59 protein-coding genes and 1 riboswitch (2 of these 60 running past the window's edge) are annotated in these 54,842 nt (G+C 66.0%); of the genes, 27 read left to right on the plus strand and 32 right to left on the minus strand.

Features of this window, described 5'->3' with window-relative positions; genetic code table 11:
- Positions 1–1,125, minus strand: the 5' portion of a protein-coding gene (locus CSC67_RS10115; RefSeq protein ID WP_118994414.1) for a TonB-dependent receptor. The gene continues 1,116 nt to the left of window position 1, outside the view; only the first 1,125 of its 2,241 coding nucleotides appear in the window; its start codon is at positions 1,123–1,125; its stop codon lies beyond the left edge, outside the window.
- Positions 1,126–1,426: 301 nt separating this feature from the next.
- Between CSC67_RS10115 and CSC67_RS10120 the strand changes: the two genes are divergently transcribed.
- Positions 1,427–1,996 (plus strand): hypothetical protein, encoded by a 570-nt coding sequence (locus tag CSC67_RS10120; protein WP_118994415.1) that lies wholly within the window; start codon positions 1,427–1,429, stop codon positions 1,994–1,996.
- 54 nt (positions 1,997–2,050) lie between these two features.
- Here the strand turns inward: CSC67_RS10120 and CSC67_RS10125 are convergent, their stop codons facing one another.
- A complete protein-coding gene (locus CSC67_RS10125) occupies positions 2,051–2,599 on the minus strand; it encodes a CinA family protein (protein WP_118994416.1) in 549 nt (182 codons plus the stop codon).
- Complete coding sequence (locus tag CSC67_RS10130) at positions 2,596–3,057, minus strand: hypothetical protein (RefSeq protein ID WP_118994718.1); 462 nt, start codon at positions 3,055–3,057, stop codon at positions 2,596–2,598. Before CSC67_RS10130 ends, CSC67_RS10125 begins: the two co-directional genes overlap by 4 nt.
- Before the next feature lie 103 nt (positions 3,058–3,160).
- Here CSC67_RS10130 and CSC67_RS10135 point away from each other — a divergent pair, with 103 nt between their 5' ends.
- A complete protein-coding gene (locus CSC67_RS10135; RefSeq protein WP_118994417.1) occupies positions 3,161–3,727 on the plus strand; it encodes an NADPH-dependent FMN reductase in 567 nt (188 codons plus the stop codon).
- Between the two features lie 9 nt (positions 3,728–3,736).
- On the opposite strand, the gene CSC67_RS10140 is transcribed toward CSC67_RS10135, so the two are convergent.
- On the minus strand, positions 3,737–4,312 hold the full coding sequence (locus tag CSC67_RS10140; protein WP_118994418.1) for a TMEM165/GDT1 family protein: 576 nt from the start codon (positions 4,310–4,312) through the stop codon (positions 3,737–3,739).
- A 16-nt stretch (positions 4,313–4,328) separates the two neighbouring features.
- Positions 4,329–4,508: riboswitch (yybP-ykoY riboswitch) on the minus strand.
- A gap of 256 nt (positions 4,509–4,764) precedes the next feature.
- Here CSC67_RS10140 and CSC67_RS10145 point away from each other — a divergent pair.
- The 3 genes from CSC67_RS10145 (at position 4,765) to dbpA (ending at position 8,379) form a co-directional block, all read left to right on the plus strand.
- Entirely contained in the window at positions 4,765–5,640 is an 876-nt protein-coding gene (locus tag CSC67_RS10145; RefSeq protein ID WP_118994419.1) for a pirin family protein, read from the plus strand.
- 636 nt (positions 5,641–6,276) lie between these two features.
- Positions 6,277–6,906, plus strand: a complete 630-nt coding sequence (locus tag CSC67_RS10150) for an FMN-dependent NADH-azoreductase (RefSeq protein ID WP_118994420.1) — start codon at positions 6,277–6,279, stop codon at positions 6,904–6,906.
- 90 nt (positions 6,907–6,996) lie between these two features.
- Positions 6,997–8,379, plus strand: a complete 1,383-nt coding sequence (gene dbpA / locus CSC67_RS10155; protein ID WP_118994719.1) for an ATP-dependent RNA helicase DbpA — start codon at positions 6,997–6,999, stop codon at positions 8,377–8,379.
- A 75-nt stretch (positions 8,380–8,454) separates the two neighbouring features.
- Here the strand turns inward: dbpA and CSC67_RS10160 are convergent, their stop codons facing one another.
- The 3 genes from CSC67_RS10160 to CSC67_RS10170 are packed head-to-tail and all read right to left on the minus strand — an operon-like array spanning position 8,455 to position 10,112.
- A complete protein-coding gene (locus CSC67_RS10160) occupies positions 8,455–8,667 on the minus strand; it encodes a hypothetical protein (protein ID WP_118994421.1) in 213 nt (70 codons plus the stop codon).
- Positions 8,664–9,317 carry a GTP cyclohydrolase II gene (gene ribA, locus CSC67_RS10165; RefSeq protein ID WP_118994422.1) on the minus strand — a complete coding sequence of 218 codons (654 nt, stop codon included), beginning with the start codon at positions 9,315–9,317 and terminating at the stop codon, positions 8,664–8,666. Before ribA ends, CSC67_RS10160 begins: the two co-directional genes overlap by 4 nt.
- Positions 9,318–9,353: 36 nt before the next feature.
- Positions 9,354–10,112 (minus strand): RNA polymerase sigma factor FliA, encoded by a 759-nt coding sequence (locus CSC67_RS10170; protein WP_118994423.1) that lies wholly within the window; start codon positions 10,110–10,112, stop codon positions 9,354–9,356.
- Positions 10,113–10,289: 177 nt separating this feature from the next.
- Here CSC67_RS10170 and CSC67_RS10175 point away from each other — a divergent pair, with 177 nt between their 5' ends.
- The 6 genes from CSC67_RS10175 to CSC67_RS10200 all read left to right on the plus strand — a co-directional run bounded on the left by CSC67_RS10175 (position 10,290) and on the right by CSC67_RS10200 (position 14,572).
- Positions 10,290–10,682, plus strand: a complete 393-nt coding sequence (locus tag CSC67_RS10175; protein ID WP_245220194.1) for a flagellar protein FlaG — start codon at positions 10,290–10,292, stop codon at positions 10,680–10,682.
- A 112-nt stretch (positions 10,683–10,794) separates the two neighbouring features.
- Positions 10,795–12,183 (plus strand): flagellar filament capping protein FliD, encoded by a 1,389-nt coding sequence (fliD, locus tag CSC67_RS10180; protein WP_245220195.1) that lies wholly within the window; start codon positions 10,795–10,797, stop codon positions 12,181–12,183.
- Positions 12,184–12,185: 2 nt separating this feature from the next.
- Complete coding sequence (fliS, locus tag CSC67_RS10185) at positions 12,186–12,617, plus strand: flagellar export chaperone FliS (protein WP_118994722.1); 432 nt, start codon at positions 12,186–12,188, stop codon at positions 12,615–12,617.
- A 60-nt stretch (positions 12,618–12,677) separates the two neighbouring features.
- Positions 12,678–13,013 carry a flagellar protein FliT gene (locus CSC67_RS10190; RefSeq protein ID WP_118994424.1) on the plus strand — a complete coding sequence of 112 codons (336 nt, stop codon included), beginning with the start codon at positions 12,678–12,680 and terminating at the stop codon, positions 13,011–13,013.
- A 24-nt stretch (positions 13,014–13,037) separates the two neighbouring features.
- On the plus strand, positions 13,038–14,270 hold the full coding sequence (gene fliK, locus CSC67_RS10195) for a flagellar hook-length control protein FliK (protein ID WP_118994425.1): 1,233 nt from the start codon (positions 13,038–13,040) through the stop codon (positions 14,268–14,270).
- Positions 14,267–14,572 (plus strand): EscU/YscU/HrcU family type III secretion system export apparatus switch protein, encoded by a 306-nt coding sequence (locus tag CSC67_RS10200; RefSeq protein ID WP_118994426.1) that lies wholly within the window; start codon positions 14,267–14,269, stop codon positions 14,570–14,572. Before fliK ends, CSC67_RS10200 begins: the two co-directional genes overlap by 4 nt.
- A 10-nt stretch (positions 14,573–14,582) precedes the next feature.
- Here the strand turns inward: CSC67_RS10200 and fliE are convergent, their stop codons facing one another.
- Positions 14,583–14,915, minus strand: coding sequence for a flagellar hook-basal body complex protein FliE (fliE, locus tag CSC67_RS10205; RefSeq protein ID WP_118994427.1), 333 nt, complete (start codon positions 14,913–14,915; stop codon positions 14,583–14,585).
- 306 nt (positions 14,916–15,221) lie between these two features.
- Between fliE and fliF the strand changes: the two genes are divergently transcribed.
- From fliF to fliR, 13 genes are read left to right on the plus strand one after another with little or no spacing between them, the layout of a single operon-like run.
- Positions 15,222–16,907, plus strand: coding sequence for a flagellar basal-body MS-ring/collar protein FliF (fliF, locus tag CSC67_RS10210; RefSeq protein WP_118994428.1), 1,686 nt, complete (start codon positions 15,222–15,224; stop codon positions 16,905–16,907).
- Positions 16,894–17,901 carry a flagellar motor switch protein FliG gene (gene fliG, locus CSC67_RS10215; protein WP_118994429.1) on the plus strand — a complete coding sequence of 336 codons (1,008 nt, stop codon included), beginning with the start codon at positions 16,894–16,896 and terminating at the stop codon, positions 17,899–17,901. The genes fliF and fliG overlap by 14 nt, the downstream gene beginning before the upstream one ends.
- Positions 17,894–18,649, plus strand: a complete 756-nt coding sequence (gene fliH, locus CSC67_RS10220) for a flagellar assembly protein FliH (RefSeq protein WP_118994430.1) — start codon at positions 17,894–17,896, stop codon at positions 18,647–18,649. The genes fliG and fliH overlap by 8 nt, the downstream gene beginning before the upstream one ends.
- Entirely contained in the window at positions 18,541–20,106 is a 1,566-nt protein-coding gene (gene fliI, locus CSC67_RS10225; protein WP_425337644.1) for a flagellar protein export ATPase FliI, read from the plus strand. The genes fliH and fliI overlap by 109 nt, the downstream gene beginning before the upstream one ends.
- A complete protein-coding gene (fliJ, locus tag CSC67_RS10230; protein ID WP_118994431.1) occupies positions 20,099–20,542 on the plus strand; it encodes a flagellar export protein FliJ in 444 nt (147 codons plus the stop codon). The genes fliI and fliJ overlap by 8 nt, the downstream gene beginning before the upstream one ends.
- A 20-nt stretch (positions 20,543–20,562) precedes the next feature.
- Positions 20,563–21,900 (plus strand): flagellar hook-length control protein FliK, encoded by a 1,338-nt coding sequence (locus tag CSC67_RS10235; RefSeq protein WP_135227457.1) that lies wholly within the window; start codon positions 20,563–20,565, stop codon positions 21,898–21,900.
- Positions 21,901–21,952: 52 nt separating this feature from the next.
- Positions 21,953–22,405, plus strand: coding sequence for a flagellar basal body-associated FliL family protein (locus CSC67_RS10240; RefSeq protein ID WP_118994433.1), 453 nt, complete (start codon positions 21,953–21,955; stop codon positions 22,403–22,405).
- Positions 22,406–23,416: a flagellar motor switch protein FliM gene (gene fliM / locus CSC67_RS10245; RefSeq protein WP_118994434.1), complete on the plus strand. Its 1,011-nt coding sequence runs from the start codon at positions 22,406–22,408 to the stop codon at positions 23,414–23,416.
- Positions 23,409–23,930 (plus strand): flagellar motor switch protein FliN, encoded by a 522-nt coding sequence (gene fliN / locus CSC67_RS10250; RefSeq protein ID WP_118994435.1) that lies wholly within the window; start codon positions 23,409–23,411, stop codon positions 23,928–23,930. Before fliM ends, fliN begins: the two co-directional genes overlap by 8 nt.
- A gap of 3 nt (positions 23,931–23,933) precedes the next feature.
- The gene (gene fliO, locus CSC67_RS10255) at positions 23,934–24,299 is read left to right on the plus strand and encodes a flagellar biosynthetic protein FliO (RefSeq protein WP_118994436.1); all 366 of its coding nucleotides are present in this window, start codon (positions 23,934–23,936) and stop codon (positions 24,297–24,299) included.
- Positions 24,296–25,078 (plus strand): flagellar type III secretion system pore protein FliP, encoded by a 783-nt coding sequence (gene fliP / locus CSC67_RS10260; protein WP_245220196.1) that lies wholly within the window; start codon positions 24,296–24,298, stop codon positions 25,076–25,078. Before fliO ends, fliP begins: the two co-directional genes overlap by 4 nt.
- A gap of 22 nt (positions 25,079–25,100) precedes the next feature.
- Positions 25,101–25,370, plus strand: a complete 270-nt coding sequence (gene fliQ, locus CSC67_RS10265; RefSeq protein ID WP_118994437.1) for a flagellar biosynthesis protein FliQ — start codon at positions 25,101–25,103, stop codon at positions 25,368–25,370.
- Between the two features lie 46 nt (positions 25,371–25,416).
- Positions 25,417–26,205, plus strand: a complete 789-nt coding sequence (gene fliR / locus CSC67_RS10270; protein WP_118994438.1) for a flagellar biosynthetic protein FliR — start codon at positions 25,417–25,419, stop codon at positions 26,203–26,205.
- A 44-nt stretch (positions 26,206–26,249) separates the two neighbouring features.
- Here fliR and CSC67_RS10275 read toward each other — a convergent pair whose 3' ends face one another.
- From CSC67_RS10275 to flgB, 13 genes are all read right to left on the minus strand, one after another.
- Entirely contained in the window at positions 26,250–26,726 is a 477-nt protein-coding gene (locus CSC67_RS10275; RefSeq protein WP_118994439.1) for a hypothetical protein, read from the minus strand.
- Complete coding sequence (locus CSC67_RS10280; protein WP_118994440.1) at positions 26,726–28,120, minus strand: methyl-accepting chemotaxis protein; 1,395 nt, start codon at positions 28,118–28,120, stop codon at positions 26,726–26,728. Before CSC67_RS10280 ends, CSC67_RS10275 begins: the two co-directional genes overlap by 1 nt.
- The gene (flgL, locus tag CSC67_RS10285) at positions 28,120–29,376 is read right to left on the minus strand and encodes a flagellar hook-associated protein FlgL (protein ID WP_118994441.1); all 1,257 of its coding nucleotides are present in this window, start codon (positions 29,374–29,376) and stop codon (positions 28,120–28,122) included. The genes CSC67_RS10280 and flgL overlap by 1 nt, the downstream gene beginning before the upstream one ends.
- Before the next feature lie 51 nt (positions 29,377–29,427).
- Positions 29,428–31,074 carry a flagellar hook-associated protein FlgK gene (flgK, locus tag CSC67_RS10290; RefSeq protein WP_118994442.1) on the minus strand — a complete coding sequence of 549 codons (1,647 nt, stop codon included), beginning with the start codon at positions 31,072–31,074 and terminating at the stop codon, positions 29,428–29,430.
- Between the two features lie 154 nt (positions 31,075–31,228).
- Positions 31,229–32,218: a flagellar assembly peptidoglycan hydrolase FlgJ gene (gene flgJ / locus CSC67_RS10295; RefSeq protein WP_118994443.1), complete on the minus strand. Its 990-nt coding sequence runs from the start codon at positions 32,216–32,218 to the stop codon at positions 31,229–31,231.
- Positions 32,219–32,242: 24 nt separating this feature from the next.
- Complete coding sequence (locus CSC67_RS10300; RefSeq protein ID WP_425337646.1) at positions 32,243–33,370, minus strand: flagellar basal body P-ring protein FlgI; 1,128 nt, start codon at positions 33,368–33,370, stop codon at positions 32,243–32,245.
- Positions 33,371–33,399: 29 nt separating this feature from the next.
- Positions 33,400–34,089 (minus strand): flagellar basal body L-ring protein FlgH, encoded by a 690-nt coding sequence (locus tag CSC67_RS10305; protein ID WP_167752840.1) that lies wholly within the window; start codon positions 34,087–34,089, stop codon positions 33,400–33,402.
- A gap of 13 nt (positions 34,090–34,102) precedes the next feature.
- Positions 34,103–34,888: a flagellar basal-body rod protein FlgG gene (gene flgG, locus CSC67_RS10310; RefSeq protein ID WP_118994445.1), complete on the minus strand. Its 786-nt coding sequence runs from the start codon at positions 34,886–34,888 to the stop codon at positions 34,103–34,105.
- Positions 34,889–34,929: 41 nt separating this feature from the next.
- On the minus strand, positions 34,930–35,685 hold the full coding sequence (locus tag CSC67_RS10315) for a flagellar basal body rod protein FlgF (protein WP_118994446.1): 756 nt from the start codon (positions 35,683–35,685) through the stop codon (positions 34,930–34,932).
- Between the two features lie 8 nt (positions 35,686–35,693).
- On the minus strand, positions 35,694–37,154 hold the full coding sequence (locus CSC67_RS10320) for a flagellar hook-basal body complex protein (RefSeq protein WP_118994447.1): 1,461 nt from the start codon (positions 37,152–37,154) through the stop codon (positions 35,694–35,696).
- Positions 37,155–37,225: 71 nt separating this feature from the next.
- Positions 37,226–37,915 carry a flagellar hook capping FlgD N-terminal domain-containing protein gene (locus tag CSC67_RS10325; protein WP_118994448.1) on the minus strand — a complete coding sequence of 230 codons (690 nt, stop codon included), beginning with the start codon at positions 37,913–37,915 and terminating at the stop codon, positions 37,226–37,228.
- 10 nt (positions 37,916–37,925) lie between these two features.
- Positions 37,926–38,342 carry a flagellar basal body rod protein FlgC gene (gene flgC, locus CSC67_RS10330; RefSeq protein WP_118994449.1) on the minus strand — a complete coding sequence of 139 codons (417 nt, stop codon included), beginning with the start codon at positions 38,340–38,342 and terminating at the stop codon, positions 37,926–37,928.
- 19 nt (positions 38,343–38,361) lie between these two features.
- A complete protein-coding gene (flgB, locus tag CSC67_RS10335; RefSeq protein ID WP_118994450.1) occupies positions 38,362–38,769 on the minus strand; it encodes a flagellar basal body rod protein FlgB in 408 nt (135 codons plus the stop codon).
- A 265-nt stretch (positions 38,770–39,034) separates the two neighbouring features.
- Here flgB and flgA point away from each other — a divergent pair, with 265 nt between their 5' ends.
- The 3 genes from flgA to CSC67_RS10350 all read left to right on the plus strand — a co-directional run bounded on the left by flgA (position 39,035) and on the right by CSC67_RS10350 (position 40,566).
- Complete coding sequence (flgA, locus tag CSC67_RS10340; protein ID WP_245220197.1) at positions 39,035–39,673, plus strand: flagellar basal body P-ring formation chaperone FlgA; 639 nt, start codon at positions 39,035–39,037, stop codon at positions 39,671–39,673.
- Positions 39,674–39,795: 122 nt separating this feature from the next.
- Positions 39,796–40,068, plus strand: coding sequence for a flagellar biosynthesis anti-sigma factor FlgM (flgM, locus tag CSC67_RS10345; RefSeq protein WP_342447674.1), 273 nt, complete (start codon positions 39,796–39,798; stop codon positions 40,066–40,068).
- Between the two features lie 24 nt (positions 40,069–40,092).
- On the plus strand, positions 40,093–40,566 hold the full coding sequence (locus CSC67_RS10350) for a flagella synthesis protein FlgN (protein ID WP_118994453.1): 474 nt from the start codon (positions 40,093–40,095) through the stop codon (positions 40,564–40,566).
- 23 nt (positions 40,567–40,589) lie between these two features.
- Here CSC67_RS10350 and flhF read toward each other — a convergent pair whose 3' ends face one another.
- The 11 genes from flhF to cheA all read right to left on the minus strand — a co-directional run.
- Positions 40,590–42,956, minus strand: coding sequence for a flagellar biosynthesis GTPase FlhF (gene flhF, locus CSC67_RS10355; RefSeq protein ID WP_118994454.1), 2,367 nt, complete (start codon positions 42,954–42,956; stop codon positions 40,590–40,592).
- Positions 42,953–45,067 carry a flagellar biosynthesis protein FlhA gene (gene flhA, locus CSC67_RS10360; protein WP_118994455.1) on the minus strand — a complete coding sequence of 705 codons (2,115 nt, stop codon included), beginning with the start codon at positions 45,065–45,067 and terminating at the stop codon, positions 42,953–42,955. The genes flhF and flhA overlap by 4 nt, the downstream gene beginning before the upstream one ends.
- Positions 45,064–46,224 carry a flagellar biosynthesis protein FlhB gene (gene flhB, locus CSC67_RS10365; protein ID WP_118994456.1) on the minus strand — a complete coding sequence of 387 codons (1,161 nt, stop codon included), beginning with the start codon at positions 46,222–46,224 and terminating at the stop codon, positions 45,064–45,066. The genes flhA and flhB overlap by 4 nt, the downstream gene beginning before the upstream one ends.
- Positions 46,225–46,368: 144 nt before the next feature.
- Positions 46,369–47,892, minus strand: a complete 1,524-nt coding sequence (locus CSC67_RS10370; protein ID WP_118994457.1) for a methyl-accepting chemotaxis protein — start codon at positions 47,890–47,892, stop codon at positions 46,369–46,371.
- An 85-nt stretch (positions 47,893–47,977) separates the two neighbouring features.
- Entirely contained in the window at positions 47,978–48,622 is a 645-nt protein-coding gene (gene cheZ, locus CSC67_RS10375; RefSeq protein WP_118994458.1) for a protein phosphatase CheZ, read from the minus strand.
- 17 nt (positions 48,623–48,639) lie between these two features.
- Positions 48,640–49,029 (minus strand): chemotaxis response regulator CheY, encoded by a 390-nt coding sequence (gene cheY / locus CSC67_RS10380; RefSeq protein WP_118994459.1) that lies wholly within the window; start codon positions 49,027–49,029, stop codon positions 48,640–48,642.
- 72 nt (positions 49,030–49,101) lie between these two features.
- Complete coding sequence (locus CSC67_RS10385) at positions 49,102–50,160, minus strand: protein-glutamate methylesterase/protein-glutamine glutaminase (protein WP_118994460.1); 1,059 nt, start codon at positions 50,158–50,160, stop codon at positions 49,102–49,104.
- A gap of 41 nt (positions 50,161–50,201) precedes the next feature.
- Positions 50,202–51,041, minus strand: coding sequence for a CheR family methyltransferase (locus tag CSC67_RS10390; RefSeq protein WP_118994461.1), 840 nt, complete (start codon positions 51,039–51,041; stop codon positions 50,202–50,204).
- 7 nt (positions 51,042–51,048) lie between these two features.
- Positions 51,049–52,785, minus strand: a complete 1,737-nt coding sequence (locus CSC67_RS10395; RefSeq protein ID WP_118994462.1) for a methyl-accepting chemotaxis protein — start codon at positions 52,783–52,785, stop codon at positions 51,049–51,051.
- 172 nt (positions 52,786–52,957) lie between these two features.
- On the minus strand, positions 52,958–53,461 hold the full coding sequence (locus tag CSC67_RS10400; RefSeq protein ID WP_118994463.1) for a chemotaxis protein CheW: 504 nt from the start codon (positions 53,459–53,461) through the stop codon (positions 52,958–52,960).
- A gap of 31 nt (positions 53,462–53,492) precedes the next feature.
- On the minus strand, positions 53,493–54,842 hold the 3' portion of the coding sequence (cheA, locus tag CSC67_RS10405) for a chemotaxis protein CheA (RefSeq protein WP_118994464.1). It continues 750 nt past the right edge of the window; the window shows 1,350 of its 2,100 coding nt (coding positions 751–2,100); its start codon lies beyond the right edge, outside the window; its stop codon occupies positions 53,493–53,495.

The following is a 54,842-nucleotide window of genomic DNA, read 5'->3' on the forward strand; positions in this document are numbered from 1 at the left end:
GTTCAACTCGGTCACGTTGGTCAGCATGGTGCTCTTCTGCCAGCGCGACTTGGTGCCGCGCTGCAGCCAGTACTGGCCATCGGCCGGGTTCATCAGAACCGTACCGTCGCCGGGATTGGTCACCACATAGTCGTTGACGGTTTCGCCGTAGCGGATGGCATTGCGCAGCGTCAGCCGCTCGCTTAGGTCGTGCTCTATCTCGATGGTGCCGATGTCGGCCCGGGTCTTGCGGAAGTCGCGATCGTACAGCCCGTAGAAGGTGTCGCGGTCGACGTCCAGTATGCCCGTGTCGCCGGCGGACAGCTCCGGCGCCTTGCGGGCCGTCGGCACGCCATAGTCGGGCATGTCGTCGGTGTTCAAGTGATAAAAGCTGAATGTGAGCCGGGTGGGCGTACCCAGGCCCAGCGACAGCGAGGGAGCGATGCCCAGCTTCTCGTAGTCGACCTGGTTGCGGCCGGCCACATTGCCCTTCGCGCCCAGCACGTTCAGGCGAAAGGCCGAGCGGTCGTTGAACTGCCAGTTTCCGTCCATGGTGGCGCGCAGATATCCATCACTGCCGTAGCCGAGCGAACCCTCGGTGAAGCTGCCCAGCCTGGCCCGCTTGCTGACGAGGTTGATGCTGCCGCCGCCAGACCCCCGGCCGCCATAGGCCGAATCGGCGCCGCGCACGACTTCCACCCCTTCCAGATTGAAAATTTCCCGCGTCTGGCCGCCGGGATCGCGTATGCCGTCGACGTAAATACTGCCGCCCGAAGAACTGCCTCGTATGAAGGGCCGGTCGGCCAGGGGCTGTCCGCCCTCGCCCGCGCCAAAAGTGATGCCGGGAGAGTTGCGCAGCACGTCTTCCAGCGAAGTGGCGGCGCTGTCCTGAATGACCGCGCGCGGAATCACCTGTACCGACTTGGGCGTGTCCACCAACGGCGCGGTGAATTTGCTTTGGGACGCCTCGGGCGTCATGTAGGGACGGTCGTCCACGCCCCTGACGGTCACGGGCGACAGCAGGGCCGGCCTTTGCGTGCCGCCGCTGCCCGCGGATGTCTGGGGATTCGCCTGAGCGAACACGAGATGGGGGGTGGCCAGAGCAAGGGCCAGGGAAGACCCAAGCAGGGTCGGGGTGGGGCGCATGGTTGCTTTCTCCTCGCGATTCTTACATTTTCCTGAATGAGATTAATTCTCATTTAGAATATTAACTTGAAATATGTGGAAACGAGGGAACATCCATACGAGCAACAGGGATAAACGCGTTGGAAAAATCGGCGGGATGGCCTTGAAACAAGGGCGCATGGCCCTATACAGCGTAGACGGCGAGCGCGCTCCCCGCCGGTCGACCAGGCATGGCTACGGCATGATTATTGCTGTGTTCCTTGTATGGATGCCGCGCTGGGGGCATCCCCGGCAGCAAATACACGAAGAAGGAGGATGCAGCATGGCACTGATCGTAGCCGCCCGTTTCGATACATTCGAGGATGCCGAAAGAGCCGCCGCCTCGCTCATGAGCGAAGGCGTGACGGGAGATGATTTGCACACCTTCTTCGTCAATCCGGCCGGATGGCACGACCGCTTCCCGTTAGGGGGTGATCGCGCCGCCGACCCCAACTCCAAAGGCGCGCCCGCGACGGCGGTCGCCGGCGCCGCCATCGTGGGTCTCGCCGGCGCGGTATTGGGCGGGGTGATCGGCTGGCTGTTCGCTCATTCCACCCTGCCCGTCGTGGGCGGCGTGGCCGTGGGCGCTTATATCGGCTCGCTGGCCGGCGCCATGTATTCTCTTGGCCGCCCGCGTCGGCGGGGCCGCTTCGAAGCAGCCCGCGCCAAGGCCACTGAAGGACGCCGCGCCGGAGTCTTGCTGGCCGTCCATACCACGCCTGAACACCAGTCCGAAATCGCCGCCCTGCTGCGCAATGCCGGAGGCAAAGAGGTGGAACGCGCCCACGGGCGCTGGAACCAGGGCCGCTGGGAGGATTTCGATCCGCTGCGCAGCCCCCATCCGCAGCAGTGAGCCAGGTTCCTGCCGGCGGCGAACGCCGTCCGGCGGGCTTCGAATCGTTTCGATCTAGGAAAACGAAGCGCCCGTGCGGGCGGCAATCGTTTGTACGGCGCCATCCCGTAACGCACCGGCTTGTTGGAAATACCGCTGTATGCCCTGCAGGGCATACAGCGCGCTGGCCTCGCGGATCTCGCTGCGGTCGCCTGAAAAGCGCCGCGTCTCCGAGTACAGCGTCGGCGCGCCGCCCTTCCCGTCCCGGAACGCCCAGGCGAAGCATTGCGTGCCAGCGGGGATCTCGTCGTCGCTGTCGTCTGCAAGGCCGGTGTTGGCAATGGCGACGTTGGCGCGGCGGCTATTGGCCATGGCGCCACGCGCCATCTCCAAGGCAACCGCCTCGCTGGTCAGATTATGTTCCCGCAGGGTCTGCTCGCTGACTCTCAGGCACTGTTTCTTGGCTTCTGGCGAATACACCACAAAGGCGCAATCCAGCAGCTGCCCAGCTCCCGGAACATCGGCCAGGCGGGCCGCGATGAGTCCCGCCGTGCAGGACTCGGCGGTCACCAGGAGCAGGCCGTGGTCCTGCATGAAGCGCGCCACGGCGCAAAGCTCGTTCATTGGGGATTGGTCGCCGCGTTGTTGGGATGGGTTCTGACGGGGCCCGCCACCATGCAATTGTTGGCGATGATGTTGCTGACCGTGGTCTGCTGCCCATTGACGGTCTGGACGACGTCCTGGGTCAGCATATTGCCGTGGGTCTCGCCGACAGTGTCATAGTTGAACTTGTCGGTCGTCCAGGTGTAGCCGTTGCCGCGGAAAGTATTGCCCACCATGTCGGCGTTGCTGGCCGTGGCGCGCGTCAGGTCCACCGCCTGAGTGTTGTAGATGACCTTGGCGGCCAGCGCCTCGCCTCCCTGGAAAGTGTATTGCACGGTCAAGGGCTGCTGAGCGCCCTGGGGACCGCAGGCGTAATGCACCGTCTTTTGCGAAAGCTGGGTCGCGTCCCTCGGGGTCGTGCAGGCGGCCAGCCCGGCGCATAGAAGAATACCGGTCGTGGCGATGAGCGTTTTATTCATGGCTTTTTCCTCGAAGTTGTCGCATCGCTTTCCCAGCAAGTAGCGCGCCCGGCAGATGTGTAGAATGCGGATTGGGTCACTCAATACACCTGGAGATCGAAATATGTCGCTCAAGCTTCAAGTCATTATCTGCAGCACCCGGCCCGGCCGCGTAGGCCCCTCGGTCGGCACGTGGTTCAAGGATTTCGCCGCCCGGCACGGCAAGTTCGACGCCTCGCTGGTCGACTTGGCCGATTTCAACCTGCCTCTTTACGATGAGGCCAATCATCCGGTGCAGCGCAAATACGAAAAAGAGCACACCAAGGCCTGGAGCGCCAGCGTCTCGCAGGCCGACGCCTATGCCTTCGTGACGCCCGAATACAACTACGGCCCGCCGCCCTCCTTCGTGAACGCCCTGAACTACGTCTATAAAGAGTGGAATTACAAGCCCTGCGGCTTCGTGAGCTACGGCGGCGTCTCGGGCGGCATGCGCGCGGTGCAGCTGGAAAAGCAGCTGGTCACCACGCTGAAGATGATGCCCATGGTCGAAGGCGTGGCCATTCCCATGGTGGCCACGCTGCTGGACGAAAACCGCAAGTTCAAGTCCAACGAGCTCATCGACACGGCCGCGAACACCATGCTGGACGAACTGCATCGCTGGGCCGAGGCGCTCAAGACGCTGCGCGCCTGACCTCTCTCGCTAGAACAGGCCCTGTCCCACCCCGGACAGGGTCAACACGCCCAGCACTGCGAAAATGATCGCGGCCAGGGTATGCACCAGCTTCATCGGCACGCGCTCGACGAACTTCCGGGCGATCAGCACCGCGGGCACGTTGGCGATCAGCATGCCCAGCGTCGTGCCCAGCACCACCGCCGTCACCGACGCATAATTGGCCGCCAGCGCCACCGTCGCCACCTGGGTCTTGTCCCCCATCTCGGCCAGAAAGAAGGCGACCAGAGTGGCGCCGAAAACGCCCATCCTGCCGGCCGACGGCGCAGCGTCGTCGTCCATCTTGTCGGGTATCAACACCCAGGCGGCCATGGCAATGAAGGACAGTCCCAGCAGCCAGCGCAGGGTCGACGGCTCGACCGCCGTCGTGATCCATGCTCCCAGCACGCCGGCCAGGCCATGATTCACCAAGGTGGCACAGACGATGCCCGCGATGATGGGCCACGGACGCCTGAATCGCGCGGCAAGAATGAAAGCCAGCAGTTGCGTCTTGTCGCCGATCTCGGCCAGCGCGACCACACCGGTGGAAACGAGGAAAGCTTGCATTGTGTTGAATATCCATAGCCGGCGTTGCACGATCGACCACCAGGCCCCGGCCGACGGCGGGATCCAGCGGTCAAAAGTCTTGCCAGGCTACTGCGGACGAAAGGCCCGAGCTGTTTGCGCCATGGCCCTGTGCGGCCAAGTATGTTGACGCAGACCGCCCCATTGCGGGACGCGGCTACTCCCTGATGACGGGGCGATTGTACACCATCGTAAAAAACGCGCACCGCCCGGCTTACTTCAACTGCGGGGCGCCTCCGGCCTGTTTCCGGTAGAACGCGCCAGACCCCATCATTCACCCACCGGTGCAACAATGCGTTCCCAAAAGCGCTCTTCTGCGCCGCTCAGGCGGTCCATATAATGAAATCGTGAACGAAACCGTGTCGCCGAGACCGTCAAGGGCCCAGCTTCCAAGCCGCCGCGGTCCCGCCGGCCCCTTCCAGCGAGAAAACACCATGAGCACAGCCACCCTCCAATCCGAACGCGTCGACCACCCGCGCAGCATAGAGCGGCTGGTCGCCGGCATGCCCACCTCCGACGGCGCCGGCGTCAAGCTGACCCGCGTCCTGACCCAGGACCTGCAGCGCAGGCTCGACCCCTTCCTGATGCTCGACGCCTTCGGCAGCGACGAGGCCGACGACTACATCCGCGGCTTCCCCGACCATCCCCACCGGGGCTTCGAGACCGTCACCTACATGATCGCCGGGCGCATGCGCCACCGCGACAGCTACGGCCACGAGGGCCTGCTGCAGAACGGCGGTGTCCAATGGATGACCGCGGGACGCGGCGTCGTCCATTCAGAACTGCCCGAGCAGGAGGCGGGCCGGATGGAAGGCTTCCAGCTCTGGCTGAACCTGCCGTCCCGGGACAAAATGACCCAGCCCTGGTATCGGGACATCCAAAGCGAAGAAATCCCCGAGGCCCGCGTCGGCGACGTCCGCGTCCGTGTCATCGCCGGCTCCACCCACGGGATGGAAGGGGCGATGCAGAGGGCCGTCACGGAGCCCCTTTATCTGGACATCCACTTCGAGGGGCCTGATATCTTCCGCCAGTCGCTGCCCGCGGCGGCCAACGCCTTTGTGTACGTCTACCGGGGCAATGTCCGGGTGGGCGACGAGGCCGTGGGCGAGCAAAGGATGGCGATCCTGCGCAACGATCCCGATTCGGACGGGGTGGTTCTGCAAAGCGACGGCCCGGCGCGGGTCCTGCTGATCGCCGGCATGCCGCTGCGCGAACCGATAGCCCAGCACGGGCCTTTCGTGATGAACACGAGGCAGGAGTTGATCCAGGCGTTCGAGGATTTTCAGGCCGGGATGTTCGGGGCCTCCTAACTTTCAGGGCCTTTTTGGGATCTCTTAATTTTGGGGGTCTCTTAACTTCTAGCCCCGTCCCTGTGCTGCGGGGGGGGGGTGCATTGGAGCAAGGAGACGGCTCGCGTGCGAGGCCACAAAATTCGAAATCTTGAGGCGTGGGGTGGGTTTGTATTTTGGGCGACGTCCGAGCAAGCCGAGTACCCTGTCATTTTCGGGGAGGCAAGCCCGCAACTGTTTGAACGGGCACGCTTGGCGGACCACTGGTCCGCCGCCCGTGAGTTTTGCGGGCGCCCCGAAAATGATAGGGTAGGAGGGAAGCCCGGCAAAGCCGGGCCGCAGCGAGCGGCGCCCAAAATACAAACCCGCCCCGCGCCGGCTTAAGTACTCCAAGCCCCCACGCCCCCACATGCATATCCCCCCGGCGGCAATGAACACAAGACATCCAAATGGGCCATACCCATCCAAAAACACAGCATTAAACCCAAAAATGGAACAACAAGTTCCGAGACGACCGGCTAATCAAGCCAACTCCTATTGGCTACCATTTTCCTTACTAGCTTCAGCCTTTGACAAAAAACCGCCCCTGCAACGGGCCGCCGCCAACGCGGCAAGCGCAAAGACCACGAGCCAAACAAACATACCGGGGAACCATCCATGACAACCAAACTGCTGCACATCGACTCCGCCATCACCGGCGACGCCTCCGTTTCCCGTGAACTGACCCGGCGCATCGTCGACCACTACGTCGACACCCAGGCCGATATCGAAGTCCAGTACCTCGACCTCGCCGCCCAGGCCCCCTCCCATCTTTCCGCCGACTCCCTCGGCTTTCGCCTGCCGCCCGACGCCGCCGAACTGTCCGACATACAGCGCCGCGAGAACCAGCGCTCTGAAGCATTGATCAGCCAGTTCCTCGAAGCCGACGTCGTCGTCGTCGGCGCCCCCATGTACAACTTCACCATACCCAGCCAGCTCAAAGCCTGGATCGACCGGCTCGCCCAAGCCGGGCGCACCTTCAAGTACACCGAGAACGGCTCCGTGGGCCTGGCGGGCGGCAAGCGGGTCATCGTCGCCTCCTCCCGGGGCGGCGCCTATTCATCGTCCGAGCAGGGCCGCGCCCTCGAGCATCAGGAAAGCTACCTCGAGACCATTTTCGGTTTCTTCGGCATCACCGACGTCCAGTTCGTGCGCGCCGAAGGCGTCAACATGGGCGCGGACGCCAAGCAGAACGCCATGAATAAGGCGATCGGTTCCATCACGGAACTGGCCGCCCTGGCCGCCTGAGCATAATGTGGACCGGGCTTGCCTAACTCTAAGCAGCCGGGGCTGGCCCTGCTAAAATCGGCCTTCTTCAGCTATTTGGCAAGCGGCACCGTGAGCACCTCCCTTTCGTTCAGCAGCACGGCGCTCTCGCGCCCCGTGCTCGACAACCTCGACCAGCTCGGCTACGCGCGGATGACCCCCATCCAGGCGCAAAGCCTGCCGGCCATCCTGGAAGGGCGCGACCTGATCGCCCAGGCCATGACAGGCAGCGGCAAGACCGCCGCCTTCGGCCTGGGCATCATGCATACGCTCAAGCCCGCCTGGTTCGGCACCCAGGCGCTGGTGCTTTGCCCCACGCGCGAATTGGCCGCCCAAGTGGCTCAGGAGCTCAGGCGGCTGGCCCGGCATGCCGGCAACATCAAAGTGCTGGTTCTGGCGGGCGGCGCCTCGCTCGAACGCCAGATCGATTCCCTGCGCCATGGCGCCCACATCATCGTCGCCACGCCCGGCCGCTTCCGCGACCATCTGCAGCGCAACACCGTCGACCTGTCCGGCCTGCGCACCCTCGTCCTGGACGAGGCCGATCGCATGCTGGACATGGGATTTCACGACGACATGGTGGACATCGCCGCCGCCTGCCCGCGCAAGCGGCAGACCCTGCTGTTTTCCGCCACCTATCCGGACAACGTGCAAAGAATCGCCGCCCGCTTTCTGCGCGACCCCGTCGAAGTGCGCATCAAGGCCCTGCTGCCCGAAAGCCGGCTCGAAGAACATTTCTACGAAGTCGAGGCCGACCAGCGCCTCGCCGCCGTGGCCCGCCTGCTCACCCACTTCCGCCCCGTCTCCACCCTGGCATTCTGCAATACCAAGGCCGCGGTCCACGAGCTGGCCGAGTTTCTGCAGCAAAGCGGTTTTTCGGTACTGGCCCTGCACGGCGACCTGGAACAGCGCGATCGCGAAGACATACTGGTGCAGTTCGCCAACCAGAGCTGCTCGGTGCTCGTGGCCACCGACGTCGCGGCGCGCGGCCTGGACATACAGTCGGTCGACGCCGTGCTCAACGTCGAACTCGCGGCCCAGCCCCAGGTGCACGTGCATCGCATCGGCCGCACCGGACGCGGCGGCACGAAAGGCCTGGCCCTGAGCCTGGTTTCGCCGCAGGAACGGCATCGGGCCCAACGCATCGAGGAATACCAGGGCAAGCCCCTGCCATGGCGGCGCCTGCATTCCCTGCCCCGCTCGGCCGGCCGGCCGCCGGAGGCGCCCATGATCACCCTGTGCATACAAGGCGGCAAGAAGAACAAGCTGCGGGCCGGCGACCTGGTCGGCGCGCTGACCAAGGACGCCGGGCTGCCCTTCGACAGCCTGGGGAAAATCGACGTGTTCGATTTCGTGACCTTCGTCGCCCTGAAGCGATCCATTGCCGACGAGGCTTACGACAAGCTGGCCAACGGCACCATCAAGGGCCGCCGCTTCAAGATGCGCTTCATGTGAAAAAGCCGGCTGGCCGCCGGCTATTCGAAAACAAACAGATGATGGAAAAACGCCGCGCCTTGCGCCCGGGGCGGATCAGCCCAGGTTTTCCTTCACCCACTCTTCGCACTCGACCGCCAGGCTCATGACCTGCCGGGCGATCTGGGCTTCGGAGCGGCCCGCCGCGCGCTGTTCATCCGCATACGCGAGCAGGCTTGCATCGGTCGGGAACCAGTCGAGCTCGGGCTGTATTTCCAGTCCGTCGACGTGGCGGACATTGCCGTTGGGAAGAATGTACCAGCCGCTCATTGATCGGGCTCGGTCAGGGTGGTTTTGAGCCAATGCCCCAGCTTGGCGGCCTTGGTCTGCAGATATCCCTCGTTGTGCGGATTGCGATTGACCTGCAAGGGAAGGCGTTCGACGACCTCGATGCCGATGGCCCGAAGCTGGTCGACCTTGCGCGGATTGTTGGTCATGAGCCGCAAGCTGGCCACGCCGAAGTGATCGAGCATGGGCTTGCACACGTCGTAGCGGCGCATGTCGGCCGGGAAGCCCAAGTACTCGTTGGCCTCGACGGTGTCGAAGCCCTGGTCCTGCAGGTTGTACGCGCGTATCTTGTTGAGCAGGCCGATGCCCCGCCCCTCCTGGCGCAGATACAGCAGCGCGCCTCGCCCTTCGGCGGCGATGGCCTTCATCGCCGCTTCAAGTTGGGCGCCGCAGTCGCAGCGCTGGCTGAACAGGCCGTCGCCGGTCAGGCATTCGGAGTGGATGCGCGCCAGCACCGGCTGGCCGTCGCCGACGTCTCCCAGGGTAAGGACGACATGCTCCTTGCCCGTGTCGGGCTTGATGAAACCATGTAGCTGAAATACCGCCCAGGGGGTCGGCAGATTGCAAGATGCGACGTAATCCAATTTTTCTTCCGGTGTCTGGCCCCGCGCGGGGAGAGCGGGCCGCGGCATGGCGCCGGCTCTGTGCCCGCAGATAGAAGATTAACACTAGATGAGCTTGCTCTCGGCGTAGCCCTCGCTGGGCTCCACATTCCACGCGTTGGCGGCCAGAAAGGCCCTTATGCGGCTCACCGCCTGCGAGCGAAGCTGGGATACACGGCCTTCGGTCACCCCCATGGCCAGGCTGATCTCCTTCTGGTTGAGATCGTGCTCGAACTGCAGCGACAGCAAGAGCTGCTCGCGCTCGGGCAGCGCCTGAATCGCTTCGACCAGGGCCGAACGCAGCCCCTGGGAAACGAGCCGCTCCAGCGGATTGTCCCAGGCGGACAGCTCCGGATCGGCCGCAGCGTCGGCGCCGTCCCTCGTGTCGCCCGGACTGCGCGCCAGGTCTTCATAATGAATGACCTGGACGCCGCGCGCTTCCTCGAGCATCTCCTGGTATTGCTCCAGAGACATGCCGAGCTCATCGGCCACTTCGGCCTCGGAGGGCGCGCGCAGCAGTCGGTGGTTCAAGTCGTGGATCGCCGCTTCTATCTGCCTGGACTTGCTGCGCACACTGCGCGGCAGCCAGTCCTGACTGCGCAGCTCGTCCAGCATGGCGCCGCGTATGCGGGTGGTCGCATAAGTTTCGAACTGGGCCTCGGCCATTTCGCGATAGCGCCGCGCCGCGTCCAGCAAGCCCATCATGCCCGCCTGCATCAGATCGTCGAGTTCGACATTGGCGGGCAGCCGGGCGACCAGCTGCAAGGCCACTCGACGCACCAATGGGGTGTGCTGCCTGACCAGCAGGTCTTCGGAGTTGAGCATTCGTGGACGAAAAACAGGCAAAGACGACATGCTGTATTTTCACCCGCCGCTTGCCGTGGAACGGCCGGATCAAATAGGACTTTAGCGCCCTGTTCAGGCTATTGGGCCGCGCCGCCCATAAAGTATCGGCGCCGCAGGCCGTTACACCCATTGTCAATACTGCTCGGGAGCATCCTGATGGTCAACCCGCTTACTCCGAATTCGTCGGTCTCACTCCCTGTGAACCCTGTCGCCCTGGAGGTCGAGCGCCCGGTCCTGCCCGAACCCGCGCGCCAGGTGACGCCGTCCGCGGAAGTCGTCGAGGCGGGAGACTCGAATCAGCGCCGGGCGGCCGGCGGCGCCGGCTCGGGCAACGCTCTGGAACAGGCGCTCGAGGATGTGAACAGCAGCCTGAGAGCATGGTCCACCGGCATGCGTTTCGACGTCGATCCCGAAGCGCAGCGCGTCGTGGTGTCTCTCATCGACAATGAAACCGGCGAGGTGCTGCGCACCGTGCCGAGCGACGCGGTCATACGCATAGCCAAGATGATCGTGCAGCTTCAGGGACAGGTGGTGAGCACCCATGCCTGAACCGGCCCGTCCGCTGCGCAATTACCCAAACTAGGCATACATATCGCGCTTGTCGCGGGATTTGAAACCCGACGCGCTGCACGACAATATCCCCATCAGGAGAAGTTCAATCATGGCTGTATCTTCTATCGGCGTGGGCTCCGGCCTGCCCCTGGACCAGTTGCTGACCGATCTGCGCAACAGCGAGAATCAGGCCCTTGCGCTCATCCAGACCAGGCAGGTCAGCGCGCAGAACCGCCTGTCGGCCTACGGCAAGATCCAGAGCTCCATCGAAGCGCTCAAGACCGCCGCCGAGAAAATCGGCAAAGAGGAAACCCTGGGCGCGCTGAAAACCTCGACCGCTTCCGAGGCCTTTACCGCATCGGCCACGCATAAGGCCATCGCCGGCCAGTACAGTGTCCAGGTAAACACCTTGGCCAAAGCCCAGACCCTGGTCAGCCAGGGCGTCGCCGACCGCGGCCAGGCCATCGGCCAGGGCGGCACGCTTACCATCAAGCTGGCGGATGGCACCGAACACTCCCTGGATCTGGATGGCGTGGACACGTCGATCGACGGCCTGGTCGCCGCCATCAACAATGCCGATCCCAGCCTGGGAGTGCGCGCGACCGTCCTCAACGATGGCAGCGAGAATCCGCATCGCCTCATGCTGACCAGCACCAAGACAGGCACGGACGCCGCCGTCGCAGGCATAGAGGTCACGGGCAACAGCGATCCCGAGAACGCCCTGCAGGCTTTGCTCGGCTTCGAAACCGGCGTGCCCGGCGCCTTGCAGGAACAGGCGGCCGCCAATGCCTCTCTGACCATCAACGGCATTGCGATCAGCAGCCAGACCAATCGGGTCGAGGGCGCCATCGAAGGCGTCACCCTCGACCTGCTCAAGGCGGGCGGCGATTCCGGCACGCTCAAGGTCGAACGCGACGACGCCGCCGCGACGCAAGCGGTCAAGGATTTCGTCACCGCCTACAACAATCTGCAGAACACGATCAAGTCGCTCACCTCGTATGACGTCGAAGCGCAGCAAGGCAGCGCCCTGACCGGCGACACCCTGGCCCGGCGCGCGCAGACGCAGGCCCGCGACGCGCTCAGCGGCTTCTCGTCCGCGGGCAGCGTGCGTACGCTGTCCCAGATGGGCATCACCACCAACCCCTCGTCCGGCCTGCTCGAGGTCGACAACGACAAGTTGGCGGCAGCCTTCAAAGACCACCTTGGCGACGTGCGTCAGCTGCTTGCCGGCGAAAACGGGCTCGCCAAGCGTTTTACCGAGATGACGGGCAACTTCCTGGGCAGCAAAGGCTACATCCAGAGCGCCAAGGACGGCACCGATCGCAACATCAAGGACCTGCAGCGGCAATACGACGACACCTCGATCCGCATCGAAGCCAAGATGGAAAACTACCGGCGCCAGTTCACGGCGCTGGACAGCATGATGGCGCAGATGGGCTCCGTCAGCAGTTATCTGACCCAGCAGCTTTCCATGCTGGGCAACCTCAACGAGAAGTAATGATGACCTACCCCTCGCCGCGCGGCGCGCGCGGCCAGCACTCAGCCCAGGCCTACGCCAGCATCGGCCTCGAGACCCAGGTGCTCAGCGCCACGCCCGAACAGTTGATCACCATGCTGTTCGACGGCGCCCTGGCCGCCATCGCCAAGGCCCATCTGTATTTGCAGAACGGCGACATCCAGGGGCGCGGCAATGCCATCTCCAAGGCCATCGACATCGTCGACTCGGGCCTCAAGGCCAGCATCGACATGGAAGCTGGCGGCGAACTGGCCCGCAACCTGGCACAGACCTACGACCTCATCATCCGCAACCTGCTTCAAGCCAACCTCAACGCGGATGCCGAAAAACTGCAACTCGCGCAGCGGCTGCTGAGCGACATCGGAGACGCCTGGCGCACCGCGACCGGGCTTTCCAAAACACCTGCTTCTGCCTGAACCGATCCCGCCCAGGTAGCCAAGCCTGAACCCACCAGGCCTCTTCAAGGCGTATTCACCATGCTCGACTCCTCCTCCATCGTGCTCCGCTACCAACGCATCGCCGATTTATCCGGCCAGATGCTCAAGCTGGCCCAGGCCAACGACTGGGATTCCGTCATCGCGCTCAGCCAGCAGTACTGCGACGCGGTCGAGATGCTGCGGCCGTTGACGCCGCTGGACAGCGGCGACAAGGTCGCGCGCAAGACATTGCTGACCAAGATACTGGACGACGACGCGCGCATCCGCAACCTGGCGGCGCCCGAGATGGCCCGGCTGGGCGCCATGCTGGGCGCCATGAAACGCCACCAGAGCGTGCTGGAAGCCTATTGCAATACCTATCCCGGCGGCCGCTAAGGCGCGCCGCGACGCAATCCATCCATGAGCGTGGGCGGACCTTCGAACCTCGGGACATTGCTGATACGGCGGCTGGACACCGCGTTGAGTGTCGCGGCCTCGCAGCAAAGCCAGATCGTCAACGCCGGCCGATCCGACGCCATTTCGCAATTGGCCGACGCCTCGCGCGTCAATCCTCTGCATAATGAGGGAGGCCGCCCCCTAGCCGAAACCATCGACAAGGCGCTGTCCCAGACAGAACAGCCGGGCCGCCGGGCGGTAGACGATGCCAGGCTGCACACCCGGCCCGACGCGCCGAGAGCGGAGCGGCCCAGCACCGAGACCTCCAGCACGCCTTCGGCGCCCACGACCCTGGGGCATGCCGCAAAAGCCATTCTGGCGCTGCTTTCCCGCTTTCCCGAGCAAGCCCCGCCCGTGAACGGACGCGCGCCCCTGGTGCAGCCGAGTACGGCCGGCGCGGCGGCATCCGCTCCTTCCGCTGCTCAAGCCGCTTCGCCCGCCGGCTCCGCGGCCCCGGCCGGACCGGCGCATGCGGCGGGCAGCCCGGCTCCGGGCGATGTGCACACCGCGCTGATCGCGCGTGCTCTGGCGCTGGCCGTGCGGCAAAGCGGATTGTTCTATGAATCCCACCTGCGCGATCTCGCTTTCGGCGGCAGGACCGCTGCGCAGCTCAAGCTCGAACCGCAAGGCCAGTTGGGCGGACCGGCCGCGTCCGCCAACGCATCGGCGGGCTCCGCCCCGCATGCGGCCGGGACGCCCGGCGGCGCACAGCCAGGCGTCCCGCAAAGTGCCGTCCAAACCGGCGCGCAGGGCTCCGAAGGCGCCGTCGAGATGCGCGGCGCGTCCGCGACGGCGGGCCAGCCCGGTCCGGGCCATGCTCCGTCCCTGGCCGGCCTGCATCCTGACACGCATCTGGTCGTGCGCCAGCAGCTTGAGGTATTGGCCGGCCAGACGTTCGGCTGGCGCGGCGAAGCCTGGCCGGACGCCCCGCTGGATTGGGAGATCAGCCGCCGCGACGAACAGGGCGCGCCCGACGAAGCCGGCACGCACTGGGCCACCCGGCTGCGCCTCGTGCTGCCCGCCCTCGGCGAGGTCGAGGCAAGGCTGACCCTGCATGACAAACAGGTGGTGATGCGGCTCGTGGCGCCTCAAAGCGCCCAGACCCTCAAGCGGCACGACCAGGCATTGAGGACGGATTTTCAGGAGGCCGGCCTGACGCTCAGCCAGCTGTCGATCAAGACCGAGGAAGAAACATGACGGACGATGCGCGGGACGCCGGTCCGCCGCACAAGCACTCGCGCCACAGCGCGGTCGCCATCGCCTATGACGCCGCCGATGCGGCGCCGCGCGTGGTGGCCAAGGGCTATGGCACAGTGGCCGAGAACATCATGCGCACGGCGCACGAACACGGCCTTTACGTACACGAATCGCCCGAACTGGTGGGCCTGTTGATGCAGGTGGATCTGGACCGGCACATTCCGCCCGAGCTCTATGAAGCAGTGGCCAGGCTGCTGGCCTGGCTGTACCGGCTCGAGACTGATCCCGGCACGGAAGCCTAGGGCCTTAACGCTAGACAGGCATGCTGGCGATTTCCTGATAGGCGGCCACCAGCCGGTTGCGCACCTGGACCGTGGCCTGGAAGGCAATGCCCGCCTTCTGCATGTCTATCATCACGTTGTTCAGGGAAATGCCCGGATCGCCCAGGGCAAAAGCCTTGGCCTGTTGGGTGGACCCGTTCTGCATGGCGGAGACGCGCTGTAAAGACCGCTGCAATTCGGCTGCGAAGCCGCCCGGCACGGAGTCCCGCTCGTCCACGCGCGCGCCCGTGCCGGACGCCGCGCGGGCGACTTCCCGCATCTGGGCCAGAATGGATTCGATGTTGTTCAGATTCGAGATAGCCATGGCGCACACTGTAGCGCAGCCGTTCGTCCGGCAAGCGCGCCATTAGCCGCCAAAACACCCGGCTATTTGCCTCATACCGTTTTCGCCCCTCTATTTACCATCAGCTTCGTCCGTCCAGGGGCGCCGTTTCCGTCTCTTGGCGTAAAGCCGAACTGCGCTCGAAAACCTATGCTTTTCGGCGCTTGGTCCTGCTTGAAGACACGTAATAATGACGACTCCCCTTCACGTATTCCGTCGCATGCATATCGTAACCACGCAGTCTCCGGCAACGGTGCGACCCTGCGCAGACCCCGCCGGAGGCTCGCGATGAGCCAGGCGCAAGCGCTCGTGGCTCGCTTTCCCGCGCTGAGCAAGCTTCAAGACATACCGCGTCCGATACTGCTCGGCGCCGCATCGGCGCTGATCGCCGTCATCGCGGTCGTGCTGCTGTGGAGCCGCGGTCCAGAGTACCGCGTCCTGTTCTCGAACATCGAGGACCGCGACGGCGGCGCCATCGTTTCCGCCCTGGCGCAAATGAATGTGCCCTACCGCCTCTCGGACAATGGCGGCGCCATCCTGGTTCCCGCCGACCGGGTGCATGAAACCCGGCTGCAACTGGCCACTCAAGGCCTGCCTCGAAGCGGCGGCGTGGGCTTCGAACTGCTGGACAATACGCGCTTCGGCGCCAGCCAGTTCACCGAACAGGTCACCTACCAGCGCGCCCTCGAAGGCGAGCTGGGCAACTCCATCGCCTCGCTGCACGCCGTGCAGCAGGCCCGCGTGCACCTCGCCATTCCGCGCGAATCCCTGTTCGTACGCGAGCGGCAGGAACCCACCGCCTCGGTGTTGCTGACGCTCTACCCCGGACGCACGCTCAGCGAGGCCCAGGTCTCGGCCATCGGCTGGCTCGTGTCCTCGAGCGTGCCGCGCCTCTCGGCCGAGAACGTATCGGTCGTCGATCAGAACGGCCGCCTGCTCAGCGCTCCCACGGGCGAAGCCGGCGCCGAGGGTTCGCAACGCAACTTCATCAACGACATCGAGCAACGCACGGTGCAGCGCATCCTCACCCTGGTCGCTCCCCTGGTCGGGCCGGGCAATGTGCGCGCTCAGGCCAGCGCGGATGTCGATTTCTCGCAGCGCGAGCAAACCTCCGAGGTCTATCGGCCCAACCAGGAGCCCGGCCAGGGCGCCGTGCGCAGCAAGCAGACCAGCGGTTCGCAGCAGTACAACGTGCTGCCGCCCGAAGGCGTGCCCGGGGCGCTGACCAACCAGCCGCCGCCCAATGCCACCGCGCCCGTCGATGCCCCGCCTCAGGCGGGCGGCCAGGCCGCAGCCGGGCAGGCGGCGGCCGGACAGGCGGGAGCCAATCAACTCCAGACCGGCGGCAACACGGACGACGACGGCGTTCCCGCCAACACCCGCCACGATGCCACCATCAACTACGAGGTGGATCGCACCATCAGCCACGTGAAGGAGCCGCTGGGCAAGCTGCGCCGCCTGTCGGTCGCGGTGGTGGTGAATTACCTGCCCGGCGAAGACGGCCAGGCGCAGCCGCTGCCGCCCGAAGAGATCGACAACCTCAATCGTCTCGTGAGAGATGCCATGGGGTTCTCGGAAGATCGCGGCGATACGCTCAGCATCGTCAACAGCCGCTTCACCCCCGACGCCTCCGCCCAGGTCCCGCTCTGGGAGAACCCCGACTATCGATCGATGGTCATGCAACTCCTGCGTTATCTGCTGTTGGCCATCGCCGCCTGGCTGGTGTGGCGCAAGGTCGTCAAGCCCTATCTCGCCCATCTCGCCAGCAGCCAGGAGGCCCGGCAGATCGCCGCCGAAGAAGATGCGGCCACCCGCAACGCGGCGGCCAACGCGGCCGCCGCCGCGGCGCGGCGCGCATCGGAGATCAGCCGCTACGAAGACAATCTGAACGTCGCGCGGGACCTGGCTTCGAAGGATCCGCGCGCCGTGGCCATGGTGCTGCGCTCTTGGATGGAACAAAATGGCAAGCACTAGTCCGGACAACCACCTGCAGCGCTGCGCCATCCTGATGATGTCGTTGGGAGAGGACGCCGCCGCAGAAGTCTTTCGCCACCTTTCGGCCCGCGAGGTTCAGCTGGTGGGCGGGGCCATGGCCACCCTGTCCCAGGTCACCCGCAGCGACGTGGACAAGGTGCTCGAGGATTTCCGGCAAGAGGCCGACCAGTTCATGGCCGTCACCGTGGGGTCGGACGACTACATACGCAGCGTCCTCACCAAGGCGCTGGGCAACGATCGTGCCGCCGGCCTGATCGAGGACATCCTCGAAGCCAGCGACAATGCCAACGGCATCGACGCCCTGAACTGGATCGACGCCAACAGCGTCGCCGAACTCATCAGCGACGAGCATCCGCAGATCATCGCCACCATCCTGGTCCACCTTGAACGCGACCGCGCCTCGGCCGTCCTGGCCCTGCTCGATGAGCGCCTGCGCAACGACGTGGTGCTGCGCATCGCCACCTTCGGCGGCGTCCAGCCTTCGGCGCTACACGAACTGACCGACGTGCTCAACGACATGCTGTCGGGCCAGGGCGCCAAGCGCAGCAAGATGGGAGGGGTGCGCGCGGCCGCCGAGCTGATCAACTACATGAGCTCGTCCGACGAGGACGCGGTGGTGGCCAACCTGCGCGAGCTCGATCCGGACCTGGCGCAGCGCATCGTCGACGAAATGTTCGTCTTCGACAATCTGGTCGAGATCGAGCCTTCGGCCATCCAGCTGATTCTCAAGGAAGTGGACACGGCGACGCTGACGATCGCGCTCAAGGGCGCGCCCGAAGAGGTGCGCGACACCTTCATGAAGAACATGTCCAACCGGGCGGCCGAAATGCTGCGCGAAGACCTGGAAGCGCAAGGCCCCATCCGGATGTCCCGCGTCGAAGAAGCCCAGAAGAGCATACTGCAGGTCGCGCGGCGCCTGGCCGAAGCCGGCCAGTTCAGCCTGAGCCGCCGCGGAGACGACGAATATGTCTGAGCCCGCCCGCCGGGCGCTGCGCGCCTACGGAGACCAGGCCTGGCGCCGCTGGGAAATGGAATCGGTGGAATTCGCGGCTCCCGACGACGAAGGGCTTGCCGACGCTCCCTTGGCGGTGCCCGAACATCTGCGCGATGAAATCGCGCGGCTGGAGCGGCAGGCCCGCGAAGAGGGACGCGCTCGAGGCCAAGCCGAGGGCCACGAGGAAGGTTTCAGCCAAGGTCTCGAGGAAGGCCGGGCGCGCGGCCGCGAAGCGGGCCATGCCGAAGGCTTCGAGGCCGGCATGAAGGATGCCCTCGAACAAGGCAGGATGCGGAACGATGAGCAGGCGCGCCGCCTGGCCGAACTGCTGGACGCCTGTTCCGGCGCCTTGCACGACGTCGAAGCCGAAACCGGCCAGGCCCTGGTGCGCCTGGCCATCAGCATTGCGCAGCAGGTCGTCCGCTCCACCTTGGCGGCCGAGCCGGAGAAGATCCTCGACACCTTGCGCGACATTCTCTACCTGGATGCCGGGCAGGAAGGCCTGCTTCGCCTGCGTCTACATCCGGACGATCTGGCGCTGGTCCAGCCCCATCTGGCGGACGATCCGGGCGCGCGCCGCTGGCGCCTGCAGGCCGACCCCAATATAGAGCGCGGCGGATGCGTCGCCGAGACGGCGCTGGGCAGCATCGATGCAACCCTGCAGACCCGATGGCAGCGGGTGGTCAGCGCACTGGGCCACAATCTGCCCTGGAGCGCCGCGCCGTGAACGCCACCTCGCGCCTCGAAAGCGCCGCCGACCGCTGGCGCATGCAGCTTGCCATCGGCGCCCGGCGCGTGGCCCATGTGGAATCCTGGCATGCCACCGGCCGCATCACGCGCGCCACGGGCCTGGTGCTGGAGGCCACCGGCCTGCGGCTGGCCGTCGGGGCCGCCTGCAAGATCGAGATCACGCCGCGCCAGAACCACTGGGCCGACGCCGAAGTCGTCGGCTTCAACGGCCATACGCTGTACCTCATGCCGCAAAGCGATATTTCGGGACTGCCGCCCGGCGCGCGGGTGGTGCCCGTCGAGGCGGGACTGCGCACGCCGATTACCCTGCCCTCGCACGATGCGGTCGAAAACCCGGTCACGGGCCAGACCCGGCATCTGCCGGTGGGCGACGCCTTGCTGGGCCGCGTACTGGACGGCGCCGGCCGGCCGCTGGACGATCTGGGCCCGCTCAAGCACGTGCATCCCGCCCCGCTGGCGGCGCAGACCATCAACCCGCTCGAGCGCGCGCCGATCGACACGGCGCTCGATGTCGGCGTGCGGGCCATCAACGGCCTGCTGACCGTCGGCCGCGGCCAGCGCATGGGCCTGTTCGCCGGTTCGGGCGTGGGCAAGAGCGTGCTGCTGGGCATGATGGCCCGCTACACCCGGGCCGATATCGTGGTGGTGGGCCTCATCGGCGAGCGCGGCAGAGAGGTCAAGGAATTCATCGAGCACAACCTGGGAGTAGACGGGCTGCGCAGATCGGTGGTGGTGGCGGCGCCGGCCGACGTCTCGCCCTTGCTGAGGATGCAGGGCGCGGTCTATGCGACCCGTCTGGCCGAATACTTTCGCGACCAGGGCAAGCACGTGCTGCTGATCATGGATTCGCTGACGCGCTATGCCATGGCGCAGCGCGAAATCGCATTGGCCATCGGCGAGCCTCCCGCCACCAAGGGCTATCCGCCGTCGGTATTCGCCAAGCTGCCGGCGCTGGTCGAGCGTGCCGGCAACGGCGCGCCGGTGGACGGCCAGCCCGCGGGATCGATCACAGCCTTCTATACCGTGCTGACCGAGGGCGACGACCAGCAGGATCCCATTGCCGATTCGGCCCGCGCCATTCTCGACGGACATATCGTGCTGTCGCGCAGCCTGGCCGAGTCGGGCCACTATCCGGCCATCGACATCGAGGCATCGATTTCACGCGTGATGTCGGCCGTGGTGCCGCCCTCGCAATTTGCCATGGTCCATGCATTCAAGCAGATGCTCTCGCGCTATCAGCGCAACCGCGACTTGATCGCAGTGGGCGCCTACGCCCGCGGCAATGACCCGCGGACAGACGAGGCCATCGACAAATACCCCTGGCTGGAGGCGTTTCTGCAGCAGGGCATAGAACAGCGCATCGACTACGGGCGCGCAACGCGCGAACTGGCTGCGGTGCTGGGACACGAGACGGCGGAGGCCTCCCATGGCTAAGACTTCGACCCTGGACATGCTGGTCGACCTGGCGCGCAACGACACCGACGAGGCCGCCAGGCAGCTGGCCCAGCTGTCCAAGGCTCGGCACGATGCCGAACAACAGCTGCAAGCCCTGCACAGCTACAGGCAGGATTACGCCGAACGGCTGCAGCGGGTATCTAAATCGGGCCTGACGGCTTCGAACTATCACAATTTTAGGCAGTTTATCGCCACTTTGGACGAAGCGATCTCGCAGCAAAATAGGATACTGGAGCAGATGGATGCCCGGCTGCAGAAGGGGCGAGACTCCTGGCAAGCCGAAAAGCGGCGTCTCAACTCATTCGAGACCTTGCAAACGCGCCAGCTGCGCCAGCAGGCCGTGCACGAGGCGCGCCGCGAACAACGCATGAACGACGAGATTTCCGCCCGCGGGTATCGCGGAATGGGTCATTGAGCAATCACCTGGTCACCGCCATGAATTCACCGACAATCGCCGCCGTGGTCCCGGGGCTTGCGCCGCAAGCGGGCCGCGCGCCATCCGCCGAAAACACGGCCGCCGACAGCCCGCGCTTTGCGGACGTCCTGGCCGGCCAGGCGCCGGCCGCCGCCAAGGAAGAAGGCCGGACGGACGCCCGCGCGCAAGCGAAATCAACCGCCGGCTCGGACCATTCCGTGGAGGATGGCGACCAGGCCGCCCAGGCGGGTGAACCGGCCGAAAGCGACAAGGCGGGATCCGAACCGAATGCCGCCGACGACGCCCTGGCCGCCCTGCCCCAGATAACGCTCGAGATCGCCTTGCATGCCCGCGGCCAGGCGGGCCGGACCGGCCTGCCCTCCGGCGACGGCCTGCCAGTCGCGGCGGGCGGACCGGCCGCCGACGTCCGATCCGACGCGTCGCGCCGGCACACCGCCAGCGGTAAAGAGCCCTTCCCGGGCGCGCTGCGCGCCGAGGCGCTCGCGGCCGCCCAGGCCTCGACGGCGAATGGTCCCGAGACGCCGGCCATCGACACCACGTCTGTCGCGCAGGCGTCGGCAAGCGGCGCCACGGCCGCTCCGGGCCCCGCCCGCGCCGCATCCGCCGAACTCGCCGCGGTGCGCCGGAAAGCGGCCGCACAGCTCTCGTCCGCCACGAACACCGAGCCCGCGGGCGCGCAGCCGGGCAAGCTTCCGGGCGCGGCAAACGGCCCCGCCGCCCCGGCGTTCTCCCATGCCGGCGATGCCGCGTTCGCGCCAGCCCAAATGCCCGTTGCAAGGGACCAGGCGGCCCCGCAGAACACGCAGGCCATGCCGGCCGTCGAGGCGCCCGCGGCGGCTTCCGCAGGGGCAAACCCTTTCGCCCAGGCGGGAACGGCGTCCTTCCCGGCCGCTTCGGCCATCGCCACGCCCTTGCACCATGCCGACTGGAATACGGATTTCGGCCGGCAGGTCATCATGCTGGCGCGCGACGTCCATGGCGGCGCGCAGACCGCCGAACTGCGGCTGGATCCGCCCGAACTGGGGCCGCTGCGCATTTCGATCAGCCTGAACGACGGCATGGCCAATGCGGTTTTCGTCTCCGCGCACGCGTCGGTGCGGCAAGCGGTCGAATCGGCGCTGCCCCAGCTGAGCCAGCAGCTCGCCCAGGCCGGCATATCGCTGGGCCAGACTCACGTGGGCGACCATGGCCAAGCCGGTTTCGCCTTCCATGACGAGGGCGGTCCGGCGGGCGGCCGCATGCCGGGCGCCGGCGCCGGCCATGCCGCAGCGGCCGACGCCTCGCCCCCGCCGCGCGTCAGCGTCGCGTCCAACGGCCTCGTGGACACCTTCGCCTGATCGGCCGCCACCATGAAAACGACACTCATCGCCCTTCGCTGATTCAAGCCCCATGCGCATTCTCAACACCATTCTGCTCGTTCTGATACTGCTCGTAGCCAGCGGCGGCGCCGCGTACTATTACTTCACCACCAGCGGGCAGAGCGCGCCCGAGGCTCAGGCGCAGGAACCCGCCAGACCCGTCGTGGCCGCTCCCATTTTTCTGGCGCTGGAGCCTTTCACCGTCACCCTGCGCGGCGAACGCGGCAGCCAGATCCTCTACACTGAAATCACGCTGCGCCTGAACGAGACCGAGTCGCATACGACGCTGGTGCAGTACATGCCCGAAGTGCGCAATCGCGTGCTGGCGGAGCTGGCCCAGCACACCGCCTCCGAGCTGCAGACCACCGAAGGCCGCAACGCGCTGGCAGGCCGCCTGAAAAGGGTGCTTTCCGCATCCTTCCATCCGCATCTGAGCGCCCCGGGCATCTCCAGCGTGCTGTTCACCGCTTTCGTGATCCAGTAAATGGCTTATTCGAACTTCCTGTCGCAGGATGAAGTCGATGCGCTGATCGCCGGGGTCACCGGGGAAAGTAGCGAGGCATCGCAAACCGAAGAGCTTGGCGGCGTCCGGCCCTACGACTTGAGCTCGCCCGATCGTGTGGTCCGGCACCGCATGCAGACGCTGGAGCTGATCAACGAGCGATTTGCCCGGCGCCTGCGTTCAACGCTGCTGAGCTTCATGCGCCGCAATGCCGACATCACGGTGTCCACCATCAAGGTGCAGAAATACTCGGAGTTCGAGCGCAACCTGCCCGTGCCCAGCAACCTGAACATGGTGGCCATGAAGCCCCTGCGCGGCGTGGCGCTGTTCACCTTCGACCCCAATCTGGTGTTCCTCGTCATCGACAGCCTGTTCGGCGGCCATGGACGCTACACCACCCGGGTCGAAGGCCGCGATTTCACCACCACCGAACAGCGCATCATCCGGCGCCTGCTCAACCTCACCCTGGAAAGCTACGGCGAATCGTGGCAGAACGTCTATCCCGTCGCCTTCGAGTACATACGCTCGGAGATGCACACCAAGTTCGCCAGCATCACCAGCGGCAACGAGATCGTCGTCGTCACGTCCTTCAACATCGAACTGGGCGCCTCCGGCGGCAATCTCAATATCTGCCTGCCCTATTCGATGATAGAACCCGTGCGCGACCTGCTGACGCGGCCCCTGCAGGAAGCCTCGCTGGACGAAGTGGACCAGCGCTGGACCCAGCAGCTTTCGCGCCAGGTCCGCAGCGCCGAGGTCGAACTGATCGCCGAATTCGCGTCCATACGAACCACCGTCGGCGAACTGATGAAGCTGAAGGTCAACGACGTCCTGCCGGTGGACATACCCAAGATCATCACCGCCCATGCCGGCAACGTGCCGGTCATGGAATGCACCTACGGCACTTTCAACGGCCAATATGCCTTGAGGGTGCAGAACGTCCTGGCCCATTCCGAGCCCGAACTCAAGAAAACCACCACATCTCATGACTGATCCAAACCAAGACTCCGACAAAGACCAGTCCGCCCCCGACGCGGCGGACGCGGACTGGGCCTCGGCTTTCGCCGAGCAGTCAGCGGGCCATGCCGGCACGCCCAGTCAGGCCGAAGGGCTGCAGGGCGACGACTGGGCCAGCGCGCTGGCCGAGCAGACGGCGGCCGAGAACACGGCCAAGCCTCCCGCCACCTCCAGTGTGGCGGACCTCTTCCAGCCCCTGGCCGGCATGCCCGCCGAGGGCGAGAGCGACATCGACCTGATCATGGACATTCCGGTGCAGCTCTCGGTGGAGCTGGGCCGCACCCGCCTGACGATCAAGAACATCCTTCAGCTGGGACAAGGTTCAGTGGTCGAGCTCGACGGCCTGGCCGGCGAACCCATGGACATCTTCGTGAACGGCTACCTGATCGCCCAGGGCGAAGTGGTCGTGGTCGACGACAGATACGGCATCCGCCTGACCGACATCATCACGCCCTCCGACCGGCTCAGCCGGCTGAACGGCAAGCGCTGAGCCATGAACGAGGGCGATGTCCTGCGCATGGTGAGCAGTCTTGCGTTCATTGTGCTTCTCATCCTGGCGGGGGCCTGGCTGATGCGCCGCGCCGGATGGCTGCGCGCGGGCCCCGGCCAGGCCATCAGGGTCGTGGGCGCGCAAAGCCTGGGCGCCCGCTCCAGCGTGGCGATCGTGCAGATCGAGAACCAGCGGCTCGTGCTCGGCGTGACGCCCCAGCAGATCACCCTGCTCCACACGCTGCCTGCAGGCGGCGAGCCCGACGCCGCCGGCCATGCCTCCACCCTGCCCGCGCAGCAGGGTTTCGCGCAATCCCTGCGCACCGCCCTGGCGCGCGGTGGCAAAGGCTCGAACGGCATGCAGCCATGAGGCGCGTCTCGCTTCCTTACCGCCCCGCTCCGTTTCGTCTGTCGCCAAGCCTGCTGTGGATCGGCCTGGCGCTGCTGCTTTACCCCGGAACCGGCATCACCCAGGCCTTGCCAGCCCTGACCGCCACCGCGGCGGCCGATGGCTCGCAGACTTATTCGCTCAGCATCCAGACGCTGCTGCTGCTGACGATGCTGTCCTTCCTGCCGGCCATGCTGCTGCTGATGACCGGCTTCACACGCATCATCATCGTGCTGGGCCTGCTGCGCAACGCCATGGGGACCGGGGCCTCGCCCCCTAACACGGTGCTGATCGGCATCGCCCTGTTCCTGACCTTCTTCACCATGTCGCCGGTATTCGACGAGGTCTACTCCCAGGCCTATCAGCCCTTGAGCGAAGGCAGCATCGGCTTCGAAGCCGCGATGGACCGCGCGGCCGCGCCCATGCGCAGCTTCATGCTGAACCAGACGCGGGAATCCGACCTGGCCCTGTTCGCCAACATGGCGCAGGCGCCGGAATTCGATTCTCCGGCCGATGTGCCGCTGCGCGTGCTGGTGCCGGCCTTCGTCACGAGCGAACTGAAGACGGCGTTCCAGATCGGCTTCACCGTGTTCATTCCCTTTCTCATCATCGATCTGGTGGTGGCCAGCGTGCTCATGGCGCTGGGGATGATGATGGTGCCCCCCGTCACCATATCCCTGCCGTTCAAGTTGATGCTGTTCGTGCTGGCCGACGGCTGGCATCTGCTGCTGGGCTCTCTGGCCCGCAGCTTCTACCAATAAGCAGCCGTACAGGAGGCGCCCGATGACCTCGGATACCGTGATGTCCATGACCTATATGGCGATGAAGGTGGCCCTGGCCATGGCCGGACCGCTGCTGCTGGTCACGCTGGTCGTGGGCCTGGTGATCAGCATCTTCCAGGCCGCCACCCAGATCAATGAAATGACGCTGTCCTTCATTCCCAAGCTGCTGGCGGTGGGTGCTGCCCTGGTGCTGCTGGGTCCGTGGCTGATCAGCACCATGGTCGACTACATGCGCCAGCTGTTCACAGGCCTGCCCGGCCTGGTGTCATAGGGCCCGTCAATACAAAACACCCCGGGCTCCGCGCCCGCCTCGCGACATGGTTTCCTTCGAACTCGAGCAGCTTTATGGCTGGATGAACGGCTTTCTGTGGCCCTTCCTGCGCATACTGGCTCTGGTGGGCACGGCGCCGCTGCTGAGCGAGTCTTCCATACCCACCCGAGTCAAAGCAGGCCTGTCGGCCCTGCTCGCTCTGGCCGTGGCGCCCGCCCTGCCGCCGCCTCCCGAGTTCTCGCCCGCCTCTTACCAAGGCCTGTGGATCGCCGCGCAGCAAGTGCTGATCGGCATTGCCCTGGGCTTGACCATGCGCATCGTGTTCGCCGCCGTCCAGACGGCGGGCGAATTCATCGGCCTGCAGATGGGGCTTTCCTTTGCGTCCTTCTTCGACCCCGCCACCGGAGCGAACACGGCCGTGCTAGCCCGCCTGATGAACGTGATCGCCATGCTGCTGTTCCTGGCGCTCAACGGTCATTTGCTGATGATAGGCGGCCTGGTGCGCACTTTCGAGGTGCTGCCGGCGACGGCCGGCTTCCATCTCGAGGGCCTGGGCGTACTGTTCGACTGGAGCGCTCAGGTGATGGTCTCGGGCATGCTGCTGGCGCTGCCGCTCATCATCGTCCTGCTGACGATCAGCCTTTCCCTCGGCATCCTCAACCGCACCGCTCAGCAGCTGTCGGTCTTTGCCGTCGGCTTTCCCATCAGCCTGTTGGTGGGCCTGATCCTGCTGGCGGTCGTCCTGCCCCAGACCGCGCCCTTCATCGGCCGCCTGTTCGACGCCGGACACGAGGCCATGGCGCGTCTGATCCAGGCGCTGGCCGGCGTGTCCTAGAATCGTTGGCGAATAAAGGACAGCCCCTATAACGCCCGGGCGAATCAGCGCACCGGATAAACCGCGGCCGGTCCGTCGCCGAAGTCCGGGCCGTAGGGAAAGCCGGCGGGCACGGCCCGGGGCAGGCCGCCGGCTAGCGGATCGGACGCCTGCTCGGCCGCCCGGCCGGTTTCCCCGTGGACATTGACACGATCGACGACATGCTGGAAGCGGCCGTCGCCGCCGAAGCGCAGCCACAGTTCGCGGCGGAAATACACGGCGTCGGTGACCAGGGTGGCCTTGTGGGTCCAGCCCGCCAACGCGGAACCGTCCCCCTGGCGGTAGACATGGTCGGGCTCGGCCTTCAGGATGCCGGACGCCTGCTCGAGGGTCGTCCGGCCCGGCAGGATGCGATTCATCCCGGACGTGTCGAAGGAGTGGCCCGTCGTGCTGCACGCGGCCAGCGCCCATGCCAGGCCGGCCAGGGCCAAGCCGCGCGAGACCGACCGGAACACCCTCGCCGCGCCTTGGCCGCCGGACATCAGAATTCTTCCCAATCGTCGTCCGCCGGCTTGCCGGCAGGCGCGGCGGCCAGGGCCGGCGCGGCCGCCGTCCTGCCGAGCGCGGGACGGGCCGTCGGCGTCGAGGGTGTCGCTGCGGGCGCATCGGCCGCGGCATCGGGCGATGCCAGCGAAGTCCGCGCGGGTCCGGCTACCTTGGCCGCAGGTTGCGCCGCGCCGCCCGCCCGGCGCTCGCCGCTCTTTGCCGCGGGCGACGCGGCGCGATGGCCGGCGGCCAGGCGGAAGGTCGATACTGCCTGGCCGACGCTGCCCAGATGGCGGCGCAACTCCTCGGCCACGCGGCTCGCCTCTTCGACCAGCACGGCGTTCTGCTGAGTGACGCCGTCCATCTGGGTGACGGCCAGATTGATCTGCTCGATGCCGCTGGACTGCTCGACGGTGGCGGCGGATATCTCGCCCATGATGTCCGTGACCCGGGCGACCGAAGATACGATTTCCTCCATGGTCGAGCCGGCGCGCTCGACTTGGTCGGAACCCTCGGCCACCTTCTTCACCGAGTCCTCGATCAGATCCTTGATCTCCTTGGCCGCGTGCGCGCTGCGCTGGGCCAGGGCGCGGACCTCCGAGGCCACCACGGCGAAACCCTTGCCCTGCTCGCCCGCGCGCGCCGCTTCCACGGCCGCATTGAGGGCCAGGATATTGGTCTGGAAGGCAATGCTGTCGATGACGCCGACGATGTCCGAGATCTTGCGCGAGCTGGCCGAAATGCCCTGCATGGTGGAGACGACCTCGCCCACGGCGACACCGCCGCGTTGCGCCACCTCGGAGGCGGTCACCGCCAGTTGATTCGCCTGGCGTGCATTGTCGGCATTCTGCTTCACTGTGCTGGCCAGCTCTTCCATGCTGGCGGCCGTCTGCTGAAGCGCCGCCGCCTGCTGTTCGGTGCGGCTGCTCAGATCGGCATGGCCGGAAACAATGCGCTGGGCGCTGTCCCCGATCAGCTCCAGGCCGGCGCGCACATTGCCCACGCTTCGAGCCAGGCTATCCTGCACACGCTTGACGCCCTGGGCCAGCGGGCCCAGTTCTTCGGGCCGGGCCTCGACGCGATAGGTGAGATCGCCCGCGGCCAACGCATCGAGTTGGCGCCCGACCAGGGCCAGCGGCCGGATGGCATTGCGCGATACCAGGCGCAGCGCCGCGGCGGCCAGTACGACCGCAAGCAGCGATACCGCAATGAAGCCCCAGGCCGCCTGGCCCAGCCGCTGGTTCGCCGCTTTCAGGGCCGCACCCTGCAGCGCGGCGGCGTTCTGCTGCAGCATGTACCATCCCGCCGCCGCGGAAATCAGGACCAGCAGGCAGAGGCACACCATCAGTACCGAAATGCCAATGCGGATTTGCCATTGTGTGGATTTCATCAGCTAGACCCCATGTTGAACAGGCTTGTACCTTGAATCTTCTTGAATGCCAGCGCGGCGGCTTCCAGCGCGGAACGGCGCAACTCGAGCTGGGTGGTGACGGTGTAGTAATCGACGTCCTCGAGCTTGGAAAGCTGGTTGGCGTAGCTCAGGCCGCGCGAACTGCCGTTGGCGTCGATGGCGTCGATCTCATTGAGCCGCGAACCGACCGAAGCCCGCACCGTCAGGACCTGGTTGTAGTTGATGTCGATGCGCTGCATGGCCGAGGCCAGCGCGTTGGCCACCTTCGCCTGGCCGAGCTCATCGCCATCGTTCGGCGTCTCGAGCGCCTGGATGATGGCGTCCAGCGTGTCGAACACGTTCAACTCGGTGTCCGCATGGGCGGCCGGCTCGACCGAAAAACTGTCTCCCGCCTTGGGCTGGCCGGAGAAGGCCACCTGCACGCCGCCGGGCAGTTGCAGCGTCGTCGTCCCCTCCTCGTAGTCGATCGGGCCATAGCTCTGCGGATCGCCATCCGCGTCAAAGGTGTTCACGGTGTACTGGAGCACCGGATCGGGGCCGGCGGTCTCGGTGAACTCGATCGTGAAAGGCATGCCGACGTGCTCGCCCTGGGCGTCGGTGACGACGGGCGCGCCGATCAGCCCCGTGCCCTGGTTGCCGGCCCCCGCCTGGGTGAGATAGGCGCGCGAACCCGACGCCGCGCGCGCAAAGACGTCGCTGCCCAGGTCGGTGGCGGCGATGCGCCGCGTCTGGTCCGCCTGTATCTCGCGCTTGCCGCCATCGCCGGCGTAGCTCACCGCGCCGCCCGCGTCCTTCACGAAGGCCGGCTGGGTGGCCGAGAATCCCGAAAACAGGTACTGGCCGTTCCCGTCGGTGGAGTTGGCCAATCCGAACAGCGTCTCCTTGGAATTTCTCAGCACGTCGGCCAGAGTGGCCCTGTCGGCGTCCGACATGGTGCCGTTGCCGGCCTCGACCAGCCGGGTCTTGATGTCCTGCAGCAGGGTCGTTACCGAGTTGAGCGCGTTTTCCTCATTGCCCAGATTCATCTTGAGCACGTCGCGGTTGGCGGCGTAGCGCTCGTTGAGCGATTGCGACTGGCTCAGATTGACCGCCTGGGCCGCGCCCAGCGGATCGTCGGCCGGCGTGACCATGCGCTGGCCGCTGGCCGCCTGCTGGTAAAGATGCAGCAGATCGGACTGCTGGGCGTTGATGGCATTGAGCCCGGTCTGGAAAAAATAGGAAGAACTGATACGCATGATGGCGGCCCCGAATGGAAAGACGCTGATGTGGCGATGGACTCAGGCGGCTCAGGCGCGCAAGCCGAGCAGCGTGTCGAACAGGGTCGAACTGACGTCGATCAGGCGGGACGCCGCGCGGAACTGCTCCTGATAGCGTTCGAGATTGACGTACTCTTCGTTGAGATTGACGCCCGAAACGGCTTGCTGTGCGGCATAGTTCTGCTGGATCAGCGTGGCCTGCGCCTTGGAGGCGGTGGCGTTCTGCTGCGTCAGCACGCCCACTTTGTTGACAATCTGGGAGTAGGCTTCGTTCAGGCTCATGGAGCCCTTGCCCAGCGTCTTGCCGGTCTGCAGCTCGGCCAGGCGCAGCGCATTGTCGCCGTCCGCCTCGCCCGCCGCGCTGCCCGCCGCCGCGATCTGCGAGGCGCTGTCGATGGCCAGCTTCAGGCTTCCGGCCGCATTCCGGGTGGGCTGCACCAGCCAGGAGTCGCCCGCCATGGGCGTGCCGCCCGAGATATCGAACTCCACGCCGTCGAAGGAGGCGGGCAGCGTGTCGCCTTCGTACACCACCGAGCCGCCCGGCACGCTGGTGATCTGGTAATTGGAACCGTCGAACACGACGCGGTAATCCTGGGCGGTCAGCTGATTGGCGTCCGTCAGCACGGCGCCGGCCACCGCGCTGCCCTTGTTCGTGGCGGCTTCGATCACCTTGGGCGCGCCCAGCGAAAAGAAGTCGACCCCTGCGGCGCCATTGACGTCATAGCCCTGGCGATGGATCTCATTGACCGCCATGGCCAGGCCCGCGGCCAGGCGTCCCAGGTCGTTCTGGACGGTGTCCAGCGCTTCGCTGCGATATTGCAGCAGGCCGCCCAGGCTGCCGCCGCCGATCGAGGCGTCGGACATCTCGACCAGGGTCGTGCGGCCCGAACCCGTCGGAGCGCTGTAGGCGACGACGAGTCGGGTGGGATCGTCGGCCGACGGTACGGCCTGCAAGGGAAAGACCGTGTCGCCGCCCAGCAGCACCTGGCCGTTGCCGATGGTGATGTTGAAACTTCCGTCCTGCTCGATGACGCGGACGCCGGCCAGCTGGCTCAGTTCCGACAGCACCTGCTCGCGCTGGTCCAGCAGGTCGTTGGGCGGCTGGCCCGAGCTGGACGCCTTGGCCACCACGATCTGCTGATTGAGATCGCGGACGCGTTCGACGTAGCTGTTGATCTGCGTCACCACCGTCGAGATCTGCGTATTGATGTTTTCGCGCTGCGAATCCAGAAAAGCGTTGGCATCGTTGATCTGGCCCACCAGGCTGGACGCGCGGCCCAGCAGCTCCTGGCGGGCAGCCGGATCGGCCGGAGCCGACGCAACGGCCTGCATGCCGTCGAAGAACTTCTGCAGCGCGGGGCTCACGCCCACGGTGCGATCGCCGAACAGATTGTTGATTTGCGTGATTTCGGTGCCGTACGACACCAGCGAAGCGCCCGTCGTCTGGGCGTTGACCAGTTGGCGATACAGGAAATTATTGTACGAGCGCTCGATGCTGTCGGTGCGCACGCCCTGGCCGACGAAGCCGTAGCCCATGTTGCGTCCGCCCGCGCTGGACACCACGACGCTCTGGCGGTTGTAGCCTTCGGTGGCGGCGTTGTTGATGTTGTGCCCGGCGGTCTGCAGGCGCGCCGTGGCGGCAGCCAGACCCGATAGACCAAGATTTGCTAAATTCATTGTGATTCCGCTGTTGGTTGTTGATACCCGGCACGGAGGGCACAGGCACGGCTTCTGCTTGTATTACGGCACGGAAGGGAGAATATTTAATACGGGGCGGCGGGCGATGGAACCCTCCGGAAGACCGTCACCGGTGCGTTGCCGCCGCCCTTCTTCACGCCCTCCGGCTGTCGAAATAGCCCATGATGGAAATCAGCTTGTCCGCGTAGTCCGGGTCGGTGGCATAGCCGGCGCGCTGGATGCTGCGCGCGGCCTCTTCGGCGCTGCCCGCCTTCACGACCTCGCTGTAGCGTTCGTTGCGGCTGATGAGGAGCGCATAATCGGCGAATGATTCGGCGTAGGAGTCATAAGCGCGAAACGGCTGCATCACCTTGCGCGCGACGCCGTTCTCGTACTCGGTGGTCATGATGTTGACCACCTTGCCCTTCCAGTTGGGCGAGGCCTTGATGCCGAACAGGTTGTAGCTCTGGCTGCCGTCCTCGCCGCGGATCTCGCGCCTGCCCCAGCCCGATTCCAGCGCCGCCTGGCTCAGGATCAGCTCGGCCGGAACCCCGCTCTCCTTCGATGCGCTGCGGGCCGCGTGAGTCATTCTGGAGACGAACTGCTCGATGTGCTGCGGTGCGCCGCGTATGGCCGACACGGCCGCGCCGGCGGCCCGGCCCGCCACGCTGTTGGACAGCATGTCGATGAGCGCGGAGATGGACGGCGCGTCGTCGGGACGCTCGGGCCCTATGCGCGACCGCAGCGCCGGCAGGCGCGAGCCGGACAGTTCGGGCGGACGGCTTTCGGCGCCGCTTCCGGAGGCCCTGTCCCGTCCGGCGCCGCCCTGCATCTGGTCCAGCAGCGCCTGAGCCAGGCCCACGCCGGGGTCCGCCAGCTGCAGGGCCGTCTGCTCGTCCGACATGCTTTGCGCAAGACGGGTCTGGTCGCTTTGGAACAGGCCCTGTATGCCCGTGGAGGCCTGACGGGCCTGCTTGATCAGCTGCTGCAGGAACAAGGCCTCGAACTGGCGCGCCACCTCCTTCTTTTCCTCGTCGCTGCCGCCGCTGCGCGACACCTCGCCCTGCAGGCGCGACAGGGCGCTGGTGTCGAAAGCCGCGCGGGGGCTGTCGGCCGGCCGGGGAATGTATCGCACGAAACTCATGATCGTCTGTTCATTGTTCGTCGTCTAGATGATTTCCAGATCGGCGCGCAAGGCGCCGGCGCTCTTGAGGGTCTGCAGAATGGACAGGAGATCCTGAGGCGTCGCGCCCAGGGCGTTCAACGCCTGCACCACGTCGGCCAGATTGGCGCTGGTGTTGACGCGATGAATGGCGCCCGTGTCCGAACGCATCTCGATCTGGGTGTTCTCGGTCACCACCGTCTGGCCGCCGCCGAACGGCGTATCGGGCTGGCTGACCTGCTGCTGGCTGCTGATGACCACCGACAGATTGCCGTAGGCGATGGCGGCCTCTTCGATGGTGACGGTACGGTTCATGACCACCGAGCCGGTGCGCGCATTGACGATGACCTTGGCGCGCGCGGGCGGCAGCGTCACTTGCACATTCTCCACGCGCGACAGGAAGCGGGTCTGCCCCGCCGAGTCGAGCGGGCCCCGCAACTGCACCAGCCGCGCATCCAGCGCGGTGGCCGTGCCGGGACCGAGTTCGCGGTTCAGGGCGGCCACCACCCTGTCGGTCACGCTGAAGTCGGAACTGTTCAGTTCCAGATTGATCAGGCCGTCTTGCGCGAACAGGGTCGGAACGGCGCGCTCGATGATGGCGCCATTGGAAATGATGCCGCCGTTCAACTGGTTGACCTGGACGCTGGACCCGCCCGCCTGGGCGCCGGCGCCGCCCACCAGCAGATTGCCCTGGGCCAGCGCATACACCTGTCCGTCCGCGCCTTTGAGAGGGGTCATCAGCAAGGTGCCGCCGCGCAGGCTCTTGGCGTTGCCCATGGAGGAAACCACCACGTCCACCGTCTGCCCCGGCCGGGCGAAAGCCGGCAGGCGCGCGGTGACCATCACCGCCGCCACATTCTTGACCTGCATATTGGTGCCCTGCGGCACCGTGACGCCCAGCTGGGACAGCATATTGGTCAGGCTCTGCTGGGTGAAGGGCGACTGGCGCACCTGGTCTCCGCTGCCGTCCAGTCCCACCACCAGGCCATAGCCGATCAGTTGATTGGCGCGCACCCCCTGGATGGAAGCCAGGTCCTTGATGCGGTCGGCCGCGCCGGCGGGCGCGGCCCACAGGCCGCCGAGCAGAAGCAGGCAGGCCAGGGCGCGACCGGCCCGGGCCGGCAATGCGAGGATGAGGTGAAAGCGTTGCGGCACAGCCGTCCTCAGAAAGGTGAAATGTTCAAGAAAAAGCGCTGCAGCCAGCCCATGGTCTGCACTTCGTCCATGCGTCCCTTGCTGCGAAACTCGATGCGGGCGTCGGCCACCTGGGTGGAAGAGACCGTATTCGAGCCCGTGACCGAGCGCGGGTCGACCACGCCGGAAAAGCGTATATGCTCGCTGCCGCGATTGATGGCGATCTGCTTCTCGCCGGCGATCTGCAGATTGCCGTTGGGCAGGATGCCGATCACGGTCGTGGTCAGCGTGCCGCTGAAGGTGTTGTCGGCGCGGCTGGAACCCGTGCCCTCCGCGGCGTTGCCGCCGCCCATCTCGAAGCCCTGCTGGGGTCCCAGGCCCGGGGGGAAGAATGCGGGCACCACGTCCAGGCCGAGGTTGGCGCTGCCAGTGCGGTTCGACGACGTGGCGACGTTCTTGGCGGCGTTGGTGCGTTCCTGGATGATGACGGTGACGATGTCGCCCACGTTGCGCGGGCGCCTGTCCTCGAACAGCGGGTAGTTGCCATAGGCCGTGGGCTGGTAGATGGCGCCGTTGGCGACCGGCGCCGGCGCCTGCATGGCGGGCGGCGGCGCGGTAAGCGGGCCGGTCACCACCGGCTCGGGCGGCACCAGCGCGCAGCCCGTCACCGCCGCGGCCAGCAGGCAGGACAGGCAAAAGCGTAGGAAATTGCGCATCATGAAGCCGGCCGCGTCAGATCTGGGTCAGCCGCGCCAGCATCTGGTCGGAAGTCTGGATCGCCTTGCTGTTCATTTCGTAGGCGCGCTGGGTGGTGATCATGTTCACCAGTTCCTCGGCAACGTTGACGTTGGACGTCTCGACGTAGTTCTGCAGGATCAGGCCGGCGCCGTCCAGGCCCGGCGCGGCGAAGTTGGCCGGTCCCGACGCGTCGGTTTCCACGTACAGGTTCTCGCCGGCGCTTTGCAGGCCGGTGGGATTGATGAAGGTGCTGATCTGCAGCTGGCCGACCTGCACATTGGTGCCGATCGCGCCGGGCTGAGTCACCGATACGGTGCCGTCACGGGCGATCGTGATGCTCAAGGCATTGTCGGGGACATTGATGGGCGGCTGGATGGGATAGCCGCCGGCCGTCACCAGCTGGCCGTTCTGGTCGACCTGCAGGCTGCCGTCGCGTGTGTAGGCGAAGGTGCCGTCCGGCATCTCGACCTGGAGAAAGCCGCGCCCCTGGATGGCGATGTCCAGCGAATTGCCCGTGTCCTTGAGATTGCCCTGGGTGTGCACGCGTTCGGTCGCCACGACGCGTGTGCCGGTGCCCACCTGCAGCCCCGAAGGCAGTTGGTTGGCGGCGCCGACCTGGGCGCCGGGCTGGCGTATGGTCTGGTACATCAGGTCTTCGAACACCGCGCGGCTGCGCTTGAAGCCGGCCGTATTGACGTTGGCCAGATTGTTCGAAATGACGTCCATCTGGGTCTGCTGCGATTCCAGACCCGTCTTGGCGGTCCACAGTGAGCGTATCATTTTCGTTTCCTCGTCGATGCGCCCGGGCGCATCCAGTAAGTTCAGTTGCCGATGGACAGGATCGAATTGGCATTTTGCTCGATGCCGCTCGCGTCCTGGATGACCTTCATCTGCATTTCAAAGCGGCGCGCATTCTCGATCAGGGCCACCATGGTCCCCGCCGCGCTGACGTTGCTCTTCTCGACGAAGCCCGACACCATTTGCACGGCGGGGTCGGCGGCCACGAAAGGCAGTGCCTCGGGATCGGCGCGAAAGTAGCCGTCGCCGCCCCGCTGCAGAGCAGCCGGCTCGGGGTTGGACAATTTGATCTGGCCAATGACCTGGATATCGGCAGGGTTGTCGCCCGCACCCAGGGCGGTAATGGTGCCGTCGCGCGAGAAGGTGACCGTGCCCCGATCCGGTATCTCTATCGGCGCGTTGTCCGCCGACAGCACGGGATACCCGTCCCGGTTGACCAGCAATCCCTGCAGGCTGACCTGGAATTCGCCCGCCCGCGTAAAGGCCTCGCCACCGTCCGGCGTCTGGACGCTGAACCACCCCTCTCCGGTCACGGCCAGGTCCAGCGCGCGGCCGGTCTCGGTCATGATGCCCTGCTCCAGGTTGCTGCCGGGCGTGGTGGCCACCGTCGAGACACGGGTCGACAGCTCGTCTCCGGCCACCACCGGCACCGAGCGGTAGTTGATGAATTGCTCGCGGAAACCCGTGGAACCGATGTTGGCCAGATTGTTGGACAGCACCGCCTGCTGATCCAGCACGCGGTTGGCGCCGTTGGCCACTGTGTAGATGATGCGATCCATGGCGGCGCTTAACGCATGGTGATCAGGGTCTGCAGCACCTGATCCTGGGTCTTGATGGTCTGCGCGTTGGCCTGGTAGGTGCGCTGCGCGATGATCATATTGACCAGTTCCTGGCTCATGTCCACATTGGATTCTTCCACCGACTGGCCCTGCAGCGTAGCCAGGCCGTTGCTGCCCGGACGGCCCACGACCGGACCGCCCGAGGCGCCCGTTTCCACCCAGGCGTTGCCGCCGACGGGCTGCAGGCCCTGCAGGTTGTTGAAGTCGGCCAGCGCGATGTAGCCCATGGCCTGCGTTTCGCCATTGGTGTAGTTGGCCACGATGGCGCCATCGGCGGAGATGGACATGCCGGCGTATTCGCCGGTCGGGAAGCCCGTCTGGGTGAAGTTGGGCGAGAAGTCGCCGCCGAACTGGGTCGAGCCGCCGTAGCTGACGTTGATGCTCAGGTCGTTCGCCGGCGAATTCACGCCGCCGGGGTTGGCGAAGCTGAGGGTCTGCGTGCCGCCGCTGAGCAGCAGCCCGCCGCTCGAGAAGCGCAGTTCGGCCGGCGAGCCGTCGGGATGGGAGTCCAGCTCCTGGCCGTTCAGGCGGTAATACACTTCCCAGGTGCTTTCGCCGGGGGTGGCGCTTTCGCGCTTGACGAAGTATTGCGTCAACTGGTGCGCGTTGCCCAGCGAGTCGTAGACCGAGATCGGCAGCGAGTGGGTGAAGCTTTGCGCGTCGTTGGGGTCGAAGGGGTGGCCGACGATGGCGGGAACGAAGGCGGTTTCACCCGCGCCCTGCGCGGGCAGGCCGCTTGCGGCCAGCGGCGTGGTGGCGGCAATGGTCACCGTCGAGCCATCGGCGGACGTATATTCCCCGTCGTCCGGTGCCGTTCCACTCCAGACAACGTCGCCATTGGCGTTGACGGTGTAGTTGTAGGCTTGCGTAGCGGGCGGCGTGCCGCTGTCGGTCAACACGATCGTGCCGGGAGTCTGGGGCACCGACGCCGTATGGATCACCGGCGCATTCGCGTCCAGATTGGTCTTGGTCGTCATGCTGTCGGTCGCGCGCGGCGGAATATTGCCGACCGGCACCTGAATGGGCACGAGGTCGGTGCCGTTCAGGGCGTAGCCCGTCAGGCGATGCCCCTGGGCATTGACGATGTAGTTGTCCTTGTTGGCGTGGAACTGGCCGTTGCGGGTGTAGAGGATGTTGCCGCTGGCGTCCTGCACCCGGAACATGCCCTTGGCGCCGTCTATCGCCATGTCGAACTGATTGCCGGTGGCGCTGATGGTGCCCACCGTGAAGCGCTGGTTGACGCTCGAGACCTTGGTGCCCAGGCCCACCTTGCTGTTGGCGTACACGTCGGCAAAGGCGGCGGAGCTCGATTTGAAGCCGACCGTGCCCGAGTTGGCGATGTTGTTGCCGATGACATCCAGTTCCTGCGCGGCGGCGTTCAATCCGCTCAAGCCTTGTCCGAAACCCATGATCTACCTCGTTGTGTGTTTATTCAAATGAAGCCGCGCGACGAGACGGAATTCGCCGCATCGACGCTGTGCTACATGATCTTGCGAATATCGAAAAGCGAATACGTGCCCGCCAGCCCAAGCTCCAGCTGCAGGCCGGTGGAGGCATAGGCGACGCTGGACACCGTGCCCGAAGTCAGCGCCTCGGCCGCCACCGGCTGGCCCTCGGCGTCCATGGCCGCCACCTGCACGGTGTAGGCGCCGTCCCCGGCGGGCAGGCCGGCATCGTCCTTGCCGTCCCATTGCATGGTCAGCACCCCGGCCTGCTGCGGATCCTCCAGTTCGATCTGGCGGATGGCTTTCCCGCTGGCGTCCAGGATCGTCACGACCACCTTGGCCGCATCGGAAATCAGGTCGACCCCGAAAGGCGTGGCGACCTGAGTGGCCACGCCGTCGACCACGCTGCTGCCCAGCGACACTTTCTCGCCCGGCACCAGCACCTCTTTGCCGATCAGGTTCGCCGCCTGCATCGATTGCGACAGATCCATCTGGCCCGAGAGGGCCAGCAGCGTGTTGTTGAGCTGGTTGATGCCGTTCACCGTGGACAGCTGCGCGATCTGGGAAGTGACTTCGGCGTTGTCCATCGGATTGAGGGGATCCTGGTTCTGCAGCTGGGTCACCAGCAGGGTCAGGAACTGCTCCTGGGTGGCCGCGGTCGTGTCGCCGGCCTGCCCCAGCAGCGACGCGCCGCCGGCGCCGGACAAGGGATTGACTGTGCTCATGGCCGGCTCCTTATTGACCGATGGAAAGCGTGCGCATCATCAGGCTCTTGGCCGTATTGATGACTTCGACGTTGGCCTGGTACGAACGGGATGCGGAAATCATGTTGACCGTCTCGGCCACCACGTCGACGTTGGGCATGGCGACGTAGCCGTCCGCGTCGGCCAACGGGTTCCTGGGGTCGTAGCGCAGGCGCGGCGGCGCCTCGCTTTCCACCACGCCGGCCACGCGCACCCCGCCGACCGACTGCGTGTAGGGCTGGCCGGGCGCGGGCTGCATCTTGAAGACGACTTCGCGCGCTTTGTAGGGCTGGCCGTCCGGCCCGGCGACGCTGTCTGCGTTGGCCATATTGCTGGCCGACACGTTCATACGCTGGGATTGCGCCGTCAGGGCCGATCCCGCGATCTCGAATATGCTCATGGAAGACATTGCTTGCCGTCCTTTCCGTTTATTGTTGCAGCGCGGCCATCAGGCCCTTGATGCGCTGCGAAATGATGGTCAGATCGGTCTGGTACTTGACCGTGTTGTCGGCGAACTGCACCCGCTCCACGTCCATCTCTACCGTATTGCCATCCAGGCTGGGCTGCCGCGGCAGGCGGTAGAGCAGTTCGGCCGGGTCGGGCGTGACCGCCTTGGCCGGTATGTGGCGGCTCGAAGTCAAGGACAGCTGGGTATCGGCCAGGCGCATGCTCTCGCCCATGGCGTTCTGCAGCGCCGACCTGAAGTCGAAGTCGCGCGCCTTGTAATTCGGCGTGTCGGCATTGGCGATATTGGACGCCAGCACCTCCTGCCTTTGCTGGCGCAGGTTGATGGCGGTCTGGAAGAACCTCAGGTCCTCGCCGATTCGATCAGTCATCTGCCTCTTCGTCCATGTAAACAAATAGTTGGATGCGCCGTAGACCAGAAGCCGCGCAGCGCCGCGGGGCGCGGCGCCCCACGGCGCAAGCCCTTCTCACATGCCAGCATGTTAAAGGCGGCCCCGGCAAGACAAACTACGAAACAAGGCGCTATTTCTCGGCCAATTCCGCCGATGCCGGCGCAGGCCGCTCTATACAATTCCAGGCATGCTCAAGCATTGTCTTTCCGCCGCGCTCCTGGCCGCTTCGTGCCTGGCGCCGGCCATGGCCCAACCCGCGTCCGCCCTCACCCGCGACGACCTGTCGCGCCAGATCGAGGAATTCCTGCGCGACCAGGCGGCCGCCTATCCCGGCGAGCCGCGGGTCGCCGTCACGCCGCCCCAGATCGACCGCATGCCGGCCTGCGAGCAAAGCGAGATCTTCCTGCCCTCGCAGGGCCGGCTGCGTTCCCGCATGACGGTGGGCATACGATGCCTGGCGCCCAAGCCTTGGGTCAGCTACACCCAGGCGGAACTGGGCGTCGAGGGCAACTACTACGTGGCCAGCCGCAGCCTGGACGCCGGCACGGCCATCGCCCCCGACGACGTTGCCGTCCGCGAGGGGGATCTGCTGCGCCTGGCGCCGGGCACCGTCTATGATGCGGAGCGCCTGTTCGGCAGCATCACCACGCAACGCATAGGAACAGGATCGCCGTTGCGCGAAAGAGCCCTGCGCAGTCCCGACTCGATCGCGCGCGGCCAGGCTGTGCGGCTGGAAGCGCGCGGCGTGGGTTTCGTGGCCAGCAGCGACGGCACCGCCCTGCAAGGGGGAGAGCCGGGCGCCCGGATCCAGGTGCGGGCCGCATCGGGACAGACAGTAAGCGGAACCGTGCTCAACGGCCAGACCGTACTGGTGCTGATGTGACCGACATGCAATATTGCCGCCGCGGCCAAGCGCTTATTCCGCCTAAATTTTTTTCTCGTGGGACCGTTACCCTCTATACTGAAACTGTCAGTGATACAGCCTGACCGGAGCCTTTCTTGAAGATCACGCCCACTCCTCACAATTCGACACTTACCGCTGTTTCCGGCACACGTTCGCCCTCGGGTGCGCAGCCCGGCTCGAACACGGCGGGCAAGAGTACGGTCGAACTCAGTCCGGCGGCACGCCAATTGGCCAGCCTGCAGAACGGCGACAACGATGTCGACCTCGAACGAGTCCAGCAGATCCGCGACGCCATTGCCTCGGGTCAGCTCAAGGTGGACGCCGGCCGCGTCGCCGACTCTCTTCTGGCCAGTGTGCGCGAGCTGCTCAAATAGCCGGGGCTCCTGAACCTTCCCATCATGTCCGCATCGCCTCAAATACTGCAACGCGCCCTGGAAGCCGAACTGGTCCTCGTTCAGCGCTTCATCGACATTCTTAAAGCCGAGGCGCATGCCCTGGAGCAGCCCGACCACGGCGAGGCGCTCAACACATCGACGCAGGACAAGAACGCCTGCATCGAACAATTGCTGGATGCCGGCCGCACACGCGAAAGCGCCTTGCGCGAACTGGGCTTCGGGCCGGACCGGGCCGGGCTTGACGAGGCCGCGGCAACCCACCCCGCCCTGCGCGAATCCTGCGCCGGACTGTTCGACCTGGGCCGGCGGGCGAGCGAACTCAATGCCGCCAACGGCGCGATGATCAATACCTATCTCAGGCACACGCAGCAAGCGTTGCAGGCCCTGCAGCCCCTGGTCGGCAACCCCGGCCTCTACGACGCCAGCGGCCGGCCGGGCCAGGCCAAAGGCCAGCGCAAGAGCATTACCGCGGGCTAGGGCCTAACGCCAGGCCTGTCGCGCTAAGCTCTCTCCATCAGGTCTTTCACCGCGAACAATCGGATCAGAGACGACGCCGCCGCGGAGGCGCCCGGCTGCGCGCCGGAAGCGCCCGCGAAGGCGGCCAGCGCGGCCGATACCGGCCCGCCCTCCTGCGAGGCATGCCAGGCGGCCATTGCAATGTGTATCGATGCGGCGGCGCGCTCGCCCAGCGTGTCCCGAACCGCCGGCGTCGCCGGCAGGGGCCATGCGCCCGGCAGATGCCGCGCCGCCTCCCTGGCCTCGGCCCTCACCACCAGCCAGGCCACCAGCGCATCCAGGTCGGCCTGCTCCATCGGCACATTGCTCAAGCCATGCAGGGATTTGATCGTCCGCCCGCTGCGCCGGTCGATCAGGCGCACGGCCACCTGGCGCACAGGCAGGGCCGCCGCGCCGCGCCGCGCCAGCTCGACGGACCCGCCGGCCGCCCAGAGCGCCACATGCGCGCGGGGCACGCCCTGCAGCGCGGCCAGATCCAGGCGCGACAAGACTGTATCCAGGCAGCGGTAGTCCAGCGTTTTGGCATGAGCGGCAACCGTCGTAGCACAAGACTGCGCCTCGACGCGCACGCTGCCGGGGCAATGCGCCAGCCACCGGGCCGGCTCTGCACAGAGCTCGCGCAACAGCGCCTGTCCCGAAAAATCGAATAGATGGATGGCGGCCGAAGCGCCGGCTTGGCGGCCCACGAACCGGATCCGGTGCCGCAGCCGCTCGGCCTCCGACATGGCCTGCGGCCCCGAGGAGCCGTCGGACGCCTGCCACCCCTCGCCCACCGGCCATTGCTGCCAGGGCGAAGCCAGCGCCCGGCCGCCTTCCCCCAGCAAGAGGGTCGCATGCAGTTTCGCGCGCGCCGCCCCGGGCAAGGAACCGAAGCTGTCGTGCAGCGCCAGCATGCGCTCCTGGCCGAGCAAGGCCAGTTCGCTGCGCGCGGCCGCCCAAGGGCGCCAGGAAGTGCCCGCGTCCGCGACGACTCGCCGCCACAGGCGGTAGGCGCCCGAATACACTTCGCTGGAATCCAGTTCGGCGCAGGCGGCCCGCAAGGAATCCGCATCGAGCGCCGCGGCCTGTGGACCGGCCAGGGCCAGCAGGCCCGGCAAGAAGGCCTGCATCGCCGCCGGCTCGGCGCGGCGCCGGGACGACGGCTCCGGCGGCGCCTCCATCAGCGCCGCCAGATCGGCCGCGCTGGGCGAAAACAGCGCCGACGCGGGCTGGACCGGCATGAACGCCTGATCGATCCAGGCCTCGGCATCCATGCAGGCCAGGTCCTCGGGCACTTTCTGTCCGGTCGAAGCGTAATGGATCGGCAGTTGATAGCGTATGGCGATGTCCAGCGCCGGGCCCAGCCTGGGGCTCTCATCCAGTTTCGTCACGATGCAGCCCGCCGGCCGCCGGCCTCCGTCGTTGGTGTAGGCGCGCGCCACTTCGTCCAAGGTGTCGCCCTGGCTGGCGGAATTCAACACCAGCAGACGCTCCACCGGCCTGGGAAGGCCGCTCAGCATGGCGGCCTGCTCGCCGACATGGCGATCGCGCTGGCTCACGCCGACGTTGTCGATCAGGATGCGCGCATCCGGATCGGCCGACGCCATCAGACGAGCCAGTTCGGCGCGGTCCTGGGCGACGTGCACCGCCACCCCCATCATGCGGCCATAGGTTCTCAATTGCTCATGGGCCCCGATGCGATAGGTGTCCGTGGTGATCAGCATCAAGCCGCCGGCCCCGAAACGCCGGGCGCAGCGCGCGGCCAGCTTGGCGATGGTGGTCGTCTTGCCCACGCCGGTCGGCCCGACCAGGGCCAGGGCGGCGCCCGGGGCCCATAGCGCGTCCTCGTCGGGCAGGACCGGCAGATGCCCCGTCAGCTCATCGCGGCACCATTGCAGCGCGGCGCGCGGCGGCAGGGCCTCGGGCAGGCGCTTGAGCATGGCGCGCAGGAGCGCGGTGCTGAAACCCATGGCCATGAGCTTCTGAAATAGGGACACGGCCTGCGGCGCCTTGCGCAGCTGGGCACCCCACAGCAGCTCATCGAAGCCGTGCTCGAGCAGCCCTTTCATGGAGCCGATGGCCTGCATGACGTCGGCCGGGCTGGCGCCCGCCTGCGGCCGGGGCATTGCCGGCCGCGCGGCGGCGGGCTGGGGCGCAGCGGCGGGCCGCCGAGGCGCGGCATCGAGAGGGACGCCGGCCGCGCCGCTGCCGGAGGGTGTGGCAGGCGCCACGCTGGTCTGGTCGGTCGCCAGGATTTCCACCCCGCCGTTGACGCGCCGGCTCGAGACGATGAGGGGGTCGGGCCCCAGCGCCATTCTCACCTGGCGCATGGCTTCACGGTTGGTGGCCCCGAAAAAGCGGCTTACGTTCATGATGCGCTCCCGCCGATGACGGATGTCACGCGCAGAACCCGTTCATCCGGAATCTCCTGATGGGACAGCACGCCCAGCTGCGGCAGATGGTGGCGCAGGAAGCGCGAGAGCGAGGCGCGCAGCGGGCCCGGCACCACCAGCACGGCCGCATCGCCGTTGGCTTCCTGGGCCTGCACGGCGGCCACCGCATCGCTCAGCAGGCTTTCCGCCAGGCCGGGCTCGAGCGCGCCGCTGGTGGCCAGGGCCTGGCCCAGCACCCGCTCCAGCTTGGGATCCAGGCCGATGACCCGCAGCTCGCCCTCGCCCGGAAACCAATGCTGCGTAATGGCGCGGCCCAGCGCCGCACGGGTAACGGCCAGCAGTTCGGTCGCATCCGGGCCCGTGCCGTTGGGATGGGCCGCCGCCAGCCTGGGCGCGTGCTCGGTCAGCGTCTCGATGATGGTGCGCATGTCGCGGATGGGCACGTCTTCGCTCAACAGGCCGCGCAGCAGTTTCTGCAATTGCGACAGAGAGATCGTCTTGGGCACTAGGTCCTCGACCAGTTTGGGCGCTTCCTTGCCGACGTGGTCGAGCAGTTGCTGGACTTCCTGGCGGCCCAGCAGGCTGTCGCCATGGCGATGCATGAGGTGGTTCAAGTGCGTGGCGACCACGGTGCCCGCATCGACCACGGTATAGCCCGCGATCTGCGCCTGCTCGCGCAGCGAGACGTCGATCCAGACGGCGGGCAGGCCGAAGGCCGGATCGGTGGTGGGCGTGCCCGGCAGCTTCATCGCCGCCTCGCCCGGGTCGATGGCCAGCCACTGATCGGGCATGGCCTGGCCGCGGCCCACTTCCACCCCCGAAAGCAGAATGCGGTATTCGTTGGGCTTCAGTTCGAGATTGTCTCGTATGTGCACCACGGGCGGCAGGAAGCCGACGTCTTGTGCATACTTCTTGCGCAGGCTGCGGATGCGGTGCAGCAGTTCGCCGTTCTGCGCATGGTCCACCAGCGAAATCAGGCGATAGCCCACTTCCAGGCCGAGGGGGTCGACCAATGAAACGTCGTCCCAACTCGCCTCGGCCGCGGCCGCTTCGGCGGCTTCCTGATTCTTCATTGGCTCCCGGGCCTTCTCCGCCGCCGCCGCGCGCTGCCGCTTGCGCAGCATCCACCCGGCTCCGGCCAGGGCGGCCGCCAGCGCCAGGAAGGAGAAATGCGGCATGTTGGGAATCAGGCCCATGGCCGCCAGGATGCCGGCCGTGATGAACATGACGGCCGGATTGGCGAACAGCTGATTGACCATCTGCTGGCCCACGTCCTCGTCCGTCGCCACGCGCGACACCACGACGCCGGCGGCGGTGGAAATGATGAGCGCCGGAATCTGCGCCACCAGGCCGTCGCCGATGGTCAGCAGGGTGTATACCCGTCCGGCGTCGGAAAAGCTCAGGCCGTGCTGGGCCACGCCCACGATCAGGCCGCCGATGACGTTGATGACCATGATCAGCAGGCCCGCCACCGCGTCGCCGCGGACGAATTTGCTGGCGCCGTCCATCGAGCCGTAGAACTCGGCCTCTTGAGACACCTCGCTGCGCCGGCGGCGCGCCTCGTCCTCGCCGATCAGCCCCGCGTTCAGGTCGGCGTCGATGGCCATCTGCTTGCCGGGCATGGCGTCCAGGGTGAAGCGCGCGCCCACCTCGGCGATGCGCCCGGCGCCCTTGGTAATGACGACGAAGTTGATGATGACCAGGATGATGAAGACGATGATGCCGACCGCGAAGTTGCCGCCGACGAGAAAGTGGCCGAAGGCTTCGATGACCTGTCCCGCCGCGTCCGGCCCTTTGTGGCCGTTCATCAGCACCACCCGCGTGGAGGCGACGTTCAGCGCCAGCCGCAGCAGGGTCGCGAACAGCAGCACGGCGGGAAACGCCGCGAAATCGAGCGGTTTTTTAGTGAACATCGCCACCAGCAGAATCATCACCGCCAGCGAGATGTTGAAGGTGAAGAGCAGGTCGAGCACGATCGGCGCCAAAGGCAGAATCATCATGGCCATGACCATGAGGATCAGTATCGGCCCGGCCAGCAGCCGCGCGTGCTGCATGCCGTCGTTCTTCAACAGCGAAAGTATCTGGTTCATGAGACTTGCGGCTCGGCGCCGCGCTTGTTGGCCGGATCCATGTCCGCGGGAACCGGAAGGTCGTCGGGACGGATCGGCGCCGCGCCCCGGCCGGGCTGCCAGGTGCGCAATTGATAGACCCAGGCCAGGACCTGCGCCACCGCGCCATACAGCGCCGCGGGAATCTCCTGGCCGAGTTCGACATGATGATGCAGGGCGCGCGCCAGAGGCGGCGCGCTGAGCATCGGCACTTTATGCGCTTGCGCGATCTCGCGGATGCGGGCGGCGATCAGGCCCGAGCCCTTGGCCACCACGCGCGGCGCGCCCGCCTGCTGCTCGCTGTAGATCAATGCGACGGCGTAGTGCGTGGGATTGGTGACCACCACGTCGGCCTTGGGCACTTCGGACATCATGCGCCGGCGCGCCATGGCGCGCTGCTGCTGGCGGATGCGGCCCTTGACGTGGGGATCGCCCTCGCTTTCCTTGTGTTCCTGCTTGACGTCCTGGCGCGACATGCGCATTTTCTTGTGATGGCTCCACAACTGCCAGGGCGCATCGATGGCCACCACCAGGATCAGCGCCGCCACGATCAGCGCGCAGCACAGCGCCACCAGGCGCATGCCCGCCGTCAGGGCCTCGGTGGGCGTAGCGTGCATCAGAACGATCATGTCGTCGCGGTAATGCCATATGACCATGGCGCCGATGCCGCCGATCACCGCCGCCTTGGCCAGGGTCTTGAACAATTCCACCAGGGTCTGGGACGAGAACATGCGCGCCACGCCCTTGAGCGGATTCAGCCGCTCGAACTTGGGCTCGAGCGCCTTGGCGGTGAAGACCAGTCCGCCCAGGGCCACCGACGACAGCACGGCCACCGTCACCAGGGCGCCGAACAGAGGCAGCAGGCTGGCCAGCGCCTGGAAGGCGGACTCGGCCGCGGCGGCCGTCATCACCCCCGTATCCCGGGCGATGCGCGGATCGAACCACAGGCCCGCCCTGACCACGCCGTTGAGCGACCGGTACAGATAGGCGCCGGTCAGCCACAGCATGGCCACGCCGCAGGCCAGCAGCATGAAGGTGTTGAGCTCGCGCGAACGCGCCACCTGCCCTTCTTCGCGCGCCTTTTCCAGGCGCCGGGGGGTGGCGGCTTCGGTTTTTTCGAGGTCGCTGTCCTCAGCCATTCAGTATCACGCGCGCAATTTACCCATAATCACCGTGAATTCTAGTGATAGGGGCCGCGCCGCGATCGCTGAAGCAAGGCGGGGAAACCCGCCCAATTCGTTCGACCCGCTTCCGGCCGGCGGCATGCGCCGGCCATAACATGCTTAACGGGCCGCGCGGCGGAACTGCTCGTCGAAACGGTTGTAGTCGACCCCGAGCCGCACCCCGCCCCACCGCCGGCCGCCAATGTCCAGGGGCAGCGACAGGTCCGTCACGATGTCGCCGGTATCCCGCATATGGGTCTGGCACAGCACGCCCCTGGGGTTCTTGACGGCCGCGAGGCTGAACTCGTCGTTGAAAATGCGCTTGTGCCGCACGTGGACCTTGTCGTGCTCGGGATCGCCGGTGGGCGCCTGGCAATAGCGCGAATTGTGGCTGGGGCAATAGCCGTTGTCGTCGAACAGCACCGCATAATAGCCGGCCGGTATCATGGCCAGGACATTGTCCAGCACAGGCTGCAGGCTGGGCTCGATCGCCGAGTCGTACAAGGTGTGATAGCGCGGCGGATTGCTGCCCGCTATCGGCCGGTATTGCCGGTCGAAAATGTCCAGACCCTGCTCCTGAGCCTGCTGAAGCAGTTTCACGCAGGACGAGCGCAACTGCTGCAGCACCTGGGCCAGCCAGTCGAAAGGCGTGTCGCCGGTGCGCAGCGCGGCCAGCTGCTTTTGCAGGCTCTCGGTCTTGTTGCGCACGCCCTGGACCTGGTCGGTCATGGTGACCATGCGGTTCTGCACCTGCGCGCTCAAGGCCGCGATGCGGGCGATGGCCTCGTTCATGTCCCGGTTGGTAACGTCGACCTGGGCGACGGTCTGGGCCATTTCGCCCATGCGGGCGTCCATGCGCTGGAAATCATCGACGAAGCGATCGAAGTCCTTTCTGAAGCCCGACACCACTTGCTCTGAACTGCTCATGTCGGCGTGGATCTCGCTGGTGCGGCCGCGCGTGTCGGATACGAGTTCCAGGATCTGGCCCGCCTGCAGCACGATGTCGCCGGTCGCGGCATTCACCCTTTCGGCCAGTTTCCCCACTTCGGTCGCCACCACCGCGAACCCCTTGCCCGCCTCGCCCGCCCGGGCGGCCTCGACGCCCGCATTGAGCGCCAGCAAGTGGGTCTGCAGGGCAATGTCCTTGATCAGCCGGCTGGTGTCGCCGACCGATTGGGCGCGCTGGCTAAGCTGCGCCACCACCCCGGAGAAGACCTCCATCTGGCCGGCGACCCGGCCGACCCGCTCGTGAAGCTCATTGAGCTGCGACAGCGCCTGGTTGGCCACGGCCAGCTGCGCGGTGCAGGCCTGCGCGACCTCGGCCACGCCCTGTGCCGTTTCGCGCGACAGGGTCTCGATCTGGTTGCCGCTGACGGCCAGCGCCTGCGTGTCGGCGCTTTGTTCGGATACCAGCCTGCGGCAGACCTGCGCCTGGCCATGCAGCCTGGCGGTATTGAGCGCGATGTCGATGGTGGCCTCGCGCATCGAAACCAGGCCCTGCCGCACGGCGCCCAGGAGCCGCCCCAGGGGCCAGGAGACCGGGCTCAACGACCATGCGCGGTCCGCGAAAGTGGCCTTGCCGCGCGCGATGCGGCTCACCAGCCGGTAAACACCCAGAGTGCGTCTTTTGCTTTTGTGCCTCATTCAGTCTCCCCCTTATTGTTCTAGGCCTGCGTGCTCATGCGGCTGTCCTTCTAGTGTCAACAGGCCCTATCGGCGTGAGCCCGCTTCAGAAGCCCAGGCTGGCGAGCAGGTCGTCGACCTGGTCCTGGTTGGCCACCACGTCCGGCTTGCCCGCGGGATTGGTCTGCGGGCCGTTCAACAGCGAATTGCCTTCGTCGCGCTTCTCTTTGGGCGCGTTGTCGATCAGCACCTGGACGAGTTCCTGCTCGATGGTGCCGATGACGCCCAGCATGCGGGTGATCACCTGGCCGGTCAGGTCCTGGAAGTCCTGCGCCATGATGATCTCCATCAAGTGGTCGAGCGAGACCTGCGTGTCGGCGGGAATGTCGCGCAGCAGTCCGCGCGTGTCGTCGACGAGGTCGCGCGCCTGGTCCAACTCCACGGGATGGTCGAACCAAGCCTGCCACCGCTCGTCCAGCTCGCGGGCGCGCCGCTGCATGCCCTCCTGGACCGGCTGGACGGCTTCGGCCGCGTTCAGCACGCGGTTGGCGGCCTGTTCGGTCATGCGCGCCACGTAGCCCAGGCGGTCGCGCGCGTCGGGTATGGCTTCGGCCGCCTCCTTGATGGCGTGATCCAGCCCGAGTTCGCGCATGCTGTCACGCAGCATGCGGGTCAGTTGCGCAATCTTGGCAATCAGGTCTTCGGCCTCGGCGCCGCCGCCCTGCGCCACTGCGTTTGCCTGCGTAGTCATAGTCGTCTCCCCGTTTCTCAAGCGTTCAACTTCTCGAAGATCTTGTTCAGCTTTTCTTCGAGGACGGCCGCCGTGAAGGGCTTGACGACGTACCCGCTGGCCCCCGCCTGGGCGGCGGCGATGATGTTCTCTTTCTTAGCCTCGGCGGTCACCATCAGCACCGGAAGCTTCGACAGGTTGGCGTCCGCGCGTATGAGCTTGAGCATGGCCAGCCCGTCCATATTGGGCATGTTCCAGTCCGAGACCACCAGGTCGAAATTGTTGTTGCGCAGCTTTTCAAGCCCCATCACGCCGTCTTCGGCCTCGTCCACGTTCTCGAAGCCCAGGTCCTTGAGCAGGTTCTTGATGATGCGGCGCATGGTCGGAAAGTCGTCGACCACGAGGATTTTTATCGATTTCTGTACCACTTGGATTCTCCAGTTAAACAGTTTGTGCCTGGCTCGCCCGGCGTCCGCGACGGACCCTGGGGCCTGTTGACGCTAGACCCGATGGCCATATGAGCCGGCGCTTCTGAGCAGCCGCTCGCTGATTTCGGACAGGGGCACCGCCTGATCGGCCGCGCCGATGAGCAGGGCTTCGCGGGGCATGCCGAACACCACGCAGCTGGCCTCGTCCTGCGCGAAAGTCTGGGCCCCGGCCTGCTTCATGGCCAGCATGCCTTGCGCGCCGTCCTTGCCCATGCCGGTCAGGATGACGCCCACCGCGTTCTTGCCCGCCACCTGCGCCACCGAATGGAACAGCACATCGACCGAAGGACGATGGCGGTTGACCGGCTCGCTGGGATCCAGCCTGACCACGTAGTTGGCGCCCGACCTTGCCAGCTTCATGTGGGCCACCCCGCCCGGCGCGAGATAGACATGGCCCGGCAGCACGCGCTGGCCGTCCTCGGCCTCGTGGACCTGGACATCGCACAGCGTGTCGAGCCGCTGCACGAAGGAGCGGGTGAAGCCCGCCGGCATGTGCTGGGTGATGAGTATCGCCGGCGCATTGGCGGGCATGGGCTCCAGCACTTGCCGTATGGCTTCGGTGCCGCCGGTCGAGGCGCCGATGACGATCAGTTTCTCGGTCGTCGAGAACAGCGACTTCAAGCGGCGCGGCGGGGCCGCGGCGCCGGTCGCGGCGGGCCTCGGCCTGGGCCGCGACAAGGCCGCGGCGCGGATCTTGTCGGCAATGAGATCGCTGTATTCCATCAGGCCGTCGCGCAGCCCCAGCCGGGGCTTGGTGACGAAATCGACGGCGCCCAGTTCGAGCGCGCGCAGGGTGACTTCGGAATTGCGCTCCGTCAGCGACGAGACCATCACCACCGGCATCGGCCTCAAACGCATCAGGCGCTCGAGAAAGTCGAGCCCGTCCATGCGCGGCATTTCCACGTCCAGGGTCAGGACGTCGGGATTGTGCTGCTTGATCAGTTCGCGCGCGACCAGCGGGTCGGGCGCCACCGCGACCACTTCCATGTCTTCGTGACTGTCGATGATCTCGGTCATCAGGCTGCGTACCAGCGCGGAATCATCCACGCACAGAACGCGTATCTTCTTCATGGCCCTCGCCTCCGGTCGATGTGCATGCGGCTGCCCTTTTCCTAGGCCAGCGTGTAGACCGTCTGACCGCGCAGGCGGAAGGCCTTGGTCAGATACGTGAAGTTTTCGGAGTGGCCCGCAAAGAGCAGTCCGCCCGGCTTGAGCATGGGCGCAAAACGCTCCAATATGCGCGTCTGCGTCGGCTTGTCGAAGTAAATCATGGTGTTGCGGCAAAAAATGGCGTCGAACTTCTCGGCGGAGGGCCACGAGGGCGCGACCAGGTTCAAGGAATCGAACTGCACGACCTCGTGCAGGACGGGCTTGACGCGGACCAGTCCCGCCTTCGCGGACTTGCCCCGGTAAAAATACTTTTTCAGCAGGTCTTCCGGAACGGGCTTGACGCGTTCCAATGTGTAGATGCCCTTGCGGGCCTTGTCGACGGCCTGGGTGTCGATGTCGGTCGCCCACACGAAAGGCCTGGCCTGCTGGCCCGCGGTGTTCTCGAGCAGGGTTATGGCAATGGAGTAGGCTTCTTCGCCCGTCGACGCCGCGCAGCACCAGACCGAGACGGGCGCCTTGCGGCTGCGCGCGAAGTCGGCCAGCAGGCCGAAGTGATGCTGCTCGCGAAAGAACGCCGTATGGTTGATGGTGAAGGCGTTGACGAAGGCGTCCCATTCGGACGAATGAGGGTCCTGCTGCAGATGCGACAGATACTCGGACGCCCCGGCCAGACCTCTCTTGCGCGCGCGCATGCCCAGCATGCGGGCCGCCAGTTCGCGCTTGTGCTCGCCCAGAATGATGCCCGAGCGGGCATGCAGCAGCCGGCCCGTCCGGGAAAACTCTTCGTCCGAAAGCAGGAACTGCTCGGGGACGAGATGGTGATACGTGGGCAAGCCCGTCATGGAATCCTTAGCCTTGCGGCGCAAGTAAATGGTGTCCGGGCAAGCCGGGTTCTTCCTCTTCGGAATGAGCAATGCGAGCCGTTTCGAGTTCGTCGGGCAGCGGCACGTCGATGACCTCGGCGCCGCCCACCTTGAATACCGAGACGGCTTCGGTCAGATGGCCCGCCTGATCCTGCAATGAGCCGGCCGCGGCGGCGGCCTCTTCCACCAGGGCGGCGTTCTGCTGCACGACGATGTCCATCTGTGCCACAGCCTGGTTGACCTGTTCGATGCCGTCGAGCTGCTCGTTCGACGCCGAGGCGATCTCGCCCATGATGGTGGTGACGCCTTCGATCGACGCCACCACTTCGCGCATGACGGTCCCCGCCTGCGTCGCCTGCCGGCTTCCCGACTGCACGGTTTCCAGCGAATCTTCGATGAGCGTCTTGATCTCCTTGGCGGCCTGCGCGCTGCGCTGCGCCAGCGAACGCACTTCGCCGGCCACCACGGCGAACCCCCTGCCCTGCTCGCCCGCTCGGGCCGCCTCGACCGAGGCGTTCAGGGCGAGGATGTTGGTCTGGAAGGCGATGCCGTCGATCACGCCGACGATCTCCGCGATCTTGCCCGAGCTGGCGGTGATGTCGTCCATGGTGCCCACCACCTGCGCGACGGCCTGGCCGCCGCGCTGCGCAACCTGGGCCGCTTCCTTGGCCAGGCGGTCCGCCTGCAGGGCATTGTCGGTATTTTGCTTGACGGTGCCCGCCAGCTCTTCCATGCTGGCCGCCGTCTGCTGCAAAGAGGCGGCCTGCTGCTCGGTGCGACTGCTCAAGTCGGTATTGCCGACGAAGATCTCGCGCGAGCCCAGGTTGATCTCGTCCACGCCCTGGCGCACCGCCGTCACCGTGCGCGTCAAGCTTTCCTGCATACGGCGCAGGGCTTCGAACAGCACGCCGATTTCATTGCGCGAACGCACCTCCACGCGCTGGGTCAGTTCTCCGGCCGCGATGCGGTCGAAATGCGCGCCCGCCTGGCGCAAGGGCCGCAGCACGACCCGGCCCAGGAATATGTAGGCCAGCAGGGAGATGACCAGCGAGGCCAGCAGTCCCGCGCCCACCAGTTGCATGACGAGCAGGTATTGCGCGTCTTCTTCGGCCGCGATGCGGTCTATCTCCTGCTGCTGGTACTTGTTGAAGTCGGCCACGGCGCTGTACAGGTCGTCCTGCATGTATTCGCCCGTGCCGTCCTTGAAGGCGTTGTAGCCGTCGACGTCGCCCTTTTCGAGAAAATCGAACAGCGGTTCCACGCCACCGTTCATCAGCGAAGAATAGGCGTTGCTCACACTGGTGTAGACGCGGTGCGTCCGGCCTTCGGACAAGGCGAGAAAACGCTCATAGGCCTCGCGCGAGGCGGCGAACTCCTCCTTCGCGCGCGCCACGAAACGATGCGCCGGCTCGCCGCTGATGATGATCGGGACCGGATAGCCGCCCGCGTCCAACGCTTCGGTCTGCAAGGCCACACGGTGCTGCATCAAGGCCTCGACACCCAGCCCCATGGACACCTGCACCGACTTGAAGCGGTCGATCGATTCGCTCAGCGCAGCACGGATGTTCTGGCTGCGCACCACGTGGTCGAACGTCTGGCTGTTGGCGCGCAGCGAATACAGGCCCAGCGCCGCGCCGACGATCAGCGAAAGCACAAAGAAAACAAGCACCAGCACCAGGCTGGTTCGGACCTTCAGGTTTCTGAACATGGCAATACGAAACATCTGGACTCCTCCTCCAATGCAAGGCTGACTGTTCCCGCCGGCGGCGTTTGAAACGCTCGTTGATTTCTATCGGACGGCAGCGGCGCCGCCCTTCCCCGACGAGAACCGCATAGGGCGGTCCGGGCTCCGGGGCGCCGAAGCGCCCCCCGGGGCTTGGCGCCAGGGCCGGGCCCTAGACCAGGGCCGCCTGTTCGACCAGCGCCATCTCGGAGCTCGTCATGAGTTTCTCGATATCCACCAGGATGAGCATGCGTTCGCCCACCGTGCCGATGCCCGTTAGATACTCGGTCGAGAACGCCGTGCCGAACTGCGGCGCGGCGCTGAGCTGCGAAGGCTGCAGCATCAGCACGTCGGACACGCCGTCCACCACCACACCCACCACGCGCGAAGCGAGATTGAGTATGACCACCACGGTCTGGTGGTTGTATTCGACGTTCTCGAGGTTGAACTTGATGCGCATGTCGACGATGGGCACGATGACGCCGCGCAGATTGGTGACGCCCTTGATGAACGAGGGCACGTTGGCGATGCGGGTGACGCTCTGGCTGTCGTAGCCCCTGATCTCCTGCACTTTCAGGATGTCGATGCCGTACTCCTGATTGGCCAGGGTGAACACCAGGAACTCCTTGCCCGTGTCGTCCGCCTGCTCGGAACTTCCGTCCACTTTGTTAAGCATGTTGTCTATCTCCGGTAAAACTGGTGGCCCGTCAGGCCGCCTTGTTGCGCGTCATCCGCAACAGGGCAAATACATCGACGATGAGCGCAACGCTGCCGTCGCCCAGGATGGTTGCGGCCGAGATGCCCGGTATCTTGCGGTAGTTGGCCTCGAGGTTCTTGACGACCACCTGCTGCTGTCCCACCAGGTGGTCGACCAGCAACGCAAAGCGCGACTCCTCGGCCTGCAGTATCACGGCGATCGAACGCGTGACCTCGGTCTGCGCGCCCTGCACGTCAAACACTTCGTGCAGCGCGATCAGAGGCAGGTATTCGCCTCGCACATGCAGTACCTTGTCGCCCTCGGAAATGCTGTGCAGCTGTTCGGCGGTGGGCTGTATGGACTCGGACACATTGCTCAACGGTAGGATGAAGATCTCTTCGCCCGCCTGTACCGTCATGCCGTCCAATATGGCCAGCGTCAGCGGCAGGACGATGCGGGTGGTGGTCCCCTTGCCGGCGCGTGAACTGAGCTGGATATGCCCGCCCATACCTTGTATGTTGCGCCGGACGACGTCCATGCCCACGCCCCGCCCCGATATGTCGGTCACCTTCTCGGCGGTGGAAAAGCCGGGGGCGAAAATGAGCTGCCACAGTTCATCGTCCGGCGTGTTTTCATTGACGGGAAAGCCCTGCTGCATGGCCTTGTTCAGGATCCGCTCGCGGTTCAGGCCGGCCCCGTCGTCGCTGACCTCGATGATGATCTGGCCGCCGCTGTGCTGGGCCGACAGCGTCAGGTGGCCCTCCGGGTCCTTGCCCGCGGCGATGCGTTTCTCGGGCGTTTCGATGCCGTGGTCCAGGCTGTTGCGCACCAGATGGGTCAGCGGGTCGATGATGCGTTCGATCAGGCTTTTATCGAGTTCGGTGGCCTGGCCCCGGGTCGTCAGGCGGATCTGCTTGCCCAGCTTCGAGGCGCTTTCCCGCACCACGCGCGGAAAGCGGCTGAAGACGTAGTCCATGGGCATCATGCGGATGGACATCACCGATTCCTGCAGGTCGCGGGCATTGCGTTCGAGCTGCTCGATGCCGTTGAGCAGGCGATCGTGCTCGACCGGGTCGAGCGTGGAAGCGGTCTGCACCAGCATGGCCTGGGTAATGACGAGCTCGCCCACGAGGTTGATGATCTGGTCCACTTTCTCGACGCCCACCCGCAGCGTGCCGCCCTCTTTGGCGGGCTTGCGCGCGGCGTCGCCGGCGGACTTGGCGGGGGCTTCGATCGGTCCGGGCCGGACCGGCGCCTCGGCCGCGGTGGCGGCGGGCTCGGCGGCGGCCATGACGGCTTCAGGAGCGGGCGAGACCGTCTCGGCATGCACCGCCGCTGACAGGGCGGCGCCGGGCACCGG

Source organism: Pusillimonas caeni, from assembly GCF_003545815.1.
GTDB lineage: Bacteria > Pseudomonadota > Gammaproteobacteria > Burkholderiales > Burkholderiaceae_B > Pusillimonas > Pusillimonas caeni.

What these genes read in the sequence shown, in the direction of transcription:
- CSC67_RS10150 (WP_118994420.1), top strand. Translation starts at nt 6,277, where the DNA reads ATGACAACCAAACTGCTGCACATCGACTCCGCCATCACCGGCGACGCC.
- CSC67_RS10385 (WP_118994460.1), bottom strand. Translation starts at nt 50,160, where the DNA reads ATGAAGAAGATACGCGTTCTGTGCGTGGATGATTCCGCGCTGGTACGC.
- flhA (WP_118994455.1), bottom strand. Translation starts at nt 45,067, where the DNA reads ATGAACCAGATACTTTCGCTGTTGAAGAACGACGGCATGCAGCACGCG.
- flhB (WP_118994456.1), bottom strand. Translation starts at nt 46,224, where the DNA reads ATGGCTGAGGACAGCGACCTCGAAAAAACCGAAGCCGCCACCCCCCGG.
- CSC67_RS10135 (WP_118994417.1), top strand. Translation starts at nt 3,161, where the DNA reads ATGTCGCTCAAGCTTCAAGTCATTATCTGCAGCACCCGGCCCGGCCGC.
- CSC67_RS10200 (WP_118994426.1), top strand. Translation starts at nt 14,267, where the DNA reads ATGACGGACGATGCGCGGGACGCCGGTCCGCCGCACAAGCACTCGCGC.
- fliH (WP_118994430.1), top strand. Translation starts at nt 17,894, where the DNA reads ATGTCTGAGCCCGCCCGCCGGGCGCTGCGCGCCTACGGAGACCAGGCC.
- flgC (WP_118994449.1), bottom strand. Translation starts at nt 38,342, where the DNA reads ATGTCTTCCATGAGCATATTCGAGATCGCGGGATCGGCCCTGACGGCG.
- CSC67_RS10370 (WP_118994457.1), bottom strand. Translation starts at nt 47,892, where the DNA reads ATGAGGCACAAAAGCAAAAGACGCACTCTGGGTGTTTACCGGCTGGTG.
- CSC67_RS10325 (WP_118994448.1), bottom strand. Translation starts at nt 37,915, where the DNA reads ATGAGCACAGTCAATCCCTTGTCCGGCGCCGGCGGCGCGTCGCTGCTG.
- fliD (WP_245220195.1), top strand. Translation starts at nt 10,795, where the DNA reads ATGGCTGTATCTTCTATCGGCGTGGGCTCCGGCCTGCCCCTGGACCAG.
- ribA (WP_118994422.1), bottom strand. Translation starts at nt 9,317, where the DNA reads ATGCCGCGGCCCGCTCTCCCCGCGCGGGGCCAGACACCGGAAGAAAAA.
- fliS (WP_118994722.1), top strand. Translation starts at nt 12,186, where the DNA reads ATGACCTACCCCTCGCCGCGCGGCGCGCGCGGCCAGCACTCAGCCCAG.
- fliJ (WP_118994431.1), top strand. Translation starts at nt 20,099, where the DNA reads ATGGCTAAGACTTCGACCCTGGACATGCTGGTCGACCTGGCGCGCAAC.
- CSC67_RS10390 (WP_118994461.1), bottom strand. Translation starts at nt 51,041, where the DNA reads ATGACGGGCTTGCCCACGTATCACCATCTCGTCCCCGAGCAGTTCCTG.
- CSC67_RS10130 (WP_118994718.1), bottom strand. Translation starts at nt 3,057, where the DNA reads ATGAATAAAACGCTCATCGCCACGACCGGTATTCTTCTATGCGCCGGG.
- CSC67_RS10120 (WP_118994415.1), top strand. Translation starts at nt 1,427, where the DNA reads ATGGCACTGATCGTAGCCGCCCGTTTCGATACATTCGAGGATGCCGAA.
- fliK (WP_118994425.1), top strand. Translation starts at nt 13,038, where the DNA reads ATGAGCGTGGGCGGACCTTCGAACCTCGGGACATTGCTGATACGGCGG.
- CSC67_RS10170 (WP_118994423.1), bottom strand. Translation starts at nt 10,112, where the DNA reads ATGCTCAACTCCGAAGACCTGCTGGTCAGGCAGCACACCCCATTGGTG.
- flgK (WP_118994442.1), bottom strand. Translation starts at nt 31,074, where the DNA reads ATGAATTTAGCAAATCTTGGTCTATCGGGTCTGGCTGCCGCCACGGCG.
- CSC67_RS10305 (WP_167752840.1), bottom strand. Translation starts at nt 34,089, where the DNA reads ATGATGCGCAATTTCCTACGCTTTTGCCTGTCCTGCCTGCTGGCCGCG.
- flgA (WP_245220197.1), top strand. Translation starts at nt 39,035, where the DNA reads ATGGCCCAACCCGCGTCCGCCCTCACCCGCGACGACCTGTCGCGCCAG.
- CSC67_RS10350 (WP_118994453.1), top strand. Translation starts at nt 40,093, where the DNA reads ATGTCCGCATCGCCTCAAATACTGCAACGCGCCCTGGAAGCCGAACTG.
- flgG (WP_118994445.1), bottom strand. Translation starts at nt 34,888, where the DNA reads ATGATACGCTCACTGTGGACCGCCAAGACGGGTCTGGAATCGCAGCAG.
- CSC67_RS10175 (WP_245220194.1), top strand. Translation starts at nt 10,290, where the DNA reads ATGGTCAACCCGCTTACTCCGAATTCGTCGGTCTCACTCCCTGTGAAC.
- fliR (WP_118994438.1), top strand. Translation starts at nt 25,417, where the DNA reads ATGGTTTCCTTCGAACTCGAGCAGCTTTATGGCTGGATGAACGGCTTT.
- CSC67_RS10400 (WP_118994463.1), bottom strand. Translation starts at nt 53,461, where the DNA reads ATGCTTAACAAAGTGGACGGAAGTTCCGAGCAGGCGGACGACACGGGC.
- CSC67_RS10320 (WP_118994447.1), bottom strand. Translation starts at nt 37,154, where the DNA reads ATGGGTTTCGGACAAGGCTTGAGCGGATTGAACGCCGCCGCGCAGGAA.
- fliE (WP_118994427.1), bottom strand. Translation starts at nt 14,915, where the DNA reads ATGGCTATCTCGAATCTGAACAACATCGAATCCATTCTGGCCCAGATG.
- CSC67_RS10140 (WP_118994418.1), bottom strand. Translation starts at nt 4,312, where the DNA reads ATGCAAGCTTTCCTCGTTTCCACCGGTGTGGTCGCGCTGGCCGAGATC.
- CSC67_RS10280 (WP_118994440.1), bottom strand. Translation starts at nt 28,120, where the DNA reads ATGAAATCCACACAATGGCAAATCCGCATTGGCATTTCGGTACTGATG.
- cheZ (WP_118994458.1), bottom strand. Translation starts at nt 48,622, where the DNA reads ATGACTACGCAGGCAAACGCAGTGGCGCAGGGCGGCGGCGCCGAGGCC.
- CSC67_RS10395 (WP_118994462.1), bottom strand. Translation starts at nt 52,785, where the DNA reads ATGTTTCGTATTGCCATGTTCAGAAACCTGAAGGTCCGAACCAGCCTG.
- fliF (WP_118994428.1), top strand. Translation starts at nt 15,222, where the DNA reads ATGAGCCAGGCGCAAGCGCTCGTGGCTCGCTTTCCCGCGCTGAGCAAG.
- CSC67_RS10275 (WP_118994439.1), bottom strand. Translation starts at nt 26,726, where the DNA reads ATGTCCGGCGGCCAAGGCGCGGCGAGGGTGTTCCGGTCGGTCTCGCGC.
- fliG (WP_118994429.1), top strand. Translation starts at nt 16,894, where the DNA reads ATGGCAAGCACTAGTCCGGACAACCACCTGCAGCGCTGCGCCATCCTG.
- flgJ (WP_118994443.1), bottom strand. Translation starts at nt 32,218, where the DNA reads ATGAGTTTCGTGCGATACATTCCCCGGCCGGCCGACAGCCCCCGCGCG.
- CSC67_RS10145 (WP_118994419.1), top strand. Translation starts at nt 4,765, where the DNA reads ATGAGCACAGCCACCCTCCAATCCGAACGCGTCGACCACCCGCGCAGC.
- fliN (WP_118994435.1), top strand. Translation starts at nt 23,409, where the DNA reads ATGACTGATCCAAACCAAGACTCCGACAAAGACCAGTCCGCCCCCGAC.
- fliQ (WP_118994437.1), top strand. Translation starts at nt 25,101, where the DNA reads ATGACCTCGGATACCGTGATGTCCATGACCTATATGGCGATGAAGGTG.
- flgL (WP_118994441.1), bottom strand. Translation starts at nt 29,376, where the DNA reads ATGCGTATCAGTTCTTCCTATTTTTTCCAGACCGGGCTCAATGCCATC.
- CSC67_RS10315 (WP_118994446.1), bottom strand. Translation starts at nt 35,685, where the DNA reads ATGGATCGCATCATCTACACAGTGGCCAACGGCGCCAACCGCGTGCTG.
- flhF (WP_118994454.1), bottom strand. Translation starts at nt 42,956, where the DNA reads ATGAACGTAAGCCGCTTTTTCGGGGCCACCAACCGTGAAGCCATGCGC.
- flgB (WP_118994450.1), bottom strand. Translation starts at nt 38,769, where the DNA reads ATGACTGATCGAATCGGCGAGGACCTGAGGTTCTTCCAGACCGCCATC.
- CSC67_RS10190 (WP_118994424.1), top strand. Translation starts at nt 12,678, where the DNA reads ATGCTCGACTCCTCCTCCATCGTGCTCCGCTACCAACGCATCGCCGAT.
- fliM (WP_118994434.1), top strand. Translation starts at nt 22,406, where the DNA reads ATGGCTTATTCGAACTTCCTGTCGCAGGATGAAGTCGATGCGCTGATC.
- CSC67_RS10240 (WP_118994433.1), top strand. Translation starts at nt 21,953, where the DNA reads ATGCGCATTCTCAACACCATTCTGCTCGTTCTGATACTGCTCGTAGCC.
- fliP (WP_245220196.1), top strand. Translation starts at nt 24,296, where the DNA reads ATGAGGCGCGTCTCGCTTCCTTACCGCCCCGCTCCGTTTCGTCTGTCG.
- CSC67_RS10235 (WP_135227457.1), top strand. Translation starts at nt 20,563, where the DNA reads ATGAATTCACCGACAATCGCCGCCGTGGTCCCGGGGCTTGCGCCGCAA.
- CSC67_RS10160 (WP_118994421.1), bottom strand. Translation starts at nt 8,667, where the DNA reads ATGAGCGGCTGGTACATTCTTCCCAACGGCAATGTCCGCCACGTCGAC.
- CSC67_RS10125 (WP_118994416.1), bottom strand. Translation starts at nt 2,599, where the DNA reads ATGAACGAGCTTTGCGCCGTGGCGCGCTTCATGCAGGACCACGGCCTG.
- fliI (WP_425337644.1), top strand. Translation starts at nt 18,541, where the DNA reads ATGCGTCGCCGAGACGGCGCTGGGCAGCATCGATGCAACCCTGCAGAC.
- fliO (WP_118994436.1), top strand. Translation starts at nt 23,934, where the DNA reads ATGAACGAGGGCGATGTCCTGCGCATGGTGAGCAGTCTTGCGTTCATT.